Source organism: uncultured Acidovorax sp. (assembly GCF_964021665.1).
In the GTDB taxonomy this organism is placed as follows: domain Bacteria; phylum Pseudomonadota; class Gammaproteobacteria; order Burkholderiales; family Burkholderiaceae_C; genus Acidovorax; species Acidovorax temperans.
In genome coordinates this window covers 1-45,985 of sequence record NZ_CAXIAK010000023.1, presented here as the reverse complement: position 1 = coordinate 45,985, position 45,985 = coordinate 1, and the positions used below count along the sequence as shown (strand labels likewise).

The window sequence follows — 45,985 nt, the reverse complement described above, 5'->3', positions numbered from 1 at the left end:
CGTTTTACAGTTCACTGCGCACAAGGAACAGAGCGGGTTGCCAGGTGCCTGAAATACGCAGAGAGCTATGAAACGACTCGCTGGACTTCACTGTAAGTAAGCACGGCAACCGGCAGTGACGGTGGCAGGCGCGCAGGCGTGTCGGCTCCTTCACACCCGCGCTGTAGGACAGCGCCTGCCCCTGCTCATGCGGGGACTGCCGGCACCCGGCGCAACGCACAGCAGGGTGGGCAATTCAGACAAGAAGCCCCCGGCCGACCGCAGCGACGGAGCAAAAGCCGCTGGAAAGCGATAGCCACCTCTGCGCCGTGGCCCGTCGCTGCCACGGCCTGGAGGGTGTTAGCGCAGCAGGGGCAACACCGCCGAAAGCAAGGTGCCCTTGCCGGGGCTGGAGTGCACACTCAGGCGCCCCCCTGCCGCCTCTACCCGGTGGCGCATGCCCGCCAGGCCGTGCGAAGACACCTGCACGCTGGCCGGGTCAAAGCCCGCACCGTCGTCGTGCACCTGTACCGCCACGTGGTTGGGATGTGCGTGCACAGACACCAGCACCTTGTGCGCGTTGGCGTACTTGCCGATGTTGGTCAGTGCCTCTTGCACCATGCGGTACACCGTGAGCTGCGTGGCGCTGGGCAAATCGACCGTCTCCAGGTTGGTCTCGACCTCGATACCGGCACGCTGCGCAAACTCGCGGGTGAGAATCTCGAGCGCAGCCGTGAGCCCCAGGTGCGACAAGGAGGAAGGTCGCAAGTCCTCGATGATGCGCCGCTTGAGGGCGATGCCGCTGTTGAGCGTGTCGGTGAGGTGCTTGAGGCGTTCGGTCACATCCGGCGCATTCACATCCAGCTTGGATTTCAAGCGCGCCACGTCCAGCTTGGCGGCGGTGAGCAGTGCACCCAGTTCGTCGTGCAGCTCGCGGGCCAGGTGGCCGCGCTCGTCTTCCCGCACTTGCTGCAAGTGGCTTGCCAGCTCCGACAGGGACGCCGTGCGCTCGCGCACCAGGCCTTCCAGGCGGTCGCGCTCGTGCTCAAGCAAGGCCTGTTCGCGCTGGCTCACCACCTGCAGGGCGTTGGCCTGGCGCAGGTACATGAAGAACGCCAGCAGGCCAATCGCCGTGACCACGGCAATGCCAATGCGCGAGAGCATGAGCGACTGCACGATTTGCGCCTGGCCGATCTGGATCTTGGCCGTGGCGCGCTCGATGAGCGCATGGGCGAGCTTGCGGATTTCATCCACGTTCTCCCGCCCCATGTCGGTGTGCAGGATGAACTTCCAGGCGTCTTCATTGCCCTGCCTGCGCAATCGCAGGCTCAACTCCATCTCTGCGAGCTTGCGCGAGATCTGGCGCGACAGCAGTGCCACCATCAGCATGTCATCCTTGGAGTCCACAAACTGGTTGCGCAAGGTGTCCATGTGGCTTTGCAGCGCGGTCATGGCTTTGTCGTAGGGCTGCAGGTAGATGTCGTTGCCCGTCAGCAGGTAACCGCGCTGGCCGGTCTCAGCATCGAGCATGCTTTGCAGCAGGCTGCTGACCGTGCCACGGGTGGCCTGCCACTGGCTCATCTGGCGCACCGCGTCTTGCGAGCGCATGTGCCCGACTTCGTTGATGCCCACCAAAACCAAGGCGGCCAGCAGAGCCATGGGCAGGCTCAGCGCCATGCGACGAACTTTTTGTAACCACGGCCGCAAAGATGCTTGTAGGTTCATAGTTTGGAATCAGGATAAAGTTTGGCGCTTGCGGTGTTGGATGCAATGCATCAGCAACACCCGAACGCGGTTTATCTACAACTCATTGAGGGCTGCATGCGCACCCTCCCGAAGGAAAACACAATGATCAAAATCGGCATAGTGGATGACCACGCTATTGTTCGCTCCGGCTTGCGCCAGTTTCTGTCAGAGCATGTCGATTTACGCGTAGAAGGCGAAGCCTCGAATGGCCGCGAAGCGACTGACCTGGTGCGCAATCACGAAATCGACGTACTGCTGATGGACCTTTCGATGCCCGGCCAAAGTGGTCTGGATGCCCTGGCCATGCTGCGTGCCAAGGCACCCGACATGGGCATTCTGATTTTGAGCGGCTACCCCGAAGAGCATTACGCCATCAATCTGATTCGCCAGGGGGCCAGTGGTTATCTCAACAAGGAATGCGAGCCCTCCGAAATTGTGGAAGCCATCCGTGTGATCGCGCTGGGCAAGCGTTACCTCACCCCCACCGTGGCCGAGCTGCTCGCCCAGCAACTCAACCGCAAAGACGATGCACCCCCACACGAGCAGTTGTCCGAGCGCGAGTTCCAGGTGTTCTTGAAGCTGGCCAAAGGCGAGACCGCAGGCGACATCGCCAAGGACCTTTCACTGAGCGTGAAGACCGTGAGTACCTACCGTACCCGCCTCATGGAAAAAATGGGCCTATCTTCCAACAGCGATCTGACGTACTACGCGCTCAAGAACCAGCTCATCGACTGATATGGTGTGCACCCTCCTGGCCAGTGCGAACGCCGCCAGGAGGCGTTCAACCCTGCAAAATTTTCAATCTGTATGGAGTGAGTGAGAGACGATGGGAGCACTGCAATGGTGCTTGCTCACCCAACGAGAGACAGGCGCCGTGCCGCCTAATCAGCCCCGGCTGTGCGCCACGCAGTAGTCCACAAGCGCATCGATTTCATTAGATTTGTCAAAGACGGCGTCTACCCCGAGTTGCGCGCAACGCATGCGTATATCGGGGGTGGCGTAGTTGCTGAGGACGACCATTTTCTGCCCGGGGCTGCGCTCGCGGCATGCCTCCAGCACCCCCAGGCCACTGCCTTGACGCAGGAAAAGATCAACGATGGCCAAGTCCCACTGACCGGCGCGCTCCTTGAGCCAGACCTTGCCTTCGTCTTCTGTTTCAGCGAACCCCACCGGCTCTACCGACGCCAACTCTTCCAGAGTCCCGATCAGGTTTTCTCTGATGGTTGCGTTGTCTTCAACAATGTAAGTGCGGAGTTTCACAGCCTGATCCAAGAGTCCGGCCAGAACCCATACGCCATGGCCGAAGACGTACTTTAAGCCGGATGTTTTTATCGTTCTGCCAGCCAGCACTCGCTGGTTGCGTAGGACTTCTCCTACTGTTTGCCACAGACAACGCAGGCGGGATCGCGTGGCACTTTCATCGTATTCCACTCCATGGTGCGGCCATCGAGCATAAGCAGGCGCCCGGTCATGGCTGGCGCGGCGCCAGAGATGAGCTTCAAGGCTTCGGCTGCCTGCATCGCGCCGATGACACCGACCAGCGGGGCGAAGACACCCATGGTGGAGCACTGCACTTCCTCAAACTCGGCCTCGGGCGTGAACATGCAGGCATAGCAGGGCGACGCAGGATCACGCGGATCAAACACCATCACCTGCCCATCAAAGCGGATGACGGCACCAGCCACCAAAGGTTTGCCGTGGCGAATGCAGGCAGCATTGACGGCGTGGCGCGTAGCGTAGTTGTCGCTGCAATCCAGAACCACCGTCGCCTGGGGCACCCACTCATCGAGCAAGGCGGTGTCTGCGCGCTGCTGCAAGCAGGCGACCTCCACGCCGGGGTTGATGGCACGCACCGCCTGTGCGGCAGATTCCACCTTGGGCTGCCCCACGCGGTCGGTGGTGTGTGCCACTTGCCGCTGCAGGTTGGTGAGGTCCACCACATCGTGGTCCACCAGCGTGATCCGCTCGACACCCGCCGAGCCCAGGTACAGCGCCACGGGTGACCCCAGCCCCCCGGCGCCAATCACCAGGGCATGCGAGGCCAAGACCCGCTCTTGCCCTTCAATGCCTACTTCATCGAGCAGGATGTGGCGCGAATAGCGCAGCAACTGTTCATCGTTCATCGTTCTCTCATCCACCACATCAAAAAGGCCGGGCTCCTGATGGAGCCCGGCCTTTGTACATGAAAACCGGGAAGGGCAAGCCTGCGCTCAGTTTTCCTTCTTTTCTTCCTTGCGCTCGGTTTGCGTCTTGCTCACCAGCACCGCCCGACCCTTGAGCTTGTTGAGCGCCTGGGTCAGCTGGAAGTCCTTGTCGGTACCAAACTCGGGCAGCTTGCGTTCCGCTGCGGGCTTCTTGGCTTCCTCTTCCAGGCGCTTGCGGGCTTCTTCACGGGCCTTTTCACGGGCCTCGTCTTTTTGCTCTTCGCCCTGGCCGCTGCCCAGGTGTTTGTCCAGATCAGCCTCGCGCATACGCAGCGCGGCAAACACATTGCCCTCTTCAGACTCGTCGATCATCACATCAGGCACGATACCCTTGGCCTGGATGGACTTGCCGCTGGGGGTGTAGTAGCGGGCGGTGGTCAGCTTGATGCCTGTATCAGGCCCCAAAGGCCGCACGGTTTGCACCGACCCCTTGCCAAAGGTCTGGCTGCCCATGATGGTGGCGCGCTTGTGGTCTTGCAAGGCGCCGGCCACGATTTCGCTGGCCGATGCAGAGCCTTCGTTCACCAGCACCACCAGGGGCACGGTCTTGAGGGCCGCAGGCAAACGGCGCAGCGGGTCGCTGCCGCTGCGGCGCTGGTAAAACTCAGGCGATGCCTTGTAGGTGGCCTTGCTTTCGGCAAGCTGGCCATTGGTGCTGACCACGGTCACGTTCTCGGGCAGGAAGGCTGCCGAAATCGCGACGGCTGCATCCAGCAAGCCACCAGGGTCGTTGCGCAGGTCCAGCACCAAGCCCTTGAGATTGGGTTCCTGCTTGTAGACGTCTTCCACCTTGCGCACGAAGTCTTCCACCGTCCGCTCCTGGAACTGCGATAGGCGAATCCAGGCATATCCGGGCTCCATGACCTTGCCCTTGACGGACTGGGTCTTGATTTCTTCGCGGATGATGGTGACGGGGAACGAGCGGTTTTCGTCCTTGCGGAAGATGGTGAGGGTGACCTTGGTGTTGGGCTCACCGCGCATGCGCTTGACGGAGTCGCTCAGCGACAGGCCTTTGACGGCGGTCTCGTCAATCTTGGTGATCAGGTCGTTGGTCTTGAGCCCGGCGCGAAACGCGGGCGAACCTTCGATGGGCGAGACGATCTTGATCAGGCCGTCTTCCTGGGTGATTTCAATGCCCACGCCCACAAACCGGCCCGTGGTGCCTTCACGGAATTCCTTGAAAGACTTCTTGTCGAAATACTGCGAATGCGGGTCGAGGCTGGACACCATGCCAGAGATGGCATCGGTGATGAGCTTTTTATCATCCACCGGCTCCACGTAGTCTGTCTTGACCAGACCGAACACTGCTGACAGCTGCTGGATTTCCTCCAGCGGCAGCGGTGTCATCGCCCCGCGCGCAACGGTTTGCAAAGACACCGTGGTGAGCGCACCGGCCACCACACCAACCGACACCCAGCCCGCAATTTTGAGTTTCTGGCCCATACAACACCTTTAACCGCTTCAATATACACCTTGGAAGGGCCGCGCCCGCTGCAGTTCCGCGCGGGCGCTCACTTTCGCAGGATCTGGAGGGTTTTCCCCAGCAGATTTACACCGTCTTTACGCTTTTCCCTGCGAAGCCACTGCGGCGGCGGCCTTGGCAGCCGCTTCAGCGTCGCCCAGATAGTAGTGGCGGATCGGCTTGAGGTTGTCGTCCAGCTCGTAAACCAGCGGAATCCCGTTGGGAATGTTCAGGCCCACGATGTCGTTGTCGGAGATGTTGTCCAGGTACTTGACCAGCGCCCGGATGGAGTTGCCGTGCGCAGCCACCACCACGCGCTTGCCCGAACGGATGGCGGGCGCCATGGACTCGTTCCAGAACGGCAGCACTCGGGCTACGGTGTCTTTCAGGCATTCGGTCAGGGGCACATTCTCAGCCGCCACACCGGTGTAGCGGCGGTCACCGCGCTCGCTGCGGGGGTCGGTGGCTTCCAGCGCAGGCGGGGGGGTGTCGTAGCTGCGGCGCCATACCAGCACCTGCTCGTCACCATACTGCTTGGCCATGTCGGCTTTGTTCAGGCCCTGCAGCGCGCCGTAGTGGCGCTCGTTCAGACGCCAGTCCTTGACCACGGGCAGCCAGGTGCAATCCATCTCGTCCAGGGCGTACCACAGGGTGTGGATGGCGCGCTTGAGCACGCTGGTGAAGGCCAAGTCGAACTCGTAGCCCTCGGCCTTGAGCAGCTTGCCGGCCGACATGGCCTGGGAAACACCGGTGGGCGTCAGGTCCACATCGGTCCATCCAGTAAAGCGGTTTTCAAGGTTCCAGGTGGATTCGCCGTGGCGGATCAGAACGAGTTTGTGCATGGTTTCCCTAGAAAGAGCGGGTCAAAACCTTACATTCTAAAATTGCTCTGTTCGCCAACCCAAGGAATCTTAGTGAAATTCATCATCGACAACTGGTATTTGCTCGTCGTGGCCCTCGCATCGGGCAGCATGTTGCTGTGGCCGTCGCTGCGCAGCGCAGGTGCTGGCTCGCTCACCCCCAACCGGGCGGTGCAGCTCATCAACCGTGAAAAAGCGGTCGTCATTGACGTGTGCGAAGCCGAGGAGTTCGCCGCTGGCCACGTGGGCGGCGCCAAGAACGTGCCCCTGAGCCAGCTCGAAGAGCGTTTGCCCACCCTGGTGAAGAACAAGGCCGTGCCTGTGGTGCTGGTGTGCGCTTCTGGCGCCCGCGCCAACCGCGCCGTGGCCGTGGCCAAAAAGCTGGGCTACGACAAGGCAGAGGCCCTGGCCGGTGGCCTGAAGGCCTGGCGCGAAGCCAGCCTGCCGATTGAAAAAGCCTGACCTTCACCCTTTAACGCAGGAGAGCCCCATGCAACCCGTGAAGATGTACACCACCGCCGTCTGCCCCTACTGCGTTCGCGCCAAGCAGATTCTCAAGTCCAAGGGCGTGGAGCAGATCGAGGAGATTCGCGTTGACCTCGACCCTGAGGCCCGCACCCACATGATGGAAATCACCGGCCGCCGCACGGTGCCGCAGATTTTCATCGGCACCACCCATGTGGGTGGCCACGACGACCTGGTGGCCCTGGACGGGCGCGGTGGCCTGATGCCACTGCTGGGCGCCGCTTGATTCCGGCCACCCTGCCTGCCAGCGCTGCATAATGCAGCCCATGTGCCCGCTGCGGGAGCTGCTCCCCGGCGGGTTTTGTTTTGCAGCAAGTTTGTTTGAGCAAACGTAAATCGTAAGTAGAGAGACTTTGACCATGGCCGACCAAGACAACACCCCCGTTTTCCAGATCCAGCGCGTGTACCTGAAGGATCTGTCGCTCGAGCAGCCGAACTCCCCCGCCATCCTGCTCGAACAAGAGCAACCCAGCGTGGACATCCAGCTCGGCGTGGAAGCCGCGCCTGTGGCCGATGGCATCTACGAAATCTGCGTCACCGCCACCGTGCAGACCAAGATCAAGGAAAAGACCGTGTTCCTGGTCGAAGCCAAGCAAGCCGGCATTTTTGAAGTGCGCAACATCCCTGAAGACCAGATGGGCGCCATCATGGGCATCGCTTGCCCCCAGATCGTGTACCCCTACCTGCGTGGGAACGTGGCCGACGTGATCAACCGCGCTGGCTTCCCACCCGTGCACCTGGCCGAAATCAACTTCCAGGCCATGTACGAACAGCAGCAACAAGCCGCAGCGGCCGACACCGCCGTGGCCCAGTAAGCTGCACGCATCCTGGCAATTGCATTGGGATGAGGGGCCTTCGGGCCCCTTTTGCTTGATACGAGGGCGTAAGCAGCTATGAAAATCGTAGTACTCGGCGCAGGCGCATGGGGTACGGCCGTGGCCCTGAGCGCAGCACAGCACCCGGCGGGCCACCAGGTCACGCTGTGGGCACGCAACCCGGCGCAAGCCAGCGCCATGCAAACGCAGCACGAAAACGCGCACTACCTGCCGGGCATGGCCTTGCCGCCCGCCTTGCAGGTGGCCAGCGGCGACCCGGTGGCCGCGTGCCACGGTGCCGACCTGGTCATCGTTGCCACCCCCATGGCTGCGCTGCGCGGCATGTTGAAGGCACTGCAAGGCCTGACCATGCCCGTGGCCTGGCTGTGCAAGGGCTTTGAATCGTCCGCCGGCGCACAGGCCGCTGACGCAGGCCTGCTGGCCCACGAAGTGTGCGCGCAAGTGGCGCCCGCCTTGCGCTCGGGCGTGCTCAGCGGCCCCAGCTTTGCACAGGAAGTCGCCCGCAACCAGCCCACGGCACTCGTCGCCGCTAGCGAACATGCCAGCGTGCGCGAAGCCCTGGTGGCCGCCTTCCACAGCCCCAGCGTGCGCGTGTACGCCAACGAAGACATCGTGGGCGTGGAAGTGGGCGGCGCGGTGAAGAACGTGCTGGCGATTGCCACCGGCCTGTGCGACGGACTGGCTCTGGGTCTGAATGCCCGCGCAGCGTTGATCACCCGCGGCTTGGCCGAGATGACCCGCCTGGGCCTGGCCCTGGGCGCACGGCCCGATACGTTCATGGGTTTGTCAGGCCTGGGCGACCTGGTGCTGACCGCCACGGGCGACCTTTCGCGCAACCGGCGGGTGGGCATGCTGCTGGCACAAGGCCACACCCTGGCGCAGGCGGTGGAATCTCTGGGCCATGTGGCCGAAGGGGTCTACTGCGCGCGCACCGTGGCGCAGCGCGCACAAGCGCTGGGGGTGGACATGCCCATCACCCGCGCCGTGGTGGCTTTGCTGAATGGCCGGTTGAGCCCGCCCGAAGCCGTGGCCACGCTGATGGGGCGCGACCCCGCTACCGAATTTGCAGACCGCGGCTGAACGCCGCCCTGCTCGTTGCACGCACAAAAAAGCCGCACGGTCTGCACAAGCAGACGGTGCGGCTTTTACATTGGGCGGCCCCCTTCGGGACTGTGCTCAGAACACGCCGAAAAGCATGAGCAACAGCACGACGGAAAGCGGTACGCCAAGCAACCAAAGAACGATAGGCATGGTGGGTCTCCTGTAAAAAGAACGGTCACTGAAATCAGTGCCTCCACCTTATTCGCCCACCCAGCGCGGCCTTGTGCGCCGGGGCAGCGCCTTCGCGTAGGCGGGTGCCTACCGCGCCGCGATCGTTACAGCCCCAGCTCCAGCGACAGCAACTCCTCCACCGTCTGGCGGCGGCGGATCAGGCGGTGCTCGGCGCCATCCACCAGCACCTCGGCCACCAGCGGGCGGGTGTTGTAGTTGGAGGACATCGAAGCGCCATAAGCCCCCGTGTCATGGATCACCAGCAGATCCCCCACCTGCGCCGCAGGCAGGTCGCGCGGCAGCACCACGCCACCGTCGCCCTGGGTGAACACGTCTCCCGACTCGCACAGCGGGCCCGCCACCACCGTGGGCTGGCTGGCACCCTGGCTGCCATCGCGGCGCAGCACGCTCATGGCGTGGAAGCTGCCGTACATCGAGGGGCGCATCAGTTCGTTGAAACCAGTATCGACCAGCACAAAGTGGTTGTTGCCCGCATTTTTGGTGGCACGCACCTCGCCCAGCAGCACGCCCGATTCGGCCACCAGGAAGCGACCGGGCTCAATCTCCAGCCCCAGCTTGTGGCCCACGATGGCCTCGGCCTGCTGGCGTGCGGTGTTCCACAGTCCAAAGTAATGCTGCGTGTCGATGACGGGATCGCCCGCGCGGTACGGGATAGACAGGCCGCCGCCAGCCGAGATGGCATGCAGGTCATGCCCCGCCGCGTGCGCCGTGCGCACCAGCTCCACCATGGCACCGCACACCTCGGCCAGGTGGCCGTAGTCCACGCCCGAACCAATGTGCATGTGCAGGCCCGCCAGCGTCAGGCCCTGCTCGCGGATGGTCTGCAGCGCCAGTGGCAAGTCGGTGTGCCAGATGCCGTGCTTGCTGTGTTCGCCGCCCGTGTTGGTCTTGTTGCTGTGGCCGTGACCAAAGCCGGGGTTGATGCGCAGCCACACCGCATGGCCCTTGGATCGGGGGCCCAGCTGGCGCAGCATGTCGATGGAGCCCGCATTGACGGGCACGCCGTGCTCCACCACGCAGTCGAGCGTGGCAGCGTCGAACAGGTCGGCGGTGAACACAATCTCAGACGGTTCGCCGCCGGCCTTGAAGCCTGCCGCCAGCGCCCGCAGAATTTCGCCGCGCGACACCGCATCCACCTTCACGCCCTGCTCACGCATCAGTTGGAGGATGTGGATGTTGGAGCAGGCCTTCTGCGCAAAGCGCACCGTGTCGAAGTTGGACACCTGCGCAATGCGCTGGCGGATGGTGGCCGCGTCGTACACCCACAGCGGGGTACCAAACTGGTCTGCGAGGGCCCACAACTGGGCAGGGGTGAAGGGGTTGGACATGGCGAAAACTCCGAAAAAGCTGAAATCTGAAGAGCCACACACCAGTCACGGTGCGCAAAGAGTGACGGCGATCATGCCTGCCACTCACCATTCAGTCCAATACCAAAATTTCCACCATCGATTCATTGCGGATATGCTTTTCGCATGAACTCCGCCCACCCACCCGCGCCAGCCCACCTAGATGCACAAGCCGCCCTGGTGTCCCACCGGCACATCGAGGTGTTTCGCGCCGTGATGACGGCAGGCAGCGTGACCAGCGCGGCCGCCCTGCTGCACAGCTCGCAACCCACCGTGAGCCGCGAATTGGCCCGGCTGGAGCAGTTGCTGGGCTACCCGCTGTTTGAACGGCTGCAAGGCCGCCTGCGCCCCAACGCCCGGGCGCTGGCGCTGTGGGACGAGGTACAGCGCTCTTGGCAGGGGCTGGAGCGCGTGGTGGAGCGGGCCGTGGCCCTGGGCCAGTCGCACGAGGCGCAGCTCTCGGTGCTGTGCCTGCCCGCCCTGGCCCACGCCCTGCTGCCCGGCGCCATTGCCCGGCTGCTGCGCGCACAGCCCCAGTTGCGCGTGTCTATCACCCCACAGGAATCACCGCTGCTCGAAGAATGGATGAGTGCCCAGCGCTTTGACCTGGGCCTGAGCGAACAGGCCGCAACGCCCCCCGGCGTGCAGGCCGTACCGCTGCTGACGCTGGACGAGGTGGCCGTGCTGCCCGCCGGGCACGCGCTGACAGCCCAGGCCGTGCTGCAGGTGCAAGACTTTGCAAACCAGCCGTTTGTGAGCCTGTCTGCCGACGACCCCTACCGCCGCCAGATCGACGCGCGCTTTGCCGAGGCTGGCGTGGCGCGCCAGCTGCACCTGCAAACCCACAGCGCCGTGGCCGTGTGCGCCATGGTGCAGCAAGGCCTGGGGCTGGCCATCGTCAACCCGCTCACGGCGCTGGCCATGGCGGGGTCGGGGCTGGTGGTGCGCAGGCTGGGGTTTTCCGTGCCGTTCAGCATCAACGCTTTGCTGCCGCTGTACCGCCCAGCCTTGCCCGAAGCGCAGCCGCTGCTGCAGTCCCTAGAGGCCCAAGCGCAGGAAGTGACCGCCGCACTGCAGCGCTTGCTGAGCCAGCCTGCGAATTGATGCGCCCGGAATACTTTAAGCGAAAAGTGCTTCTAGCGCTTATTCAACAAGCGCAAGCAGCTACGCTTTTAGTAGCAGACCCGTCTCTGGACACAAAGGGCCCAATGCCCAATCCACGCTGCGCACAGACACAAAAAAACCGGCCTCCAGGGCCGGTGTGTGCAGGCAGCGCGGGACACCCAGCGCAGGGATCAGTACCGGCCGCCGCCGTAGCCGCCATTGCCGTAGCCCACATCGGCACGCTTGCTGGCAGTGAAACCGCCGGCGTTGTAACCGCCAGCACCGCCACCAGCTTCGCGGGGGCGGGCCAGGTTCACCACAATCGTGCGGCCATCCACAGACATGCCGTGCAGCGCATCAATGGCGGCCTGGGCGACCTCTGCGGAAGCCATTTCCACAAAGCCGAAGCCCTTGGAACGGCCGGTTTCGCGGTCTGTCATGACCTTGGCAGAAGAAACGCCGCCGAATTCGGCGAAGTTGCTTTGCAGGCTGGAATCGGTCACAGAGTAAGGCAGGTTGCCCACATAAATTTTGGTGCTCATGGAAATGTCTTTCTATAGAAAAGCGCGCAACGAAGGGCACGCAAGGGAGAAATGGGATGGAAATCGGGGGCTGCGCTGCGATGGCCCGGCAGGCGCGCAGCGAAGGAGTTGGTCAGCACACGGGTGGGCGGGACATGCACGCCTGCAACCAACCCTGGGTGACGGCAAACAGCCGGGCGATTTCGGGGGAGGCAAAGGTCTTGTCAAAGCGAAACACGCGGCAATAGCCACCGTTGCTTTGGGAGCGCTGGACCGAGAACGAGGCGCGGAAGCGGCCGCAATCGGTCGGGTGTGTCGCGGGCGAAACGACGTACTGGCCCATGGAGATGGCTGTCTTGGAAATTGGGTGCATTCAGGGGAAACGCAAGCCCGGGCCGGGTTGCGTGAGCATCAAGGGATCACAGCTGGCTGCAGCTCTACAGTGCAACTGGGCGACAAGGATGTCGCAAAAGGCGGCCAGTGCGGGCGGCTGAAACCACCGGGCTGGCATTGCAAGAACTGCGTGGCAACCCGCGCAACGTCACTGCAATGCCGTCAAGTATATGGCTGATGACATAAAAAGTCCAGCCAATATTCTCAAAAGTTTTAAAACACCGTCCTCCCGCCCGTGCGGCGCGGCGTGCACCAACCGGCTCAGCGGCCGCCGGTGATGCACAGGGCACGCTCACCCTGCGGCCATTCCCTGGACTTTGGCAGCCAGGCGCTGCTGTACGGCGGGCGAGACGAACTTGTCCACCTCGCCGCCCAGCACGGCGATTTCGCGCACAAAGGTGCTGCTGATGAACTGGTATTTGTCGCTGGGGGTGAGGAAGACGGTTTCCACCTCGGGCATCAGGCTGCGGTTCATGCCGGCGAGCTGGAACTCGTAGTCAAAGTCGGTCACGGCGCGCAAGCCGCGCACCATGGCCTTGCCACCACGCGCCACCACAAAGTCACGCAGCAAACCCGAAAAACTCTCGACCTGCACCTGCGGATATTGGCGCGTAGCCTCGCGCACCATCTCGATGCGCTCTTCCAGGCTGAACAGGGTTTTCTTGTGGTGGCCCGCGGCCACGGCCACGATGACATGGCCGAACAATTGGGTGGCTCTGCGCACCACGTCTTCATGGCCCAGGGTGATGGGGTCGAAGGTTCCGGGGTACACGGCGAGAACGTTATTGGCCATGGCGGGTTGTCTCCTGTCTGGCGAAATGGGGCGTTGGCCGGGCGTTCCCGGCCGCTGGGGCGCATTATGCAGTGCACTGCAACATGGGCACTGCAATGCAAAGAAAACAGCCGCTAGCGCTTGATGGAAAAGCGCCAGCAGCTATCAAAACAAGAGCAACTACAGAGACACCACCCGGCGCAGCAGGTGGGCATGCACCGCACCGGCTTTGAGGTGGCGGTGCACCGCCAGGCCCCAGTCGGCCAGGTCCTCGTCGGTCCAGGCGCGGGGGGCTTCCAGGTAGACGAAGCCATCGGCTGCCACTGCCTGGGCAGCAGCCTGCAATGCGGGGGTGAAGAAATCGCTGTCAAAAGGCGGGTCGAGCAGCACCAGGTCCAGGCTGGCGGGCGCGGCTTGCTTCAGGGCCGCCACGCCATCGCCGCGCTGCACGCGCATGGCGGTGGCCTGCAGGCGCTGCTGCAAGGTGTGCAGCTGGGCGACCAGGGCGGCGTCGCTTTCCACCAGTTGCACGCTGGCGGCGCCGCGCGAGGCGGCTTCAAACCCCAGCGCCCCGGTGCCGGCAAAGGCGTCCAGGCAGCGCCAGCCGCTCAGGTCCTGGCCCAGCCAGTTGAACAGGGTTTCGCGCACGCGGTCTGGTGTGGGGCGCAGGCCCGGGCGCTGGGCCACGGGCAGGCGGGTGCGCTTCCAGGCACCGCCGATGATGCGGATCTCGCCCGCGCCTTTGGGGGCCGCGGCAGCGGGCTTGTCTTTGCCCGTGGCCTTTTTGCCTGCTGGGACAGCGGGCGCGGCTGCGGCCGCCTGAGCCCTGCGGATTTCGGCGTTGATGGCGCTGGTTTTGAGGGTGGAACGGCTCATGGCTTGCCCCCCACCACCACGGTGACCATGCGCTCGGGCTGCAGCTTGCGGGCCATGGCGGCGCGCACATCGGCCACAGTGAGGGCTTCGACCTTTTGCGTCCAGTGGTCCAGGTAGTCGAGCGGCAGGTCGTTCCAGGCGATGTTGGCCACGTTGCTAAGCAGCTTTTTATTGCTGTCGATGCGCAGTGCGAAGCCGCCGATCAGGTTGTCTTTGGCGGCGCGCAGCTCGGCCTCGGTGGGGCCTTCGGCCACAAAGCGCTGTACCACGTCGCGCACCACCTTCACCGCCTGGGCGGCCTGGTCGGGCCGGGTTTGCAGGCCGATGGTGAAGGCGCCAGCGTGCAGGCCGCCGGCAAAGTAGCTGTACACGCTGTAGCTCAGGCCGCGCTTTTCGCGCACTTCTTCCGTCAGGCGCGAAACGAAGCCGCCGCCGCCCAGAATGTGGTTGCCCACCAGCAGGGCCAGAAAGTCGGGGTCGCGGCGCGGAAAGCCGGGTTGGCCGATCAGCACATGGGCCTGGGCCGAGGCGAAGGGAATGGCCTGCTCGGTTGGGGCTTTGAGGGGTTCCACCTCAGGCACGGCAGGCAGGGGCGCGCAGTTGCCGCCGCTGGCGGGCAGACGGCCCAGCAGCTTGGCCACCAGCTCTTGCGCCTGCGTGCGGTTCACCGCACCGACGATGCTTACGCGGGCACGGCAGGCGGCCACCGTTTGGGCGTGAAAGCGCTGCATGTCGTCCACGGAAATGCGCGCCAGCGTTTCGGGCGTGGTGCGCTGGCCATAGGGGTGACTGCCGTACACGGCGGCGGTGAAGGCTTCGCCCGCCACGGTAGACGGGCGGGTGGCGGCTTCGCGCAGGCTGGCGGACCAGCGGGCACGGTCCCGCGCCCAGATGTCGGCGGGCCAGCTGGGCTCGGCCATCTGGCGGGCGGCCAGGCGGGCGGCGCGGTCCAGCAGGGGCGCGTCGGTCAATGAGCGCAGCGAATAGCGCAGCGCGTCGTTGTCGGCCCCGGCTTCAAAGCCAGCGCCCAGATCGGCCCAGGCTTCGCCCAGGGCGTTTTCGTCCAGGGCGGGCTCAGCGCCCTGCCCTTCTTTACCGCCTTTGACGCCCTTGGACGCCATCAGCGCCACGCTGGCCGCCAAGCCGGCCTGCGCGGCGGGGTCGCGGCGGCTGCCGCCATCGAAGTCCACCTGCACATCCACCATGGGGATGACGGGGCTTTCGACCAGCCACACCTTGGCGCCGCTGGGCTCCGTCCAGTGCTGGATGGGCAGCAGCGCCCAGGCAGATGGAGCATAAAAAATTACTCCAGCGCAAGCGCATAAAGCGCTAGCAGCTACTTTTTTAATAGCAATCATGTGACAAATCCTGATCCGGTTCAATGGCGGGCGCCAGCAGCGGGCGCGGGGCGCTTGCGCGCACCTTCCAGCGGCTGGGGCAGCAGCGTGGCAATGGTGAGCTGGTCGTCGCCAAAGTACTTGGCGGCCACGGCCTGGACTTCTTCGGCGGTGATGGTGCGCAGCAGGGTCAGCAGGCGCTCTTCAGCATCCAGCGGAAAGCCCTGCACCCAGTTGCTGCCCAGTTCCTGCGCCTGGTTCTGCACGGAATCACGCTCGTACACGGTGGAGGCGATCCACTGCGTCTTGACGCGGGCCAGCTCGGCTTCGCTGATGCCCTCACGGGCCACGCGGGCCAGTTCGGCGCGCAGCGCGTCTTCCACCTGCTGGGCGGTCTTGCCGCCCGCGGGCACGCCGGTCATCAAAAACAGCGCGGGCCCCCGCCCGGTGATCATGGCGGAGCTGCCTGCGCTGTCGGCCACGGGCTGCTCGCCCTGGGTCAGCGCGCGCTCCAGCCTGGCACCGTCGTAGCCGCTGAACACGGCCGACAGCACCAGCAACGCCAGGGCTTCGCGGTCGCTGGCCTGCAGATCCTGCACGCGGGTGAGAGAAGGCACGCGGAAAGCCAGGGCCACGTAGGCCTGCTCGGCCGGTGCCTTGACGGCAATGCGGCGCAGGCCACGCTGCTCGGGCTCGGTACGGGGCTTGCGCTCGGGCACCGCATGCGCGGGCAGCGAGCCGTAGTACTTCTCTGCCAGGGCACGTACCTTGTCTACCTGCACATCACCGGCCACCACCACCACCGCATTGGTGGGCGTGTACCACTGGCGATGGAAGGCGCGCACGTCGGCAGGTGTCATGGCGTCCAGGTCGCTCATCCATCCCACCACCGGGCGGCGGTAGGGCGACGCGTTGAAAGTGGTGGCAAAGAGCTGCTCGGCCAGCAGGGCACGGGGCTGGTCTTCGGTGCGCAGGCGGCGCTCTTCCTTGACGACCTCGATCTCTTTCTTGAACTCTTCGTCGGGCCAGTGCATGTTGGCAAAGCGGTCAGACTCCAGCCGCATCACGTCTTCCAGCTTCTGGGCGGGAATCTGCTGGTAATAACCGGTGTAGTCGCGGCTGGTGAAGGCGTTTTCACGCCCGCCCAGGGCCGCCACACGGCGTGAAAAATCGCCCGGCGCCACGGTTTTGGAGCCCTTGAACATCATGTGCTCCAGTACATGGGCCACGCCCGAGGTGCCGTCCACCTCGTCCATCGAGCCCACGCGCAGCCACACCATGTGCACGGCCGTGGGTGCACGGTGGTCCGGCTGCACGATGAGCTGCATGCCATTGGCCAGGGTGAAAAGCTGGGCGCCCGCCGCGTTGGTGCGCGGGCTGTCGGCCGCTGCCGCGCGCACTGGCGCGGAGGCCGTGGCCTGGGCCACAAGGGGTGAAGAACCCGGTGCAGCCACATTGGTGGCGGCCCCGGCGCTGATGCTGGCCAACAGGCCGAGTAGGGTGAAAGCGCGTTTCATAGAATGCAGTGATTCTAAGAACCCGCCAATGTTCAGTTTTTTCAAGAAAAAGCCCGCCCCCCCGCCCGCAGTCGCTGATGCCCCGGCACCCGCGCCTGCGCCCGTGACGCCCCCGCCAGCCACGCCCGCCCCCGCTGAAGCCGCCGCGCCCCCTGCAGCCGCAGCCCCGGCCACAGGCTTTGGCTGGCTGCGCAACCCCTTCGCCGCCAAGCCACCCGCCAGTGCCCCTGCGCCCACGCCCGCCGTCGATGCCGCGCCCACGCAGCCAGCCCCGGTCGGCCCACCTGCTGCGGCCCCAGCGCCCGCCCCTGTTGCCGTAGCGGCACCGGTAGCGCACCCAGGGGTGCCAGCGCCTATCGCTGCGCCAGCGCCCCTCCCAGCACCAGAACCTGTTGCAGCCCCCGCCCCCGTGGCGGCAGAGCGCAAAGGCTGGCTCGACCGCCTGAAAGCGGGCTTGCGCAAGACCGGCTCCAGCATCGCCACCGTGTTCACCGGCACGCAAATCGACGATGCGCTGTACGAAGAGCTGGAAGAAGCCCTGTTGATGGCCGATACGGGCGTGAAGGCCACCCAGCACCTGTTGGAAGACCTCAAGCGCCGCGTGAAGGAAACCAAGACCACCGACCCCGCCGCCGTGAAGGGCCTGCTGGCTGATGCCCTGGCCGAACTGCTGCGCCCGCTGGAAAAAGCCCTGGTGATCGGCGAGCACACGCCCACAGTCATCATGGTGGCCGGCGTCAACGGTGCGGGCAAAACTACGTCGATTGGCAAACTCACCAAGCACCTGGCCAATGAAGGGGCCAGCGTGCTATTGGCCGCAGCCGACACCTTCCGCGCCGCAGCGCGCGAGCAGCTGGGTGTGTGGGCCGACCGCAACACCGTGGAAATCGTGAGCCAGGAAGGCGGCGACCCCGCCGCCGTGAGCTTTGACGCCGTGACCGCCGGCAAGGCCCGCGGCAAGGACGTGGTGCTGGTGGACACCGCCGGCCGCCTGCCCACGCAGTTGCACTTGATGGAAGAGCTCAAAAAGATCAAGCGTGTGGTGACCAAGGCCGACGGCACCGCCCCGCACGAGGTGCTGCTGGTGATTGACGGCAACACCGGCCAGAACGCGCTGGCACAGGTGCGCGCCTTTGACGACGCACTGCAGCTTACCGGCCTGGTGGTTACCAAGCTGGACGGCACTGCCAAGGGCGGCGTGCTGGCCGCCATTGCGCAGGAACGCCCCATCCCCGTGTATTTCATCGGTGTGGGCGAGAAGCTGGAAGACCTGGAAACCTTCAACGCGCGCGAGTTCGCGCAGGCCCTGCTGTCCTGATCTATTGAGCAGCTACCGTGGCGCCCCGGCTGACGCCACGGGTGCACGCCGCCACAACGCCACGGCGCGCGCACGAATTCCGTTTACAAAATGTGGCTTCCCCCGGATGATGGGCTTGTATCCCACCCAGCCCGAAGCCCATGTTCCTTGAACTGATCAAAGGCGTTGCACTGTTGCTGGCGCTGTGCTTTTTGCACGGCGTCAACATCCGGCTCTGGCGGCAAAAGCCCCTGGTCGGGCAAATCGTTTCGGGCGTGCTGTTCGGCGGCATCTGCGTCGTGGGCATGTTGATGCCCCTGGTCTTGATGCCTGGCGTGATTTTTGACGCTCGCTCGGTCGTGCTCAGCATGGCGGGCCTGTTTGGCGGGCCGTTGGTGGCCATCATTGCCGGCACCCTGACCATGGCATGGCGCCTTTGGCTGGGCGGCGCTGGCATGGGGGTCGGTTTGCTGGTGGTGGTGATTTGCGTGTCGCTGGGGCTGCTGTACCGCTATGCGCGCCAGCGCGGCAAGCTGGACGTGGGGCCCCGCACCTTGCTGCTTTTCGGACTGGTGGTGCATGTGGCGGTGGTGGGGGCGTTTCAGCTTTTGCCTGCGCCGGTTGTGCAGCGCATCAATGAGATGGTGGCCCTGCCTTTCATCGCCATTTTCACGGTGGCCACCTTGCTGCTGGGCACCGCGCTGAAAGACCTGGAGGAGCGGCTGAAAACCGACCGGGCGCTGAGCGACAGCTCAGCCCGGCTGCGCGCCATCACGCAAGCCATTCCTGACGTGCTGCTGGTGCTGGACCGCAACGGGCGCTACCAGGAAGTGCTCTCTAGCGACAAGGCCGCCTTGGTCGCCAACGCCAGCGACCTGCTGGGCAAGCACCTGAGCGATGTGCTGCCTGCCGACCAGGCACAGCGCTTCCTGGAACTCATCCACGAAACCCTGCGCACCGGCCGCACCCAAACCCTTGAATATGAAATCTGCACCCTGGATGGCGTGCGTCAATTCGAGGGGCGCACCCAGCCGCTGGGCGTGCCCGTGCAGGGCCAGGAAGCCGTGGTGCTGCTGGCACGCGACATCACCGACCGCAAGCGTGCCGAAGCGGCCCTGCGCGAGTCGGAGCTGCGCTTTCGCTCCCTGTTGCTGAACATACCGTCCATCTCGGTGCAGGGTTATCTGGAAGACGGCACCACCAGTTACTGGAACAAGGCGTCAGAAGCGCTGTATGGCTACACCGCCGATGAAGCCATGGGCAGCAACCTGTTTGATCTGATCATCCCGCCCGTGATGCGCGACACCGTGCGCAGCAACGTGGAACACATGTTTGCCACCGGCGAGGTGATTCCGGCAGGCGAACTGCAACTGCAGCGCAAGGACGGCAGCCTGGTCGATGTGTTTTCCAGCCACGCCTACATCCACATACCGGGCCAGCCGCCAGAGATGTTCTGCATCGACATCGACATTTCGGGCCGCAAGGCGGCTGAAGAAGAAGCCCGCTACCTTGCTTTTTACGATGCCCTGACCGAGTTACCCAACCGCCGCCTGCTGGTAGACCGGCTGCAGCAGGTGCTGGCCAGCAGCAGCCGCACGGGAATGGCATCTGCCGTACTGTTTGTAGACCTGGACAAGTTCAAGACCCTGAACGACACACGCGGGCATGAGGTGGGCGACATGCTGCTGACGGAAGTGGCGCGCCGCCTCAAGAGCCATGTGCGCGAACTCGATACCGTGGCGCGCCTGGGTGGGGACGAGTTCGTGGTGGTGCTGCAAAACCTGGGCACCGACCCCACCGAGGCCGCAGGCCAGGCCCGCATGTTGGGCGAAATGCTGCGCGCGCACCTGGCGCAGCCCTACGACTTGGCTGGGCACGAACACCATTGCTCAGCCAGCATCGGCATCACGCTGTTGCACGGGCAGCGCACCAGCGTGGACGAAATCCTTAAACAGGCCGATATGGCGATGTACCGCGCGAAAGACGCGGGGCGCAACACGCTGCGCTTTTTCGACCCGGACATGCAGCAGGCCGTGAACCGCCGGGCCACTCTGGAAGCAGAACTGCACAACGGTCTGCGGCAAAACCAGTTTCTGCTGCTCTACCAGGCCCAGGTGGACGAAACCGGCCGTATCGCAGGGGCAGAAGCCCTTGTGCGCTGGCAGCACCCGGAGCACGGCATGGTGTCCCCGGGTGAATTCATTGCCTTGGCGGAAGACACCGGCCTGATCGTGCCGCTGGGGCACTGGGTGATGGAAACCGCCCTGCGCCAGCAAGCGCAGTGGCGCCAGCACCCCCAACTCGCGCACCTCACGCTGTCGATCAACGTCAGCGCGCGCCAGTTTCACCAGGATGACTTCGTGAGTCAGGTGGTCCGCCTGCTTCAGCTCACGGGCGCCGACCCTACACACATCAAGCTGGAGCTGACCGAGAGCCTGCTGCTGAAAAATGTGGAAGGCGTGATCACCACCATGCTGGCGCTGCGCGAGCTGGGCCTGGGCTTCTCGCTGGACGACTTTGGTACCGGGTACTCATCGCTGAGCTACCTCAAGCGGTTGCCGCTGGACCAGATCAAAATCGACCAGGGTTTTGTGCGCGATGCACTGGTTGACCCCAACGATGCGGCCATTGCGCGCTCCATCATTGCCCTGGCCCACAGCCTGGGGCTTGACGTGATTGCCGAAGGGGTGGAAACCGAAGAACACCACCACTTCCTGCTCCAGCATGGCTGCCGGGCCTTCCAGGGTTACTTCTTTGGCCGCCCGGTGCCTCACACAGATTTCGAGCGGGTCGTGCTGAGCCGCTAGGCCGCCGGTAGCAGCACCAGCACGCCCCCGCTCTTTCCTCAAGCCTCAGCCATCTCGGGCAAGTGCTGTAAGCGACTGGCCGGTGTGGGTTGCCGCAGGAGTGAAAACAGGTCCTTGGGATCGTCCAGCGCCGGGATCAGGGCCATGCGCTCGCCCATTCCCAACGCCAGGGCCGTGTCGCGCATGTAGCGCAGCGCGGAAAAATCTTCCAAAGCAAAACCGACCGAGTCGAATACGGTGACCTGGGTGGCGCTGGCGCGGCCCGCGTGGCGCTGGGAGAGAACCTCCCACACCTCCGTCACCGCAAAGTCGGAAGGCATTTGCTGGATATCGCCCTCCACACGTGTCTGCGGGGCATATTCCACAAACACGGCGGCGCCACGCAGCACATCTGGGTGCAATTCGGTCTTGCCGGGGCAGTCACCACCCACCGCATTGATGTGCATGCCGGGCTCCACCATGTCGGGCGTGATGATGGTGGCCTTGGCCTTGTCGGCCGTGACAGTGGTCACGATATCGGCACCACGCACGGCCTCTGCCACGCTGGTGCATACACGCACCGTCACGGGCAGATCGCTCAGGTTGGCAAGCAATTTGCGAGTGGCCTCACCGTCTGTATCGAAAAGACGCAGTTCGGTGATGCCCAGCAGGTGGTAGAAGGCCAGGGCCTGGAATTCGCTTTGCGCGCCGTTGCCGATCAGCGCCATGCTGCGGCTGCCGGGCCGGGCCAGTGCGCGCGCCGCCACGGCAGACATGGCTGCCGTACGCAATGCGGTGGTGAGGGTGAGTTCCGACAGTAGCAGGGGCATGCCCGTGGCCACGTCGGCCAGCACGCCAAACGCCATCACGGTAGATAAGCCCAGGCGCGTGTTGCCGGGGTGGCCATTCACGTACTTGAACGAGTAGGTCACCTCATCGGCAATGGGCATCAGTTCAATGACCCCTTGGCGGGAGTGGCTGGCCACCCGGGCTGTTTTATCAAAGTCAGCCCAACGCAAAAAGTCCGCCTGGATGTTGTCTGCAATGCCCTGCAAACAGGCGCGAAGACCCTGGCGACGCACCAGTTCAACCACTGCTGGAGCGCTGAGGTACAGCGTTTCTGAGGTGCGCGAAGTCGAGGGGGTGAAGTTCATGGCCAGTCTCCGTTGTTGTGATGGCCCAGTGTCTCGCGCACGGATGGCAAAGTGAATCGGCAATCTTGTACCGTATTGCAGATGTTTTTGCCAAAATGGCAGAAACCAATGCCATTTTGAATACATGGACGAACTGGACCACTCCCTCATCAGCCTCTTGCGCGCCAACGCCCGGATGAACATCGCCGACCTGGCCCACAAGCTCGGCGTATCCCGCGGAACCGTGACCAACCGTCTGCGTAAGCTGGAAGACACACAGGTCATCGTGGGTTACACCGTGCGACTCAAACCCGAGGCAGAACCTGAACGCATCCGTGCATGGATGGGTGTCTTGGTTGAAGGTAACCAGACGCGACAGGTCATTGCCAGCTTGCTGGGCGAACCAGGGGTCTCGGCCTTGCACGACACCAACGGCCGCTGGGACCTTCTGGCAGAGCTTGAAGCACGCTCCATGAGTGAGCTGTCGCAAGTGCTGGAACGCATCCGCCTCATCTCCGGCATTCGCAGCACAGAAACGAGCATCCATCTGACAACGTACCGATGAAGAGATAAGCCAGACGGGAACTTTGGACTTAGCACTCTCTCAAATCGAGTGCTAACATAATGCCCTTGAGGAAAGGATTCCCGGCATGACACTTTCATCTGGAACCACTGCAACCGCTCTGACACCCACCAACCCTTGGGCGCTGGTGCCTGCGTTGGGCAACCTCGACGCCTACATTTCTGCCGTCAACCGTCTTCCTTTGCTGACCCAGGAAGAGGAGCAGAAATACGCCCGCCAGCTCAAGGAACACAACGATGTGGACGCTGCGGGGCGCTTGGTGCTGTCGCACTTGCGGCTGGTGGTTTCCATTTCCCGCCAGTACCTCGGCTACGGTCTGCCGCATGGCGACCTGATTCAGGAGGGCAACGTGGGCCTGATGAAGGCGGTCAAGCGTTTTGACCCCGACCAGGGCGTGCGGCTGGTGAGCTACGCCATGCACTGGATCAAGGCCGAGATCCACGAATACATCCTGAAAAACTGGCGCATGGTCAAGGTGGCTACCACCAAAGCCCAGCGCAAGCTGTTCTTCAACCTGCGCTCGATGAAACAGGGCTTCAAGGCGGATGCCAGCGCCGCAGATGCTGCCACCCACCGTGACACGTTGTCTGACCACGAAATTGATGTGGTGGCCGCCCAGCTGAACGTGAAGCGCGAAGAAGTCATTGAGATGGAAACGCGCATGTCTGGCGGCGATGTACTGCTGGATCCCACACCTTCGGACGACAGCGAACAGGCCTTTGGCCCGATTGCCTACCTGTCGGACGCATCGCACGAGCCCACCGCCGTCATTGAGTCGCACCAGCGTGACGTGCTGGCCTCTGACGGCATCGCCAACGCCTTGGCAGGACTGGACGAGCGCAGCCGCCGCATTGTGGAAGAGCGTTGGCTCAAGGTGAACGACGATGGCTCGGGTGGCATGACGCTGCACGAGTTGGCTGCTGTGTATGGCGTGAGCGCAGAGCGCATTCGCCAGATTGAAGCGGCCGCCATGAAGAAGATGAAGAAAGCGCTGACAGAAGCAGCTTGATTCGCCCAGCGGCAGATGGGACAAACGTTACCATTTGCCCCTGCGTCGCCCCCTAGGCCCGCTCATAGGCCGTTGAATCCTGCCCCAGCGAACCCAAAGGTTTGCTTCAGCAGACAACTCAGCGGACTTGGCGGGCTTTTTCCATGGTCCGGGCGAGTACCGGTTTTTTTGTTGCTGAAAGACTCCCATGCAATCCCTGTTTTCGCGCCGTACCGCCCTTGCTCTGGCCTTGACGGCTCTGGCGGCACCATGGGCCGCAGCCCAGAAGGCGCCCAGCGCCGCCGCCCCCTGGCCCACGAAACCGCTGAAGATCATCGTGGGCTTCCCACCCGGCTCGTCGCCTGACCGGACGGCGCGCACCTTCTCGGAGCCCCTGGCCAAAGCCCTCGGGCAACGGGTCAGCGTCGAACACAAGGTGGGTGCGGGTGGCAACATCGGCGCCGATGCCGTGGCCAAGGCCCGGGACGACCACACCATTGGGCTGATGATCAACGGCAACATGACGATTGCCAAGCTGATCAACCCAGCGGTGCCGTACGACCCGCTGAAGGATTTTGCGCCGCTGACGCTGGTGGGCACCTCGCCTTTGGTATTGACTGCGCCGGTGAGCCAGCCCGGCGTGGCAGCCACCGCGAGTGCCCGCGAATTTCTGGCAACGGCACGCAGCGCTGGGGACCAATGGAGCTATGGCACCCCTGGGGTGGGCACGGTGGGCCATATCGGCACCGAACTGCTGAAGTCACGCAGCGGGATCAACCCCGTGCACGTGCCGTATGCCGGCTATCCCCAGGTCGCGACGGCCATGCTGGGCGGCCAATTGCAGATGGCGCTGCTGCCGCCTGCGCTAGCGCAGGCGCAAGTGAAGGCAGGCAAGCTGCGGGCCATTGGCGTGACATCGGCCGGCCGCAGTGCGCTGGCGCCCGATGTGCCAAGCTTGGCCGAAGCCGGAATTCAGAATTTTGAACTGGAAATCTGGAACGCCTTTGCAGCCCCCGCGACCATGCCCAAGGCCTTGCAGGTGCGGCTGGCCACAGTGCTGGCGGACATTGCCCGCACGCCAGAGGTGCGCGCCAAGCTGTTCCAGCAAGGCTGGCAAGTGGCTGGCACATCGCCCGAGGGGTTGGCCAACAGGATCAAGGCAGATACCGCAGCGCTGGGGCAAATCATTGCGCAGCGGAGCATCAAAGCCGAATAAGGGAAGAAGGACGCTGCGGCTGGTAAGCCAAGGCAACCCTTTAGATTGGGCGCCCCCAGTGGGCGCTGCAGCTTACTTCGCTTCTTTGAGCAACGTGGCCACGTCGGCGGCCAAGGCCTGTGCGCCGCTGCCGTAGCGGTGGTACACGCGCAACCGCCCGGCGGGGTCATAGACGTAGCTGCCGGCAGAGTGGTCCATCGTGTAGCTGGTGTCTGTTTTGCCTTCGACCTTTTTGTAATAGATCTTGAAGTCCTTGGCGACGGCGGCCAGTTGCTCGGGGCTGCCGCGCAGGGCCAGGAAGCTGGGGTCGAAGTTGCCCATGTAGGCCTTCAGCACCTCGGCAGTGTCCCGCTCAGGGTCCACGGTCACGAAGATGCCTTGCAGGCGATCGCCATCTGCGCCGAGGGAACGCTTGACTTCGGCCAGTTCCTGCATGGAAGTGGGACACACGTCGGGGCACTGCGTGAAGCCGAAAAACACCACCACCACCTTGCCCGCGAAGTCTTTCAAGCTGCGCTGCTGGCCGTTGTGGTCCGTCAATGGCAGATCGCGGGCGTATTCGGCGCCAGTGACATCAATGCCCCGAAATTCCACCTTCTTCTCAGAGCAAGCAGAAAAAAGCACTGTAGCGCCCGCCAATAAAGCGCAAGCAGCTACAGATTTAATAGCATTTCGTTTGTTCATGTTCACATCACGTAGTGGTCCACCAACAGCGCAGCAAACAGCACGCTCAAGTGGATCAGGGAAAAGCGGAAGGTCTTGCGGGCCAGGGCGTCGGAGTAATTGCGCCACAAGGCAAATCCATAGCCGCAAAATCCCACGCTCAACACCACGGCAAAGGCCAGGTACAGCCATGAACTCATGCCGTACACGAAGGGCATGAGGCATCCCGCAAAAAGAATCAGCGTGTACAAAAAGACCTGCAGGCGTGTGAACTCGTTGCCATGGGTGACAGGCAGCATGGGCAGGCCTGACTTGCGGTAGTCCTCCACCCGGTACAGCGCCAGCGCCCAGAAGTGCGGCGGGGTCCACAGGAAGATGATGAGAAACAGAATCAGCGCTTCGGGCCCGACATCCCCCGTCATGGAAGACCAGCCCAGCACAGGCGGCATGGCCCCCGAGGCACCGCCAATGACGATGTTCTGGGGCGTGAGCGGCTTGAGAATGACGGTGTAGATCACCGCGTAGCCCACAAAGGTGGCAAACGTCAGCCACATGGTCAGCGGGTTGATCCACACGTACAGCAATGCAGACCCTGCAGCGCACAGCACCGCAGAGAACACCAGGGTCTCCTGGTTCGACAACTCACCCTTGGCGGTAGGGCGCCAGGCAGTGCGCTTCATCTTGGCATCAATGCCCTGCTCCACGATGCAGTTGAAGGCAGCGGCGGCCCCAGCCACCAGCCAGATGCCCAGGCTGGCCAGCGCCATCTGGCCCACCTGCGCCCCACTGGGCAAGCCCGGCACAGCCAGCACCATGCCGATCAAGGCACAGAACACAATCAATTGGACGACGCGCGGCTTGGTCAAAGCGTAGAACTGCGCGAATCGCGACGGAGGGGAAACGGCGGCAACACTCATGCAATCACTCTCGGTGCGCGCGCTGGCGCAGAAATCTCGTTCGGGGCGGCGCTGGTGCGGCTGGCCGCCAAGGCCCAGGTCAACACCACCACCAATGCGGCAGCCCCCCCGGTGTGGAGCACTGCCGCCAGCAGGGGCCAATCCAGAATCACGTTAGACAAGCCCGTGGCCAGCTGCAGTGCAGCCAGCGCCAACAGCCAATGCGCTTGCGCTTTCAGAGAGGGACGCAGTTGAAGCGCGAGCCACACCATGGCTGCAAGGACGACATAGGCCATCAAGCGATGAACATAGTGAATGGCCGTCAAACCCGCAAAACTGATGTGACTGCCGTCTTGCAGCATGCCCAGTTCACGCCAAATCTGGAAGCCCTGCGCAAAGTCCATGGCGGGCCACCAGCTACCCTGGCACTTGGGGAAGGTGGTGCAAGCCAGCACCGCGTAATTGGTACTGACCCAGCCGCCCAAAACCACTTGCGCAGCCAGCAAGGCCATCGTGCCCCACAAGGCCCAACGCATCCCTTGGCTCAGACCGACAGGCGGCAGACCCCCGGCCGCCCGGGTGTGCTGCACCGCCTGAACGCACAGCAGCGCCAGTAACACCAACCCACCGATCAAATGCAGTGTCACGATGGCGGGGAACAGCTTCATGGTGACCGTGAGCGCACCAAACGCGCCCTGCAGACAGACCCAGACGAGGGTAAATGTAGGCCACCAGGGACTGCCAGCGGGCGGCCGTCCCACCGAAGCGCCCTGCCCCTTGGCGGCTAGTTGGCGCTTCCATGCACGGTGCTGCACCCAGGCAGAGATCGTCATGACAATGATGAGCACCCCTACCCCGGTGGCCAGATAGCGGTGGATCATCTCCACCCAGGCTTTGCCGTGCGTGACAGGCCCCGTGGGCATGGCGCTTTGCGCTGCAGAAATTTCTTCACGGGCACCCACGGGGCTCGCGCTGCCGTAGCAGCCAGGCCAGTCGGGGCAACCCAGACCGGAATCGGTCAGGCGCGTGAAAGCACCAAACAGCACCAGATCGAAGGTAAGGAACAGAGTCAGCACCGTGAGCGCTTGCAGGCGCCGCAGCGGAGAAGCCCCACGGTTGCGCCAGCGCACCCATGCCAGCGGGCCCAGGGCAATCAGCAGCCCCAGGAGCATGAGCCGGGTGAGCGGAGCGAGGTCGTACAGAGGTTGCGCGTCCATGTCAGGGCTTCCGGGGTCGGCCCGCTTCATCCCAGGATGCAGAGGCGCGCAACAGGCGTTCCAGATCCTTCTTGGCCTTGGCTGCGCCCGCAGCATCCATGCGGGCGGGGAAACGCATCATCCAGTGGCCCATGGGGTCCACCACATAGATGTGATCCCGCAGCGCCTGACCTGCAGCAGGCGCCAGCCACTGCGCCAACGCTGCTTCATCCACACGCCGCACCTGGGCCTGTTTGAGGGCAGGCTCCAAGGCTGCCGGAGGGGCTTTGTCATCCGTCACCAGCCACACCCAGTCCACGCGGTCTTTCTCACGCCCCACGCTTTCACGCAGCTGGCGCTGCAGGTACAGATGCTTCTGGCAATCGGTATCGCACTGGCTATCCGCCACACTCACGAGAAGCCACTGCCCCTTAAGATCCACCAGCGCACCGTCGCCACCCTCCAACGTGGTGGCAGCCATGGCGGGCATGGGCCGTTGTGGCTCAATCAACTCGCCGTAGTTCCTGCGTCCCTCTGGGCGAATCACGTAATAGGTGAAGTAGGACGCAATGACGGGTGCAGCACAGACCAGCAGCACCCCCAGCATCTTCAGGCGGCCATGTCGGGTGCGCTGGGCAGCATCCATCGCCCCTCCGGCCTCGGGCAGGGTATGCACCGTCAAACCCAGGGGGTGCTCTGACGCCACTTCAGGAGGAACGCTCGCGGCGTGGGCGAATGAAGCGTCGGACGATTTGGAACCAGACATAAAGGAGTGCAATCAGGCCGCAAAGCCCGAACCATTGAAATGCGTAACCATAGTGTTTATCGACGCCCGAAGAGACGACAGGCCAGTCGCGCTGCATGCCTTCACCAGGCTCACCCAACTGAACCACCGACAAATCCAGCAGCGGCAGTTGCGTGGCGGAGCGAAATGCAGCCAGGTCGAGATTTTGCCGGATGCGGGAAGACCCCTGCGCACTGTCCCCTGCGCTGAATTCGTAGAGCCGCGATGGCGGCGCAGCCACCCGGCCTTTGACCTGTACGGTCCCAGCCGGCGTCACGACATCAGGCACCTGGGTTCGGTCCTGAAAATTGCGTGGCACCCAGCCACGCTGCACTAGTACCACAGCGCTGGTCCCTCGCAATTGCAGCGGGGTGACGACAAAAAAGCCGGGGCGCCCCTGCATTTGCCGGTTGTCGAGGTACACGGTGTGGTCGGGTAACCAGAGGCCTTCCAGTTCCACCGGGCGACGCCGCATTTCCTCCGTAACGCCCGCCACTTCAGCCTTTGCCAAGCTCGCCCCATCCAAGGCCGGCAGCGCAGCGCGAGAAGTCAACGTTTGCTCGTATGCCAGCTTTTCTGCGGCACGGCCCAACTGCCACCGCCCGAGTGACGCAGTAATGGCCACGCCCACCAGTGCGGCCAAGGTGACGACAACAAAAAGCACACCAGATGCACGAGGACGAGACGTCACAGGATAATCAGCTCCATGAAATATCTAGTTGTTGCAGCATTTGTGGGCATTGTGGTCAGCCTGGGGTCTGCGCTCTTTTTCATGATGCGCAACGGCAACAACGATGCACTGAAGGGTAACCGCATGGCCAGGGCATTGGCAGTGCGGGTGGGGCTGTCGATCTTGCTCTTTGTGTGCCTGCTGGCCGCATGGCAGCTGGGCTACATTCAGCCCACTGGCCTGCCGGCCACACGTTGAACGCCGCACACTCATCAGAATGCGCCACCCGGATTGGCGCTTATCGAGACAGGCCAAGTAGCCAAGCCACAAAAAAAAGCGCCTTGCGGCGCTTTTTTGTTGACTGTCTGCGCTTACATCCAATACACGAGGATGTACAAACCGAGCCAGACCACGTCCACAAAGTGCCAGTACCACGCAGCACCTTCAAAGCCGAAGTGCTTGTCTGCCGTGAAGTGGCCTTTTTGCAGACGCAGCGTAATGAACAGCAGCATCAACATGCCGATGAACACGTGGAAACCGTGGAAGCCGGTCAGCATGAAGAAGGTGGAGCCAAACACACCAGACGACAACTTCAGGTTCAAGTCTGTGTAGAGGTGGTAGTACTCGTAGCCCTGAACGAACAGGAACACGATGCCCAGCAACACCGTAGCCCACATGAAGGCGATGGTCTTGCCGCGTTGGTTCTCGCGCAATGCGTGGTGGGCAATCGTCAGTGTCACGCCCGACGTCAGCAGCAGTGCCGTGTTGATCGTGGGCAGCCAGAAGGGGCCCACGGTCTGGAAGGGCTCCACGATGCCTGCAGGAGAGGCCGTCGCACCAGCTGCCACACTAGGCCATACCGCCTTGAAGTCAGGCCAGAGCAGAGAGTTTTCGAGGCTGCCCAATGCGGGGACAGAGTGCTCGCGCGCCCACCACAGGGCGGTGAAGAATGCGCCGAAAAACATCACTTCCGAGAAGATGAACCAGCTCATGCTCCAGCGGTAAGAGAGGTCAATCTTGCGGCCGTATAAGCCCGCTTCGCTCTCACGGGCTGCATCACGGAACCACTGGTACAGCACAAACAGCCACCACACCAAGCCCAGAGCCAGCGAGTACTTGCCCCATTCGTGTCCGTTGATCCACTGGCCTGCGCCCAGGATCACGAAGAACAGCCCAGCAGCAGCCATCACGGGGTGACGGGACTCTGCGGGCACGTAGTAGTACGGTGTTGTGCCGTGTGTTGATGCACTCATTTCAGCTCCTGACTATCTCAATCGTTGTTATCTGTACCGGGGGCAAATCCACTGCGTCACACAATCCAGTTGACCAGCACGATGAGTGCCAGCACCAGAGAAAAAACTGCGATCAGTCCCACCACGATGATGTGGATGGGGTTGATCTTCTCCAAATCTTGCGCGTATTCACTGCCTTTACGCAATCCAATCAGGGACCACGCAACCGCGCGCACCGTACGCAACAGCGAGCCTTTGCGTTGCAGCGGTGAAGCGGAGTCTCGGCTCATGAGCCTTGGCCTTCCGACGGCAAACCCTTCACCGAAACCGACTGTGGCGCTGCGGGAGTTTTCCCACCGACCTCGAAAAATGTGTACGACAGCGTGATGGTGGTCACGTCTTTCGACAGTTTCGGATCAATCACGAACGCCACCGGCCATTCCTTCTTTTCACCGGGCTCCAGCGTGTACTGGTTGAAGCAAAAGCACTCCAGCTTGGTGAAATGTGCAGCTGCCTGACGCGGTGCGTAACTGGGAATGGCTTGTGCTGCCATACGCCGGTTTTGCACATTCTGGAATTCGTACATCACTGTCGTCAACTCGCCGGGATGCACTTTGACAGAGCGCTGTGCAGGCTTGAAATCCCAAGGCCCGCGCGCGTTGGCGTCGAACTCCACCGTGATGGTGCGGGACTTGTCCACCTGACTGTTCGCAGGCAGCTTCGCATCCTTGCCGGCAACGCCGTTGCCTGGAACCTGGCGCTCGGACAGCGACAGGATGTTGATCCCCGTCATCTCGCAGATGTGCTTGTAGATGGGGATCAAAGCGTAGCCGAAGGCGAACATGCCGGCCGCAATCACGACCAGCTTGCCGACCATCTTGGCGTTTTCGCGACGCAGGCTCATGGCAGGTTGCTCAGCGTGACAGCAAGGTCACCTTGACCATGAACCCGATGAAAAATACCGCAACCACTGACGCAAGGATCAACGCCAGGCGCAGGTTGTTCTTCTTTTGCTCGGGGGTCATGGCAGGCTCCTCAACCAATCACGCGAGTTGCGGTCGCGTCAAGCTTGGGTGGGTTTTCAAACGTATGGAATGGAGCAGGCGAAGGCACTTCCCATTCCAGGCCTTCGGCGCCGTCCCATGGCTTTTGAGGAGCCTTGGCACCCTTACCGCGCATGGCGGGCAACACCACAAACAGGAAGAAGTAAACCTGCATCAGGCCAAAGCCCAGGGCACCCACCGATGCGATGGCATTGAAGTCAGCAAACTGCATGGGGTAGTCGGCATAACGGCGAGGCATACCGGCCAAACCCAAGAAGTGCATCGGGAAGAAGGTGATGTTGAAGGTGATCAACGAGCCCCAGAAATGGATCTGGCCGCGGGTTTCACTGAACATCACACCGGTCCACTTGGGAGCCCAGTAGTAGTAGGCTGCGAACATCGAGAACAGCGAACCAGCCACCAGCACGTAGTGGAAGTGGGCCACCACGTAGTAGGTATCTTGCAGCTGGATGTCGATGGGAGCCATGGCTAGGATCAGGCCGGTGAAACCACCCATGGTGAACACGAAGATGAAGCCCACGGCAAACAGCATGGGGGTTTCAAACGTCATCGAACCACGCCACATGGTGGCAATCCAGTTGAAGATCTTCACGGCCGTGGGCACGGAGATCAGCATGGTGGCGTACATGAAGAACAACTGGCCAGTCACAGGCATGCCAGTCGTGAACATGTGGTGGGCCCACACAATAAACGACAGGATAGCGATCGACGATGTGGCGTACACCATGGAGGCGTAGCCAAACAGCTTTTTGCGAGCGAAGGCAGGAACGATCTGACTGATGATGCCGAAGGCCGGCAAGATCATGATGTACACCTCGGGGTGACCGAAGAACCAGAAAATATGCTGGTACATGACAGGGTCACCACCACCAGCGGGGTTGAAGAAGCTGGTGCCGAAGTGACGGTCGGTCAGCGTCATCGTGATCGCGCCAGCCAGCACGGGCATCACAGCGATCAGCAGATAGGCAGTGATGAGCCAGGTCCAGGCGAACATGGGCATCTTCATCAGCGTCATGCCGGGAGCGCGCATGTTCAGGATGGTCACGATGATATTGATCGAGCCCATGATGGACGAAGCACCAAGGATGTGCATCGCAAAGATGCCAGCGTCCATGGAGGGGCCCATCTGCAGCGTCAACGGTGCATACAAAGTCCATCCTGCAGCGGGAGCGCCACCGGGCATGAAGAACGATGCAACCAGCATGATGGCGGCAGGAATCATCAGCCAGAAGCTGAAGTTGTTCATGCGAGCGAAGGCCATGTCGGAAGCGCCAATTTGCAATGGCAGCATCCAGTTCGCAAAGCCCACAAAGGCCGGCATGATCGCGCCAAACACCATGATGAGACCGTGCATGGTGGTGAGCTGATTGAACAACTCAGGGTTGACCAACTGCAGGCCCGGCTGGAACAGCTCTGCACGAATCAGCAAGGCCAGCACCCCGCCCACCATCAACATAGTGAACGAGAACAGCAGATAAAGCGTGCCGATGTCTTTGTGATTGGTGGCAAACACCCAGCGGCGCCAGCCGGTAGGTGCATGGTGATGGTCGTGGCCGTCGTGTGCGTGGTCGCCAGCGTGCCCGTGGTTGTCGAGTACTGCGCTCATAGTGAATTCCTCAATGCGATTGGGCGATGTTTACTTGCTGCGCTGGGCCACGACTTCTGCGGGCTGCACCAGTTGACCCGTCTTGTTGGACCACGTGTTTTTCGTGTAGGTGGTCACGGCTGCAATGTCCGTATCGCTCAGTTGCTTCCAAGCTGGCATGGCGCCGTTGGCTGCTCCATTCAGCAGAATCTGAATTTGCTTGGCGTGATCGGCGTCCAGCACGATGGCGGAACCATCCAGAGGCTTGATCGGACCAGCACCCTTGCCATTGGCTTGGTGGCAGGCGGCGCAGTTGGCTGCGTAGACCTTTTCACCGCGCTTGAGCATGTCTGCAATAGTCCAGATCTTCGCAGGATCGTCGAGCTTGGCGGCAGCCTTCTTCTTCTGGTCTTCAACCCATGCGGAATAGTCTTGCGCCGAAACCACCTTCACATGGATGGGCATGTAGGCGTGCTCCTTGCCGCACAGCTCAGCACACTGACCGTAGTAGTCGCCAATCTTCTCCGCACGGAACCAGGTGTCACGAACAAAGCCGGGAATCGCGTCTTGCTTGATACCAAAAGCAGGCACCATGAAGGCGTGGATCACATCGTTAGCGGTAGTAATGATGCGAACTTTCTTACCCACAGGCACAACCATCGGGTTGTCTACCTTGAGCAGGTAATCGACGGGGGCCTGGGACACATTGCCGCTGTCCGACATGGTGCGGTGGCTGCTGTCCAAGGTGGAAATGAAGGCTAACCCTTCACCCTCTCCATTGAGGTAGTCGTAGCCCCACTTCCACTGGTAGCCAGTAGCCTTGATGGTCAGGTCGGCATTGGTAGTGTCTTTTTGAGCTACCAGCACTTTGGTGGCGGGCAATGCCATCAAGATGACGATGATGAAGGGGACGATGGTCCAGACGACTTCCACCGTCACAGACTCATGGAAGTTGGCAGACTTTGCGCCCTTGGATTTGCGATGCTTCCAGATGGAATAGAACATCACAGAGAACACAGCAATGAAGATCACCGTGCAGATGATCAGCATCATCCAATGCAGAAAGTGCTGCTCTTCCGCAATTTTGGTGACTGGCGGGGCCAGGTTCAGTTGGTTGACCGCAGGGCCTCCGGGCAAGTCCTGAACGGCATGGGCGACGCTCCCAAGCCATGCACCGGCCATCAGCAGCAGAGAAGCCAACTTATTGGAAATGCTCTTCATAGTTCTCATTTACTTCTAAGCCTCAAATTAACCAATCCCCGCAGCGCCTGCATGGGGTCAGGCGACGCGCGAGGTCGTGCAGGCTTCGAACAACGAGACCGTCCGTTGCGTGAGCCTGGAAGTAAAAAACAACCAAACCCACTGAACTACCTCGCGCCGAAAAGATCACAAGAGGCTGCGCACCGAATCAGGTGATGAAATGAACCGCCACCCAATAAACCCAGCCTGCTGATAACCACCCGCCGTCTCCAGCTACACCGCAACAACGAACCTTGCGGCAAATTTTTATATCGCCAGCCAGACGAAGACCGTACATGGCAAACGCGATTCCGACAACAGCACTTTCCTGAGATGCGGATGGACTAGCGAAACGTCGCACTCAAGCTCGCCGGCCGAAGAAATCATTTGCACATCGAGCTGCATCACCTTCGAGAGTTTTGGCATCTGCCCGGACCATCACACAAAGGCGCTTGAGCCCGCATACCAGCGAAGCACCGGGACCAATACCAAGCCACCAACCGCATCGCTACTACGCAACCAACCCGAGGTTTGACCCTTTGGGGTGTGCGAAGAAACGCCCAAAATTCCACATCACAGCACCCAGAATTGTAGCGCGCCTTGCGCTATATCATTGACACGAAAGCTAGGAGTTATCCACGAGCAGGGCCATTACGCAACATGGCGCGCATGTCATTCAAGGAAACTGCGCTGCTGGAGCTAACGCGTACCCGTGGCGCAGGCTTGAATGCGTGGCCGTAAATGATTTCAAAGGTCAAGGAAAGCTGCCCCGAGCCACTTCCGTCTATCAGGCGCTGCTCAAGGGCCTTGTACAGTTGTTCGCGCCACGCCCGCCCGCGCAATGCGGCAAAACGGTCCGGGTGCAGGTTACACCCCAGCTCACGCAACTCCTCCAAAAGGCGTTGGGGCGTGGCAAACGTGAGCGTGATGCGCTCCATGTCCATCACGGGCTCAGCGAAACCCGCCTGAACCAACATATCACCCCAATCATGCATATCGGTAAAGGCGTGCCCTGCGGGCGGCCAACCCATGTCTGCGTAAACCGCCCGCAACTCTTTGGCAGTGTCGGGCCCAAGACAGGAAAACATGAGGTAGCCATCCACAGCGAGCGCACGGTGCCACTGCGCCATCAACGCCTGGGGGTCAGCCACCATATGCAAGGCCATATTGGCCCACAACATTTGTACCGCACCTTCGTCTGGCATCTCCAGACGCACCTGCTCACCCGTCCAGCGCGACCACCACGGTTTGCTGAGGGATTGGGAGGCAGCTTCGCGCGCCTTGCGGGTGGTCTCCACCACAAAGCAGCGGGCCTTGGGATAGCGTGCGCTTACCAGGGCGTGCCCTTCAAGGCCGCCTCGAACTGCCTCCCAGTTACACCAGGCTACGGGCGTCTGACGAATCCACTGAAGCCGGTCCTCCATACGCCGCGCGACCTCCTCATGCAGCCATGGGGACAAGGCGGGGGCGCTCTCGTGCCAGCGAGCTGCGGCGATGGGGTCGATTGTGGGTGGACGCTCGGTAGGCATGGGGCTTCGCAGACCTGATCAAAGGGCAGGCGAGTATATTGATTGCATGCATTTCGGGCGCATGTCAGGTCTCTTCCGCTCCGTATCGCACTGGCTGGAGCACATACCCAGCCAATGCGCGGTGTGCCATGCGTGGCCTGCGCAAAGGGTGTGCAGTTCGTGTGTGGCACGGTTTGTGCAACCTACCAACCGCTGCAAACGCTGTGCACTGGAGGTGCCCGAGCCAATGGAAGTGTGCGGTGATTGCCTGCTTCGCCCCCCGGATCTGGATGCCTGTGTGGCTGCCGTGTCTTATGGGTACCCCTGGGCACAAGCCATCAAGGCTCTGAAGTTTCAGGAAGATCCTGGTTGGGCTGCCACCTTGGCGACTTTGCTGCACCGAGCCCCAGCGGCGCAAGTAGCTATCGCTCAGGCCGATGAAGTGCTCTGCGTTCCGCTGTCTCGGCAACGGCTTCGCGAACGGGGGTTCAACCAATCTGCGCTGATCGCGCATGCGCTGGCTCCAGAAAAAGCCAACCCCCATGCATTGTTGCGCCTGCATGACACTGCCGCGCAAAGCGGCTTGAATCGATCTCAGCGTTTGAACAACCTGTGCAACGCATTCATGGTGGAACCAAACATCTCTTCGCAACTGAAAGGTAAGCGGGTGATCCTGGTGGACGATGTGATGACCACGGGCGCCACGCTGAACTCCATAGCCGCCACCTTGCGCGCTGCGGGTGTCGAGCACATCACTGCGATGGTGATTGCTCGCACCGAAAGAGACTGAGCACGCCCCCCGCTCTAGCGCGGGGAGCCGCACTTGCCTCAAGCTCCTTTGCGCCACCGAGCCTGCAGGGCAATGATCTCGCCCATGATGCCTCGGCGGAATGCAAGCACGCACACCACGAAGATCAGACCGGTGACCACGGTAACCGACTCACCCAGGGTCTTGAACCACTCCACGCTGGTCATCATGGCCAGCAAGTTGCCCAGCTCACCAATCTTGTTCTCCAGCAGGACGACCACGGCCGATCCCACCAGAGGTCCCGACAGGGTGCCCAGACCGCCCACCAGGTTCATCAAGATCACCTGCCCCGATGCTGTCCAATGCACATCAGACAGTGTGGCAAAGCCCAAGACCAACGTCTTCAACGAGCCTGCCAGGCCGGCAATCGCCGCCGACAACACGAACGCCAGAAGCTTGTAGCGATGGGTGTCGTACCCCAACGAGATGGCACGAGGTTCGTTTTCCTTGATGCCTTTGAGCACCTGGCCGAAGGGCGAATGGATGGTACGCACAATCAGGCAGAAAGCCGCCACCACGATCACGAGGGCCACGTAATACATGGTCACATCGTTTTGGAGATCAATCAGGCCGAGCAGCTTGCCACGTGGCACGCCCTGCAGACCATCTTCACCACCGGTGAAAGGCGCCTGCAGACAGACGAAGAACAGCATCTGCGCCAGGGCCAGGGTGATCATCGAGAAGTAGATACCCTGACGCCGAATGGCAAGCCAGCCGAAGATCAGCCCCAACAAGGCACCACCAAAGGTGCCCAGCAACAGGCCGACTTCAGGGGTCAGCCCCCAGACTTTCATCGCGTGACCAGCCACGTACGCGGCGCCACCGAAGAAGGCCGCGTGGCCGAAAGAGAGAAGCCCGGTGTAGCCCAGCAGCAGGTTGAATGCACAGGCAAACAGGGCGAAGCACATGAGCTTCATGACGAACACGGGATACGCACCAACAAAAGGTGCTGCAACCAGGCCCAGCAACAGCAGGCCGTATCCCACATTGGTGATTCTTTTTGAGTTCATGGTGTAGCCCCTTATTTCTCTTTGCCGAACAGGCCGGCGGGGCGAATGAGCAGAACAATCACCATGATGACGAACACCACAGTGGACGATGCTTCGGGATAGAACACTTTGGTAAAGCCCTCAATCACACCCAAGCCGAGCCCGGTCAGGATCGAACCCATGATGGAGCCCATGCCGCCAATCACCACCACCGCGAACACCACGATGATGAGGTTTTGCCCCATGAGTGGCGACACCTGATAAACCGGAGCGGCCAGCACACCTGCAAACGCAGCCAATGCGGCACCGAATGCATAGGTCAAAGTCACCATCACTGGCACATTCACACCAAAGGCTTCCACCAAGCGAGGGTTCTCGGTACCAGCGCGCAGGTATGCACCCAGCTTGGTCTTCTCGATCACGTACCAAGTCGCAATGCAGACCACCACCGACGCCACGGCCACCCAGGCACGGTAGTTGGGCATGATCATGAAGCCGAGATTGGTAGCGCCTTCCAGCAGTTCGGGCGTGTCATAGCCGAGGCCAGACACCCCGTAGATGGAACGAAACACGCCTTCGATCAGCAAGGTGATCCCCAGCGTCAGAAGCAGGCCGTAGAGATGGTCCAGCTTGTAGATCCAGCGCAGCAGCGTGCGCTCGATCACGATGCCAAAGATCCCGACCACCAGCGGCGCCAGCAGCAGCATCCACCAGTACCCAATACCCAGGTAGGTCGTGGCCATCCAGGTAATGAGCGCTCCCATCATGAACAGCGCGCCGTGCGCAAAATTGATCACGTTGAGCAGCCCGAAGATGACCGCGAGGCCCAAGCTTAGGATGGCATAGAAAGACCCGTTGACCAGCCCCAATAGGAGCTGGCTAAGCAGGCCTGGCAGTGAGACACCGAAAATTTCCATGGGATGCTGCGCTGGTGATAAGTAGAGATCAGGTCAAAGGCGTGTAAAGCGTTACAGCCGAGCGGTTATTTCCAGTGCTGGCACTTGCTCTCGGCCTTGGTGGTGAACACCGCTTCGCCGGGAAGCTTCTTGACCATCTTGTAGTAGTCCCAAGGCTTGGTCGACTCAGATGGCTTCTTCACTTCCATCAGGTACATGTCGTGCACATAACGGCCGTCAGCGCGGATCTGGCCCTTGCCGAAGAAGTCGTCAATCTTCATCTTCTTGAGCTCAGCCATCACCTTGTCCGCATCGGTGGTCTTCGCGGCAGCCACGGCCTTCAGGTAGGTCATGGTGGCGGAGTAATCAGCCGCCTGGATTTCGCCGGGCATGCGCTTGGTCTTTTCGAAGTAGCGTGCCGCAAACTTGCGGGTATCGTCATTCAGGTCCCAATACCAGCTGGTGGTGAACTGCAGACCTTCGGTGTTGCGCAGACCCATGCTGTGGATGTCGCTGATGAAAATCAGCAAACCAGCCAGCTTCATGTTTTTGGTGATGCCAAATTCCTTGGCCGCCTTGATGGCGTTGATGGTGTCGCCGCCCGCATTGGCCAGGCCCAGAATTTGGGCTTTGGAGTTTTGCGCCTGCAGCAGGAAGGACGAGAAGTCAGAGGCATTCAGAGGATGGCGCACCGAGCCGACCACGCTACCGCCCTTGGCCTTCACCACCGCTGTCGTATCAGCTTCCAGTGCCTGGCCGAAAGCATAGTCAGCCGTCAGGAAGTACCAGCTCTTGCCGCCCCCGTCCACAATCGCAGAGCCCGTGCCTTTGGCCAGCGCCACGGTGTCGTAGGCATAGTGCACGGTGTAGGGGGTGCACTGTTCGTTGGTCAGGGCCGACGAGCCAGCGCCGTTGTTGAAGTAAACGCGTTTCTTCTCTTCTGCCACCTTGGCAATGGCCAGGGCCGTGCCAGAGTTGGTGCCACCAAACAGCATCGTCACGCCTTGGGTGTCCACCCACTCACGCGCTTTCGAGGCAGCAATGTCGGCCTTGTTCTGGTGGTCCGCCGAGATCATCTCGATGGGCTGGCCCAGCACCTTGCCACCAAAGTCGTCGATGGCCATCTGGATGGCCAGAGCGCCGTTCTTGCCTTCCACGTCGGAGTACAGACTGGACATGTCTGTGATGAAACCGATCTTGACCTTTTCCTGAGCGTGTGCGGCCGAAGTGGCCAGGCCAGCTGCGCCGAGCATGAGGGCCAGCACTGTGAGTTTGTTCTTCATGGATCTGTCTCCTGTGGGTGTGATGAAACGAAAACGAACGGACGGTTGCTGAGAGATCAAACGCCCAGCAGCTCGGTGAGCACAGGCATCTTTTGCTCCAGCTCAGCAGCACCAAACTGCTCAACGATGCGGCCATGCTCCATGACATAGAAGCGATCAGCCAAAGGTGCAGCAAAACGGAAGTTCTGCTCCACCATCACCACGGTGTAGCCCTTTTGGCGCAACGTCGTGATCATTCGGGCCAGCGCCTGGACGATGACCGGAGCCAAGCCCTCGGAGATCTCATCGAGCAGCAGCAAGTTGGCACCGGTGCGCAGAATGCGCGCCACTGCCAGCATCTGCTGCTCACCGCCCGAAAGCCGGGTGCCCTGGCTGTTGCGACGCTCCGCCAGATTCGGGAACATGGCATAAATCTCTTGCACCGACATACCCGGTGTGCTCGTCTTGAGCGCAGGCGGCAACAGCAGGTTTTCTTCGCAAGACAAGCTGGAAAAAATGCCGCGCTCTTCAGGGCAGTAGCCCACGCCCAGATGGGCAATGCGGTGGGTGGGCAAACCCACGGTTTCCACGCCGTTGATCTTGACCGAGCCTTTGCGGGCGCCCGTCAACCCCATGACAGCGCGCATGGTGGTGGTACGGCCAGCGCCATTGCGGCCCAGCAAGGTCACCACTTCACCGGGTTGCACGACGATATCCACGCCATGCAGCACATGCGATTCACCGTACCAAGCCTGCAGGCCACGGATTTCCAGCGCGGGCGTTTTCGATGTGGGAGAGACCATCTCAGTGCGCTCCCTGCAGTTGACCGTCAGTCGTACCCATGTAGGCTTCCATCACTTGGGGGTTGCTTGATACCTCGGCATAAGGCCCTTCGGCCAGTACCGCTCCGCGCTGCAGCACCGTGATGCAGTCGGCAATCGTGGAGACAACTTTCATGTTGTGCTCCACCATCAGGATGGTGCGTCCTGCAGACACTTTTTTGATCAGCTGCGTGACGCGATCCACGTCTTCGTGCCCCATGCCCTGGGTGGGCTCGTCCAGCAGCATCAGCTCGGGCTCCATCGCCAGCGTGGTGGCAATCTCCAGGGCACGCTTGCGGCCGTAAGGCAGGTTGACGGTGACTTCATCCGCCAGGTCGTCCAGCCCCACCTCGGTGAGCAATTGCATGGCGCGGTCGTCCAGCTGGCGCAGGCTGCGTTCGCTGCGCCAGAAGTGGAAGGAGGTGCCCAGCTTGCGCTGCAAACCCAGCCGCACGTTTTCAATCAACGTGAGGTGGGGGAAGACAGCCGAAATCTGGAAGGATCGGATGACCCCACGGCGCGCAATCTGCGCGGGCGCCTCCGCCGTGATGTCGTGCCCGTTGAACTGGATCGAGCCCGATGTGGGCACCAGAAACTTGGTGAGCAGATTGAAGCAGGTCGTCTTGCCCGCTCCGTTGGGTCCGATCAACGCGTGAATGGAGCCCCGGCGGACAGCCAGGTCCACGTTGCTGACAGCAGTGAAGCCTTTGAACTCTTTGGTCAGGCTTTGTGTTTTAAGGATCACGTCACTCATTGGGCCTGGTTCACTCCGTGGTGCGGGAAGAAAATTCGCCTGCACTAACGCAGGCGATCTACCGGTCTATTGGCCTGCATCGTATGTCTGGACAGACCTTCGCAGGTACTGGTACTAATGCCTATGTAGTAACGCCTATGTAGTAACGCCTATGTAGTAACGCCTATGTACTAACGCCTATGTACTAACGCCTATGTAGTAATGCCTATGCCAAGCCGCAATGTGTCCACTCACAAACAATTGCCAGCACCAGGCGCTCCAAGCCCTACCATGGGCGTATTGCGGGCCTGTGACCCCCGCCTTCAAAACCCTCTCACGCCATGCCCTCACCCCGCCCCGACACCCCCAGCCCGCGTGGCAAACCCCGCTCACTGACCGGGCTGCTGCCCTTCCTTCACCCCTACAGAGCGCGCATTGCATGGGCTCTGCTCTGCCTGGTGATGGCGGCACTGGCCACGCTGGCGTTTCCGCTGGCACTGCGCAATCTGATTGACACCGGGCTGGTCTCGGCAGATCGAGCCGGCCAGGCCATGGCGCTGCGGGAGCACTTTGGTGCACTGTTCCTGGTAGCGGTGGCGCTGGGCGTGTTTTCCGCCGCCCGCTTCTATGCCGTGAGCTGGCTTGGCGAGCGGGTCACGGCCGATCTGCGCCAGGCGGTTTACAGCCATGTGCTGCGCCAAAGTCCCCAGTTCTTCGAGAGCACGCAAACCGGCGAGGTGCTTTCACGGCTGACCGCCGACACCACCCTAGTGCAGACCGTGGTGGGCTCGTCGCTGTCGATGGGGCTGCGCAATGCCGTGATGGGCATCGGCGCCTTGGGCATGCTGGTGTGGACCAACCCCTATGTGATGTCGGTGGTGTTGCTGGCTGTGCTGCTGGTGGTGCTGCCCGCCATGTGGATTGGCCGGCGCGTACGGCGGCTCTCGCGCGACAGCCAGGACCGCGTGGCCGACTCCAGTGCCATCGCGGCCGAGGTGCTCAACGCCATTCCGGTGGTGCAAAGCTACACGGCCGAGCAGCGCGAAGCCTCGCGCTTTGCCACGGCAGCCGAAAGTGCGTTTTCCACCGCCGTGCAGCGCACCCGCGCACGCTCCGTGCTGGTGGCTTTCATCATCATCGCCAACGCCGCCTTGCTGCTGTGGGGCCTGTACCGCGGCACGCAGGCCGTGCTGGCGGGCGAAATGACCGCAGGGCACCTAGGGCAAACGGTGGTGTACGTGATGCTGCTGGCTGGCGCGGTGGCCGTGCTGGGCGAGGTGTATGGCGACCTGCTGCGCGCCGCAGGCGCTACCGAGCGCCTGATGGAACTGCTGGCCAGTGAATCCCCGGTGGCAGAACCCGCCAGCCCCGTGCCACTGCCGGCCACGGGCCTGGGGCTGGCGGTAGAGTTTGCTTCGGTGCAGTTTCGCTACCCCTCGCGGCCTGACAGGCCCGCACTGGAGGATTTCTCACTCACCCTGGCCCCAGGGGAGACCGTGGCCTTGGTGGGTGCCAGTGGCGCCGGCAAAACCACCGTTTTCCAGTTGCTGCAACGCTTTTATGACATTGAGCGACCTGCCGGGCAGGCCCGGCGCTCCGGCATCTTCTTCAACGGGGTGGACATTCGGGACATCGCCCTCACCACGCTGCGCAGCCACATTGCCACCGTTCCCCAGGACGCGGTGATTTTTGGCGCTTCCGCGCTCGAAAATATCCGCTATGGCAACCCTGGCGCGACGGCAGAGCAAGTCCACGCCGCCGCCCAGGCGGCATTTGCCCACGACTTCATCATGGCCCTGCCCCAGGGGTACGACACCTTCCTGGGTGAGCGCGGCGTGCGGTTGTCTGGCGGGCAAAAGCAGCGCATTGCCATCGCCCGCGCCATCTTGAAAAACCCGCCGCTGCTGTTGCTGGACGAAGCCACCAGCGCGCTGGACGCCGAGAGCGAACGCATGGTGCAGGCCGCGCTGGACACCGCCATGCAGCGCCACACCGGGCAGCGCACCACCCTGGTCATTGCCCACCGGCTGGCCACGGTGCAAAACGCCGACCGCATCGTGGTGCTGGAGCATGGCCGCATCGTCGAGCAAGGCACCCACGCCACCCTGATGGCGGCCCAGGGCGTGTACGCGCGGCTGGCGCAGCTGCAGTTCACCGCATAAAGCCGGGAACCGGCGCTGCGGCAACGACAATAGCGGGATGTTCCACATTGTTCTTGTCGAGCCCGAAATCCCCCCCAACACCGGCAACGTGATCCGGCTGGCAGCCAACACCGGCTGCACGCTGCATCTCGTGGAGCCACTGGGTTTCTCCATGGAAGACCGGCTCATGCGCCGCGCGGGGCTGGACTACCACGAGTACGCCCAGGTCATCAAACACCGCAACTGGGCTGCGTTTTTGAGCGAGGCCCAGCCCGACCCCACCCGCATGTTTGCCCTGACCACGCGCGGCACGCGCGGCGTGCACGACACGGCGTTTCAGCCGGGCGACTGGCTGGTGTTTGGCTCTGAAACGCGCGGGCTGGCGCCTGAGCTGCGCGACAGCTTCGCCCCTGGCCAACGCCTGCGCCTGACCATGGTGCCGGGGCAGCGCAGCCTCAACCTCTCCAACGCCGTGGCGGTCACCGTGTTTGAGGCCTGGCGGCAAAACCACTTTGCCATGCCCGATCCCTCTTCTGGAAAGACCCCTGCCTGACGGGCATCAGCTCACGGTGTCGATGCCAGGGCAGCACTGCGCCAGCTTGCGTTGCTGCACCAATTCCTGCACCCGTTCGCTCAGAAAGTCGAGAAACACCTTGGTGCGGGCGGGCAGCATGCGCCCCGATGGCAGCGCCGCATACACCGTGTAGCGGGCGAAGACCCACCCTGGCAGCAAATGCACCAGCTCAGAGCGCGCCAGGTGCTCCTGCGCCAGCAAGCGGGGCACCACGGCCACGCCCATGCCATCCAGCGCGGCGCGCATGAGCACCTCGGTGCTGATGGATTGCAACACCACCGACGGCACATCCACATCTTGCGCGGGGCGCTGTCCGTCGTCGCTCAACAGGCGCAGCTTGCGCCCCCCCACAGAATGCACGCGGGCCACGCTGGAATCGCGCAGGTAGTCGTGGTGCTCCAGGTCTTGCGGCTGCAGGGGCAGGCCTTTTCGCTCCAGGTAGGCGGGTGATGCGACCACGATCGACTCACCCTGCATCAACGGCCGGGCCACGATGTTGGCATCAAACCCCTCGGCGGCCACCATGAAGGTCACATCGAATTCGTCCACGCGCGCTGAAGCGTAGGGATCAATGTCGATGTCCAGCATGAGCAGCGGCTGCTGCGCGTGCCAATGGCTCAGCATGGGGGCAAGAAAATTCGTGGCGACCACGGGCGGCGCCACCACACGAACGGTGCCACGCAAGTCGCGGGTACTGGCAGCAGCGGCGGCTTCAGCGTCCTCAATCTCGTGCAGGATGGCCCGCACGCGGGCCAGGTAGGCGTCTCCCGCTTCGGTCAACGCCAGCTTGCGCGTGGTGCGCTGCAGCAAGCGCGTGCCCAGGTGCTGCTCCAGGTCGGCCACCAGCCGGGTCACCACCGGGGGCGAGAGTTCCAGCAAACGGGCGGCCGCCGCAAAACCGCCCTCATCAACAACGGTCTGGAACACCCGCATGGTCAAAAGTCTATCCATTTGGGCAATTATTCATCAGCATTCTTTTTGATTGTTTCTTTTTTCGGAATGATTAATTGCCGTGCATGCTATTTTTCAAAGGGAAAACCCTAGATAAAGTTCACCCCATCGATGAGCGATGCCGCCAGGGACACTCACCGAGGCAGGGGCCCACCGGCACATGGTGTACCGGGGCAGGCCTTGAGAAAAGCTCAATTTTGAAAGGGAATTTTCATGAACTCGTACCGCACACTCGCCGTTGCCGCCCTCGCTTTCAGCGCCTTCGCCGCCCAGGCTGACTCCGCCGTGACCCGCGATGGCGACTGGAACAGCTACCCGCTGACCAACCAGACCCACTCTTCCCTGACCCGTGAAGCCGTGGTGGCCGACCTGGTGGCCTCCCGCGCCGCAGGCACCCTGCCCCGTGACGGTGAGTGGTACAACGTGCCCGCTCCCCTGAACATCCAAGGCGTCACGGCCACGGCCGGCACCGATGCAGGCAAGAATTCGGTAGCCGCCTCCCAGTCGGGCCGCAGCACTGCTGCTGAATAAATAAGCCAGGCGCCACCCATCAAAAAAGGCCTGCCGGGGTTGCTCCCGGCAGGCCTTTTTGCTTGTGTGAAGAGAAAAGAGATAGTCAGGCCGCAGCGCCATAGTTGCGCGCCAGCGACTCGGCCACGCACACGGGCTTGTCGCTGCCTTCGCGCTCCACCGTCACCAGCCAGGTCATTTGCACGCCATCGGGCTCAATGCGCTCGGCAGCCTGCAGCAGCAGCCGGGCGCGCAAACGGCTGCCCACTGGCACGGGGGCTGTAAAGCGCACGCGGTTGAGCCCATAGTTCACGCCCATGCGGGCGCCCTCGATGGCGATGCCTTGGTCAAAGAACTTGGGAATCAACGACAGCGTGAGAAAGCCGTGCGCGATGGGCGCGCCGAAAGGCCCGGCCTTGGCACGCTCAGGGTCCACGTGGATCCACTGGTGGTCGCCCGTGGCGTCGGCAAAAAGGTTGACTTGCTCTTGCGTGATGGTGATCCAGTCGGTCACGGCCACTTCCTGGCCCACGCAAGCGCTGACTTCGGTGTAAGAGCGGAAGGTTTTCATCGCCCCAATGTAGCGCCGCGCCGGGGGGCGGGCTTGTCCGGCACGTGACAGGACGTGCCACCCTTGGGGCGCGGGTGAAGCTCAGGCGGTCAGACACCCCACCAGGCGTCCAGCCACC

Annotated in this window: 48 protein-coding genes; 16 read left to right on the top strand and 32 right to left on the bottom strand. The window is 62.3% G+C overall.

Features of this window, described 5'->3' with window-relative positions; translation table 11 throughout:
* Positions 1–339: 339 nt before the first annotated feature.
* A complete protein-coding gene (locus AADJ04_RS07350; RefSeq protein ID WP_341239215.1) occupies positions 340–1,704 on the bottom strand; it encodes a CHASE3 domain-containing protein in 1,365 nt (454 codons plus the stop codon).
* Positions 1,705–1,827: 123 nt separating this feature from the next.
* Here AADJ04_RS07350 and AADJ04_RS07345 point away from each other — a divergent pair, with 123 nt between their 5' ends.
* Positions 1,828–2,460, top strand: coding sequence for a response regulator transcription factor (locus tag AADJ04_RS07345; RefSeq protein WP_341239214.1), 633 nt, complete (start codon positions 1,828–1,830; stop codon positions 2,458–2,460).
* A 150-nt stretch (positions 2,461–2,610) separates the two neighbouring features.
* Here the strand turns inward: AADJ04_RS07345 and AADJ04_RS07340 are convergent, their stop codons facing one another.
* The 4 genes from AADJ04_RS07340 to gpmA all read right to left on the bottom strand — a co-directional run bounded on the left by AADJ04_RS07340 (position 2,611) and on the right by gpmA (position 6,233).
* Entirely contained in the window at positions 2,611–2,985 is a 375-nt protein-coding gene (locus AADJ04_RS07340) for a response regulator (RefSeq protein WP_066699579.1), read from the bottom strand.
* Positions 2,986–3,098: 113 nt separating this feature from the next.
* Complete coding sequence (gene moeB / locus AADJ04_RS07335; RefSeq protein WP_341239213.1) at positions 3,099–3,848, bottom strand: molybdopterin-synthase adenylyltransferase MoeB; 750 nt, start codon at positions 3,846–3,848, stop codon at positions 3,099–3,101.
* An 87-nt stretch (positions 3,849–3,935) separates the two neighbouring features.
* Positions 3,936–5,372 carry a S41 family peptidase gene (locus tag AADJ04_RS07330; RefSeq protein ID WP_341239212.1) on the bottom strand — a complete coding sequence of 479 codons (1,437 nt, stop codon included), beginning with the start codon at positions 5,370–5,372 and terminating at the stop codon, positions 3,936–3,938.
* Between the two features lie 117 nt (positions 5,373–5,489).
* Complete coding sequence (gene gpmA, locus AADJ04_RS07325) at positions 5,490–6,233, bottom strand: 2,3-diphosphoglycerate-dependent phosphoglycerate mutase (protein ID WP_341239211.1); 744 nt, start codon at positions 6,231–6,233, stop codon at positions 5,490–5,492.
* A gap of 72 nt (positions 6,234–6,305) precedes the next feature.
* Here gpmA and AADJ04_RS07320 point away from each other — a divergent pair, with 72 nt between their 5' ends.
* The 4 genes from AADJ04_RS07320 to AADJ04_RS07305 all read left to right on the top strand — a co-directional run bounded on the left by AADJ04_RS07320 (position 6,306) and on the right by AADJ04_RS07305 (position 8,692).
* A complete protein-coding gene (locus AADJ04_RS07320; RefSeq protein ID WP_044399447.1) occupies positions 6,306–6,713 on the top strand; it encodes a rhodanese-like domain-containing protein in 408 nt (135 codons plus the stop codon).
* A 28-nt stretch (positions 6,714–6,741) separates the two neighbouring features.
* Complete coding sequence (gene grxC, locus AADJ04_RS07315; RefSeq protein WP_044399449.1) at positions 6,742–7,002, top strand: glutaredoxin 3; 261 nt, start codon at positions 6,742–6,744, stop codon at positions 7,000–7,002.
* A 133-nt stretch (positions 7,003–7,135) separates the two neighbouring features.
* Positions 7,136–7,591, top strand: coding sequence for a protein-export chaperone SecB (gene secB, locus AADJ04_RS07310; RefSeq protein WP_066699565.1), 456 nt, complete (start codon positions 7,136–7,138; stop codon positions 7,589–7,591).
* Between the two features lie 78 nt (positions 7,592–7,669).
* Entirely contained in the window at positions 7,670–8,692 is a 1,023-nt protein-coding gene (locus AADJ04_RS07305) for an NAD(P)H-dependent glycerol-3-phosphate dehydrogenase (RefSeq protein WP_341239210.1), read from the top strand.
* A 296-nt stretch (positions 8,693–8,988) separates the two neighbouring features.
* On the opposite strand, the gene lysA is transcribed toward AADJ04_RS07305, so the two are convergent.
* Positions 8,989–10,233: a diaminopimelate decarboxylase gene (lysA, locus tag AADJ04_RS07300; RefSeq protein WP_341239209.1), complete on the bottom strand. Its 1,245-nt coding sequence runs from the start codon at positions 10,231–10,233 to the stop codon at positions 8,989–8,991.
* 144 nt (positions 10,234–10,377) lie between these two features.
* Here lysA and AADJ04_RS07295 point away from each other — a divergent pair, with 144 nt between their 5' ends.
* Entirely contained in the window at positions 10,378–11,355 is a 978-nt protein-coding gene (locus AADJ04_RS07295; protein WP_341239208.1) for a LysR family transcriptional regulator, read from the top strand.
* Positions 11,356–11,546: 191 nt separating this feature from the next.
* Here AADJ04_RS07295 and AADJ04_RS07290 read toward each other — a convergent pair whose 3' ends face one another.
* From AADJ04_RS07290 to AADJ04_RS07265, 6 genes are all read right to left on the bottom strand, one after another.
* Positions 11,547–11,897, bottom strand: coding sequence for an RNA-binding protein (locus AADJ04_RS07290; protein WP_142083682.1), 351 nt, complete (start codon positions 11,895–11,897; stop codon positions 11,547–11,549).
* 112 nt (positions 11,898–12,009) lie between these two features.
* The gene (locus tag AADJ04_RS07285) at positions 12,010–12,219 is read right to left on the bottom strand and encodes a hypothetical protein (protein ID WP_044398091.1); all 210 of its coding nucleotides are present in this window, start codon (positions 12,217–12,219) and stop codon (positions 12,010–12,012) included.
* Positions 12,220–12,561: 342 nt separating this feature from the next.
* Positions 12,562–13,062, bottom strand: coding sequence for a pantetheine-phosphate adenylyltransferase (gene coaD, locus AADJ04_RS07280; RefSeq protein ID WP_066788598.1), 501 nt, complete (start codon positions 13,060–13,062; stop codon positions 12,562–12,564).
* Positions 13,063–13,221: 159 nt separating this feature from the next.
* Positions 13,222–13,917, bottom strand: coding sequence for a 16S rRNA (guanine(966)-N(2))-methyltransferase RsmD (rsmD, locus tag AADJ04_RS07275; protein WP_341239207.1), 696 nt, complete (start codon positions 13,915–13,917; stop codon positions 13,222–13,224).
* On the bottom strand, positions 13,914–15,275 hold the full coding sequence (locus tag AADJ04_RS07270; protein WP_341239206.1) for a pitrilysin family protein: 1,362 nt from the start codon (positions 15,273–15,275) through the stop codon (positions 13,914–13,916). The genes rsmD and AADJ04_RS07270 overlap by 4 nt, the downstream gene beginning before the upstream one ends.
* 20 nt (positions 15,276–15,295) lie before the next feature.
* Positions 15,296–16,771, bottom strand: coding sequence for a pitrilysin family protein (locus AADJ04_RS07265; RefSeq protein ID WP_312780895.1), 1,476 nt, complete (start codon positions 16,769–16,771; stop codon positions 15,296–15,298).
* A 28-nt stretch (positions 16,772–16,799) separates the two neighbouring features.
* Here AADJ04_RS07265 and ftsY point away from each other — a divergent pair, with 28 nt between their 5' ends.
* A complete protein-coding gene (ftsY, locus tag AADJ04_RS07260; RefSeq protein WP_341239205.1) occupies positions 16,800–18,089 on the top strand; it encodes a signal recognition particle-docking protein FtsY in 1,290 nt (429 codons plus the stop codon).
* A gap of 140 nt (positions 18,090–18,229) precedes the next feature.
* Positions 18,230–20,875, top strand: a complete 2,646-nt coding sequence (locus tag AADJ04_RS07255) for an EAL domain-containing protein (protein WP_341239204.1) — start codon at positions 18,230–18,232, stop codon at positions 20,873–20,875.
* Positions 20,876–20,913: 38 nt separating this feature from the next.
* On the opposite strand, the gene AADJ04_RS07250 is transcribed toward AADJ04_RS07255, so the two are convergent.
* The gene (locus AADJ04_RS07250; RefSeq protein WP_341239203.1) at positions 20,914–22,008 is read right to left on the bottom strand and encodes an ornithine cyclodeaminase; all 1,095 of its coding nucleotides are present in this window, start codon (positions 22,006–22,008) and stop codon (positions 20,914–20,916) included.
* A gap of 124 nt (positions 22,009–22,132) precedes the next feature.
* Between AADJ04_RS07250 and AADJ04_RS07245 the strand changes: the two genes are divergently transcribed.
* From AADJ04_RS07245 to AADJ04_RS07235, 3 genes are all read left to right on the top strand, one after another.
* Positions 22,133–22,552: an Lrp/AsnC family transcriptional regulator gene (locus AADJ04_RS07245; RefSeq protein WP_066785559.1), complete on the top strand. Its 420-nt coding sequence runs from the start codon at positions 22,133–22,135 to the stop codon at positions 22,550–22,552.
* An 85-nt stretch (positions 22,553–22,637) separates the two neighbouring features.
* Positions 22,638–23,579, top strand: a complete 942-nt coding sequence (gene rpoH, locus AADJ04_RS07240; protein WP_142083671.1) for an RNA polymerase sigma factor RpoH — start codon at positions 22,638–22,640, stop codon at positions 23,577–23,579.
* A gap of 187 nt (positions 23,580–23,766) precedes the next feature.
* Positions 23,767–24,774 (top strand): tripartite tricarboxylate transporter substrate binding protein, encoded by a 1,008-nt coding sequence (locus AADJ04_RS07235; protein WP_341239202.1) that lies wholly within the window; start codon positions 23,767–23,769, stop codon positions 24,772–24,774.
* A gap of 72 nt (positions 24,775–24,846) precedes the next feature.
* Here the strand turns inward: AADJ04_RS07235 and AADJ04_RS07230 are convergent, their stop codons facing one another.
* From AADJ04_RS07230 to AADJ04_RS07210, 5 genes are read right to left on the bottom strand one after another with little or no spacing between them, the layout of a single operon-like run.
* On the bottom strand, positions 24,847–25,458 hold the full coding sequence (locus AADJ04_RS07230; protein WP_044398036.1) for an SCO family protein: 612 nt from the start codon (positions 25,456–25,458) through the stop codon (positions 24,847–24,849).
* Positions 25,459–25,460: 2 nt separating this feature from the next.
* Positions 25,461–26,354: a heme o synthase gene (cyoE, locus tag AADJ04_RS07225; protein WP_044398034.1), complete on the bottom strand. Its 894-nt coding sequence runs from the start codon at positions 26,352–26,354 to the stop codon at positions 25,461–25,463.
* The gene (locus AADJ04_RS07220; protein ID WP_341239201.1) at positions 26,351–27,550 is read right to left on the bottom strand and encodes a COX15/CtaA family protein; all 1,200 of its coding nucleotides are present in this window, start codon (positions 27,548–27,550) and stop codon (positions 26,351–26,353) included. Before AADJ04_RS07220 ends, cyoE begins: the two co-directional genes overlap by 4 nt.
* A 1-nt stretch (position 27,551) precedes the next feature.
* Complete coding sequence (locus AADJ04_RS07215; RefSeq protein WP_207373509.1) at positions 27,552–28,295, bottom strand: hypothetical protein; 744 nt, start codon at positions 28,293–28,295, stop codon at positions 27,552–27,554.
* The gene (locus AADJ04_RS07210; protein ID WP_341239200.1) at positions 28,237–29,004 is read right to left on the bottom strand and encodes an SURF1 family protein; all 768 of its coding nucleotides are present in this window, start codon (positions 29,002–29,004) and stop codon (positions 28,237–28,239) included. The genes AADJ04_RS07215 and AADJ04_RS07210 overlap by 59 nt, the downstream gene beginning before the upstream one ends.
* A 15-nt stretch (positions 29,005–29,019) precedes the next feature.
* Here AADJ04_RS07210 and AADJ04_RS07205 point away from each other — a divergent pair, with 15 nt between their 5' ends.
* Entirely contained in the window at positions 29,020–29,241 is a 222-nt protein-coding gene (locus AADJ04_RS07205; RefSeq protein WP_044398027.1) for a twin transmembrane helix small protein, read from the top strand.
* 113 nt (positions 29,242–29,354) lie between these two features.
* Here AADJ04_RS07205 and AADJ04_RS07200 read toward each other — a convergent pair whose 3' ends face one another.
* The 7 genes from AADJ04_RS07200 to AADJ04_RS07170 form a co-directional block, all read right to left on the bottom strand.
* The gene (locus AADJ04_RS07200; protein WP_044398025.1) at positions 29,355–30,236 is read right to left on the bottom strand and encodes a cytochrome c oxidase subunit 3; all 882 of its coding nucleotides are present in this window, start codon (positions 30,234–30,236) and stop codon (positions 29,355–29,357) included.
* Positions 30,237–30,292: 56 nt separating this feature from the next.
* Positions 30,293–30,505: a DUF2970 domain-containing protein gene (locus AADJ04_RS07195; protein WP_341239199.1), complete on the bottom strand. Its 213-nt coding sequence runs from the start codon at positions 30,503–30,505 to the stop codon at positions 30,293–30,295.
* Positions 30,502–31,119: a cytochrome c oxidase assembly protein gene (locus AADJ04_RS07190; protein ID WP_066693375.1), complete on the bottom strand. Its 618-nt coding sequence runs from the start codon at positions 31,117–31,119 to the stop codon at positions 30,502–30,504. Before AADJ04_RS07190 ends, AADJ04_RS07195 begins: the two co-directional genes overlap by 4 nt.
* Positions 31,120–31,129: 10 nt before the next feature.
* A complete protein-coding gene (locus AADJ04_RS07185; protein ID WP_211360764.1) occupies positions 31,130–31,240 on the bottom strand; it encodes a cytochrome oxidase small assembly protein in 111 nt (36 codons plus the stop codon).
* Positions 31,241–31,250: 10 nt separating this feature from the next.
* A complete protein-coding gene (gene ctaD, locus AADJ04_RS07180) occupies positions 31,251–32,885 on the bottom strand; it encodes a cytochrome c oxidase subunit I (RefSeq protein WP_044398020.1) in 1,635 nt (544 codons plus the stop codon).
* A gap of 30 nt (positions 32,886–32,915) precedes the next feature.
* The gene (gene coxB, locus AADJ04_RS07175) at positions 32,916–34,085 is read right to left on the bottom strand and encodes a cytochrome c oxidase subunit II (RefSeq protein WP_066693372.1); all 1,170 of its coding nucleotides are present in this window, start codon (positions 34,083–34,085) and stop codon (positions 32,916–32,918) included.
* A gap of 650 nt (positions 34,086–34,735) precedes the next feature.
* Positions 34,736–35,632, bottom strand: coding sequence for a methyltransferase domain-containing protein (locus AADJ04_RS07170; RefSeq protein ID WP_066693369.1), 897 nt, complete (start codon positions 35,630–35,632; stop codon positions 34,736–34,738).
* Positions 35,633–35,909: 277 nt separating this feature from the next.
* On the opposite strand from AADJ04_RS07170, the gene AADJ04_RS07165 reads away from it, so the two are divergent.
* On the top strand, positions 35,910–36,401 hold the full coding sequence (locus AADJ04_RS07165; RefSeq protein ID WP_338071819.1) for a ComF family protein: 492 nt from the start codon (positions 35,910–35,912) through the stop codon (positions 36,399–36,401).
* Positions 36,402–36,439: 38 nt separating this feature from the next.
* Here the strand turns inward: AADJ04_RS07165 and AADJ04_RS07160 are convergent, their stop codons facing one another.
* The 5 genes from AADJ04_RS07160 to AADJ04_RS07140 form a co-directional block, all read right to left on the bottom strand.
* Positions 36,440–37,429 (bottom strand): branched-chain amino acid ABC transporter permease, encoded by a 990-nt coding sequence (locus tag AADJ04_RS07160; RefSeq protein WP_066693358.1) that lies wholly within the window; start codon positions 37,427–37,429, stop codon positions 36,440–36,442.
* Between the two features lie 11 nt (positions 37,430–37,440).
* Complete coding sequence (locus AADJ04_RS07155) at positions 37,441–38,325, bottom strand: branched-chain amino acid ABC transporter permease (protein ID WP_341239198.1); 885 nt, start codon at positions 38,323–38,325, stop codon at positions 37,441–37,443.
* A 65-nt stretch (positions 38,326–38,390) separates the two neighbouring features.
* The gene (locus AADJ04_RS07150) at positions 38,391–39,587 is read right to left on the bottom strand and encodes an ABC transporter substrate-binding protein (protein ID WP_044398007.1); all 1,197 of its coding nucleotides are present in this window, start codon (positions 39,585–39,587) and stop codon (positions 38,391–38,393) included.
* Between the two features lie 56 nt (positions 39,588–39,643).
* Positions 39,644–40,369, bottom strand: a complete 726-nt coding sequence (locus AADJ04_RS07145) for an ABC transporter ATP-binding protein (RefSeq protein ID WP_341239197.1) — start codon at positions 40,367–40,369, stop codon at positions 39,644–39,646.
* A 1-nt stretch (position 40,370) separates the two neighbouring features.
* On the bottom strand, positions 40,371–41,141 hold the full coding sequence (locus AADJ04_RS07140) for an ABC transporter ATP-binding protein (protein WP_066693352.1): 771 nt from the start codon (positions 41,139–41,141) through the stop codon (positions 40,371–40,373).
* A 320-nt stretch (positions 41,142–41,461) separates the two neighbouring features.
* Between AADJ04_RS07140 and AADJ04_RS07135 the strand changes: the two genes are divergently transcribed.
* Positions 41,462–43,282 carry an ABC transporter transmembrane domain-containing protein gene (locus tag AADJ04_RS07135; RefSeq protein WP_341239196.1) on the top strand — a complete coding sequence of 607 codons (1,821 nt, stop codon included), beginning with the start codon at positions 41,462–41,464 and terminating at the stop codon, positions 43,280–43,282.
* Positions 43,283–43,319: 37 nt separating this feature from the next.
* Positions 43,320–43,814, top strand: coding sequence for a tRNA (cytidine(34)-2'-O)-methyltransferase (locus AADJ04_RS07130; RefSeq protein ID WP_066785534.1), 495 nt, complete (start codon positions 43,320–43,322; stop codon positions 43,812–43,814).
* A gap of 6 nt (positions 43,815–43,820) precedes the next feature.
* Here the strand turns inward: AADJ04_RS07130 and AADJ04_RS07125 are convergent, their stop codons facing one another.
* On the bottom strand, positions 43,821–44,786 hold the full coding sequence (locus AADJ04_RS07125; protein WP_341239195.1) for a LysR family transcriptional regulator: 966 nt from the start codon (positions 44,784–44,786) through the stop codon (positions 43,821–43,823).
* 213 nt (positions 44,787–44,999) lie between these two features.
* On the opposite strand from AADJ04_RS07125, the gene AADJ04_RS07120 reads away from it, so the two are divergent.
* Positions 45,000–45,317, top strand: coding sequence for a DUF4148 domain-containing protein (locus AADJ04_RS07120; RefSeq protein WP_341239194.1), 318 nt, complete (start codon positions 45,000–45,002; stop codon positions 45,315–45,317).
* Between the two features lie 85 nt (positions 45,318–45,402).
* Here the strand turns inward: AADJ04_RS07120 and AADJ04_RS07115 are convergent, their stop codons facing one another.
* Complete coding sequence (locus tag AADJ04_RS07115; RefSeq protein ID WP_341239193.1) at positions 45,403–45,867, bottom strand: MaoC family dehydratase; 465 nt, start codon at positions 45,865–45,867, stop codon at positions 45,403–45,405.
* Between the last annotated feature and the right edge of the window lie 118 nt (positions 45,868–45,985).

Excerpts from the sequence above, each read along its gene's own strand:
- AADJ04_RS07135 (WP_341239196.1), top strand. The coding sequence starts at position 41,462 with ATGCCCTCACCCCGCCCCGACACCCCCAGCCCGCGTGGCAAACCCCGC.
- AADJ04_RS07130 (WP_066785534.1), top strand. The coding sequence starts at position 43,320 with ATGTTCCACATTGTTCTTGTCGAGCCCGAAATCCCCCCCAACACCGGC.
- AADJ04_RS07245 (WP_066785559.1), top strand. The coding sequence starts at position 22,133 with ATGGACGAACTGGACCACTCCCTCATCAGCCTCTTGCGCGCCAACGCC.
- AADJ04_RS07190 (WP_066693375.1), bottom strand. The coding sequence starts at position 31,119 with ATGAGCCTGCGTCGCGAAAACGCCAAGATGGTCGGCAAGCTGGTCGTG.
- AADJ04_RS07330 (WP_341239212.1), bottom strand. The coding sequence starts at position 5,372 with ATGGGCCAGAAACTCAAAATTGCGGGCTGGGTGTCGGTTGGTGTGGTG.
- AADJ04_RS07155 (WP_341239198.1), bottom strand. The coding sequence starts at position 38,325 with ATGGAAATTTTCGGTGTCTCACTGCCAGGCCTGCTTAGCCAGCTCCTA.
- AADJ04_RS07160 (WP_066693358.1), bottom strand. The coding sequence starts at position 37,429 with ATGAACTCAAAAAGAATCACCAATGTGGGATACGGCCTGCTGTTGCTG.
- AADJ04_RS07215 (WP_207373509.1), bottom strand. The coding sequence starts at position 28,295 with ATGTCTGGTTCCAAATCGTCCGACGCTTCATTCGCCCACGCCGCGAGC.
- AADJ04_RS07255 (WP_341239204.1), top strand. The coding sequence starts at position 18,230 with ATGTTCCTTGAACTGATCAAAGGCGTTGCACTGTTGCTGGCGCTGTGC.
- AADJ04_RS07145 (WP_341239197.1), bottom strand. The coding sequence starts at position 40,369 with ATGGTCTCTCCCACATCGAAAACGCCCGCGCTGGAAATCCGTGGCCTG.
- AADJ04_RS07140 (WP_066693352.1), bottom strand. The coding sequence starts at position 41,141 with ATGAGTGACGTGATCCTTAAAACACAAAGCCTGACCAAAGAGTTCAAA.
- AADJ04_RS07295 (WP_341239208.1), top strand. The coding sequence starts at position 10,378 with ATGAACTCCGCCCACCCACCCGCGCCAGCCCACCTAGATGCACAAGCC.
- AADJ04_RS07345 (WP_341239214.1), top strand. The coding sequence starts at position 1,828 with ATGATCAAAATCGGCATAGTGGATGACCACGCTATTGTTCGCTCCGGC.
- rsmD (WP_341239207.1), bottom strand. The coding sequence starts at position 13,917 with ATGAGCCGTTCCACCCTCAAAACCAGCGCCATCAACGCCGAAATCCGC.
- cyoE (WP_044398034.1), bottom strand. The coding sequence starts at position 26,354 with ATGAGTGTTGCCGCCGTTTCCCCTCCGTCGCGATTCGCGCAGTTCTAC.
- AADJ04_RS07265 (WP_312780895.1), bottom strand. The coding sequence starts at position 16,771 with ATGAAACGCGCTTTCACCCTACTCGGCCTGTTGGCCAGCATCAGCGCC.
- AADJ04_RS07350 (WP_341239215.1), bottom strand. The coding sequence starts at position 1,704 with ATGAACCTACAAGCATCTTTGCGGCCGTGGTTACAAAAAGTTCGTCGC.
- AADJ04_RS07270 (WP_341239206.1), bottom strand. The coding sequence starts at position 15,275 with ATGATTGCTATTAAAAAAGTAGCTGCTAGCGCTTTATGCGCTTGCGCT.
- AADJ04_RS07305 (WP_341239210.1), top strand. The coding sequence starts at position 7,670 with ATGAAAATCGTAGTACTCGGCGCAGGCGCATGGGGTACGGCCGTGGCC.
- lysA (WP_341239209.1), bottom strand. The coding sequence starts at position 10,233 with ATGTCCAACCCCTTCACCCCTGCCCAGTTGTGGGCCCTCGCAGACCAG.
- AADJ04_RS07230 (WP_044398036.1), bottom strand. The coding sequence starts at position 25,458 with ATGAACAAACGAAATGCTATTAAATCTGTAGCTGCTTGCGCTTTATTG.
- coaD (WP_066788598.1), bottom strand. The coding sequence starts at position 13,062 with ATGGCCAATAACGTTCTCGCCGTGTACCCCGGAACCTTCGACCCCATC.
- ftsY (WP_341239205.1), top strand. The coding sequence starts at position 16,800 with ATGTTCAGTTTTTTCAAGAAAAAGCCCGCCCCCCCGCCCGCAGTCGCT.
- AADJ04_RS07285 (WP_044398091.1), bottom strand. The coding sequence starts at position 12,219 with ATGGGCCAGTACGTCGTTTCGCCCGCGACACACCCGACCGATTGCGGC.
- AADJ04_RS07205 (WP_044398027.1), top strand. The coding sequence starts at position 29,020 with ATGAAATATCTAGTTGTTGCAGCATTTGTGGGCATTGTGGTCAGCCTG.
- AADJ04_RS07125 (WP_341239195.1), bottom strand. The coding sequence starts at position 44,786 with ATGGATAGACTTTTGACCATGCGGGTGTTCCAGACCGTTGTTGATGAG.
- AADJ04_RS07150 (WP_044398007.1), bottom strand. The coding sequence starts at position 39,587 with ATGAAGAACAAACTCACAGTGCTGGCCCTCATGCTCGGCGCAGCTGGC.
- AADJ04_RS07250 (WP_341239203.1), bottom strand. The coding sequence starts at position 22,008 with ATGAACTTCACCCCCTCGACTTCGCGCACCTCAGAAACGCTGTACCTC.
- AADJ04_RS07195 (WP_341239199.1), bottom strand. The coding sequence starts at position 30,505 with ATGAGCCGAGACTCCGCTTCACCGCTGCAACGCAAAGGCTCGCTGTTG.
- AADJ04_RS07220 (WP_341239201.1), bottom strand. The coding sequence starts at position 27,550 with ATGGACGCGCAACCTCTGTACGACCTCGCTCCGCTCACCCGGCTCATG.
- AADJ04_RS07115 (WP_341239193.1), bottom strand. The coding sequence starts at position 45,867 with ATGAAAACCTTCCGCTCTTACACCGAAGTCAGCGCTTGCGTGGGCCAG.
- moeB (WP_341239213.1), bottom strand. The coding sequence starts at position 3,848 with ATGAACGATGAACAGTTGCTGCGCTATTCGCGCCACATCCTGCTCGAT.
- AADJ04_RS07235 (WP_341239202.1), top strand. The coding sequence starts at position 23,767 with ATGCAATCCCTGTTTTCGCGCCGTACCGCCCTTGCTCTGGCCTTGACG.
- AADJ04_RS07290 (WP_142083682.1), bottom strand. The coding sequence starts at position 11,897 with ATGAGCACCAAAATTTATGTGGGCAACCTGCCTTACTCTGTGACCGAT.
- coxB (WP_066693372.1), bottom strand. The coding sequence starts at position 34,085 with ATGAAGAGCATTTCCAATAAGTTGGCTTCTCTGCTGCTGATGGCCGGT.
- rpoH (WP_142083671.1), top strand. The coding sequence starts at position 22,638 with ATGACACTTTCATCTGGAACCACTGCAACCGCTCTGACACCCACCAAC.
- AADJ04_RS07185 (WP_211360764.1), bottom strand. The coding sequence starts at position 31,240 with ATGACCCCCGAGCAAAAGAAGAACAACCTGCGCCTGGCGTTGATCCTT.
- ctaD (WP_044398020.1), bottom strand. The coding sequence starts at position 32,885 with ATGAGCGCAGTACTCGACAACCACGGGCACGCTGGCGACCACGCACAC.
- AADJ04_RS07200 (WP_044398025.1), bottom strand. The coding sequence starts at position 30,236 with ATGAGTGCATCAACACACGGCACAACACCGTACTACTACGTGCCCGCA.
- grxC (WP_044399449.1), top strand. The coding sequence starts at position 6,742 with ATGCAACCCGTGAAGATGTACACCACCGCCGTCTGCCCCTACTGCGTT.
- AADJ04_RS07120 (WP_341239194.1), top strand. The coding sequence starts at position 45,000 with ATGAACTCGTACCGCACACTCGCCGTTGCCGCCCTCGCTTTCAGCGCC.
- secB (WP_066699565.1), top strand. The coding sequence starts at position 7,136 with ATGGCCGACCAAGACAACACCCCCGTTTTCCAGATCCAGCGCGTGTAC.
- gpmA (WP_341239211.1), bottom strand. The coding sequence starts at position 6,233 with ATGCACAAACTCGTTCTGATCCGCCACGGCGAATCCACCTGGAACCTT.
- AADJ04_RS07170 (WP_066693369.1), bottom strand. The coding sequence starts at position 35,632 with ATGCCTACCGAGCGTCCACCCACAATCGACCCCATCGCCGCAGCTCGC.